This window comes from Luteimicrobium album, assembly GCF_030161555.1.
GTDB classification, from domain to species: domain Bacteria; phylum Actinomycetota; class Actinomycetes; order Actinomycetales; family Cellulomonadaceae; genus Luteimicrobium; species Luteimicrobium album.
Genome location: NZ_BSUK01000001.1, coordinates 1983753 through 2040897, shown reverse-complemented (window position 1 = coordinate 2040897; position 57145 = coordinate 1983753). Strand labels below are relative to the sequence as shown.

At 72.7% G+C, this 57145-nt stretch carries 54 protein-coding genes, 6 pseudogenes and 1 riboswitch (1 of these 61 running past the window's edge); of the genes and pseudogenes, 26 read left to right on the top strand and 34 right to left on the bottom strand.

Annotated features, from left to right (window positions below; all coding sequences use genetic code 11):
- From QQK45_RS10555 to QQK45_RS10540, 4 genes and pseudogenes are all read right to left on the bottom strand, one after another.
- Window positions 1-164, bottom strand: partial view of a substrate-binding domain-containing protein gene (locus tag QQK45_RS10555; RefSeq protein ID WP_284295013.1) — the start only. 568 nt of this gene lie to the left of the window's left edge; 164 of the gene's 732 nt are visible here — the first part of the coding sequence; its start codon is at window positions 162-164; its stop codon lies beyond the left edge, outside the window.
- 481 nt (window positions 165-645) lie between these two features.
- The gene (locus tag QQK45_RS10550) at window positions 646-1692 is read right to left on the bottom strand and encodes a hypothetical protein (RefSeq protein WP_284293223.1); all 1047 of its coding nucleotides are present in this window, start codon (window positions 1690-1692) and stop codon (window positions 646-648) included.
- A gap of 28 nt (window positions 1693-1720) precedes the next feature.
- Window positions 1721-4101 (bottom strand): annotated as a pseudogene (gene purL, locus QQK45_RS10545) (phosphoribosylformylglycinamidine synthase subunit PurL).
- 476 nt (window positions 4102-4577) lie between these two features.
- Window positions 4578-5315 (bottom strand): cutinase family protein, encoded by a 738-nt coding sequence (locus QQK45_RS10540; RefSeq protein WP_284293222.1) that lies wholly within the window; start codon window positions 5313-5315, stop codon window positions 4578-4580.
- Between the two features lie 248 nt (window positions 5316-5563).
- On the opposite strand from QQK45_RS10540, the gene QQK45_RS10535 reads away from it, so the two are divergent.
- The 5 genes and pseudogenes from QQK45_RS10535 (at window position 5564) to QQK45_RS10515 (ending at window position 10586) form a co-directional block, all read left to right on the top strand.
- Entirely contained in the window at window positions 5564-6886 is a 1323-nt protein-coding gene (locus QQK45_RS10535; RefSeq protein ID WP_284293221.1) for a histidine kinase, read from the top strand.
- On the top strand, window positions 6828-7550 hold the full coding sequence (locus QQK45_RS10530) for a helix-turn-helix domain-containing protein (RefSeq protein WP_284293220.1): 723 nt from the start codon (window positions 6828-6830) through the stop codon (window positions 7548-7550). The genes QQK45_RS10535 and QQK45_RS10530 overlap by 59 nt, the downstream gene beginning before the upstream one ends.
- Window positions 7551-7577: 27 nt before the next feature.
- Window positions 7578-8345, top strand: a complete 768-nt coding sequence (locus QQK45_RS10525) for a (Fe-S)-binding protein (protein ID WP_284293219.1) — start codon at window positions 7578-7580, stop codon at window positions 8343-8345.
- A 14-nt stretch (window positions 8346-8359) separates the two neighbouring features.
- Window positions 8360-9810: pseudogene (locus QQK45_RS10520) on the top strand (LutB/LldF family L-lactate oxidation iron-sulfur protein).
- Entirely contained in the window at window positions 9807-10586 is a 780-nt protein-coding gene (locus QQK45_RS10515; protein ID WP_284293218.1) for a LutC/YkgG family protein, read from the top strand. Before QQK45_RS10520 ends, QQK45_RS10515 begins: the two are co-directional and overlap by 4 nt.
- 13 nt (window positions 10587-10599) lie before the next feature.
- Here the strand turns inward: QQK45_RS10515 and QQK45_RS10510 are convergent, their stop codons facing one another.
- On the bottom strand, window positions 10600-11817 hold the full coding sequence (locus tag QQK45_RS10510) for a cation:proton antiporter (RefSeq protein ID WP_284293217.1): 1218 nt from the start codon (window positions 11815-11817) through the stop codon (window positions 10600-10602).
- Window positions 11818-11944: 127 nt separating this feature from the next.
- Between QQK45_RS10510 and QQK45_RS10505 the strand changes: the two genes are divergently transcribed.
- Window positions 11945-12322 carry a DUF2568 domain-containing protein gene (locus QQK45_RS10505; RefSeq protein ID WP_348525352.1) on the top strand — a complete coding sequence of 126 codons (378 nt, stop codon included), beginning with the start codon at window positions 11945-11947 and terminating at the stop codon, window positions 12320-12322.
- A gap of 2 nt (window positions 12323-12324) precedes the next feature.
- Here QQK45_RS10505 and QQK45_RS10500 read toward each other — a convergent pair whose 3' ends face one another.
- The gene (locus QQK45_RS10500; RefSeq protein WP_284293216.1) at window positions 12325-13329 is read right to left on the bottom strand and encodes a sigma-70 family RNA polymerase sigma factor; all 1005 of its coding nucleotides are present in this window, start codon (window positions 13327-13329) and stop codon (window positions 12325-12327) included.
- A gap of 88 nt (window positions 13330-13417) precedes the next feature.
- Between QQK45_RS10500 and QQK45_RS10495 the strand changes: the two genes are divergently transcribed.
- Entirely contained in the window at window positions 13418-13870 is a 453-nt protein-coding gene (locus QQK45_RS10495) for a carboxymuconolactone decarboxylase family protein (RefSeq protein WP_284293215.1), read from the top strand.
- A 53-nt stretch (window positions 13871-13923) separates the two neighbouring features.
- Here the strand turns inward: QQK45_RS10495 and QQK45_RS10490 are convergent, their stop codons facing one another.
- Entirely contained in the window at window positions 13924-14754 is an 831-nt protein-coding gene (locus QQK45_RS10490; RefSeq protein ID WP_284293214.1) for an ABC transporter permease, read from the bottom strand.
- Window positions 14755-14987: 233 nt separating this feature from the next.
- Here QQK45_RS10490 and QQK45_RS10485 point away from each other — a divergent pair, with 233 nt between their 5' ends.
- On the top strand, window positions 14988-16193 hold the full coding sequence (locus QQK45_RS10485) for an IS110 family RNA-guided transposase (protein ID WP_284293213.1): 1206 nt from the start codon (window positions 14988-14990) through the stop codon (window positions 16191-16193).
- Window positions 16194-16210: 17 nt separating this feature from the next.
- On the opposite strand, the gene QQK45_RS22185 is transcribed toward QQK45_RS10485, so the two are convergent.
- Window positions 16211-18217 (bottom strand): ATP-binding cassette domain-containing protein, encoded by a 2007-nt coding sequence (locus tag QQK45_RS22185; RefSeq protein ID WP_348525203.1) that lies wholly within the window; start codon window positions 18215-18217, stop codon window positions 16211-16213.
- A gap of 79 nt (window positions 18218-18296) precedes the next feature.
- Between QQK45_RS22185 and QQK45_RS10470 the strand changes: the two genes are divergently transcribed.
- On the top strand, window positions 18297-19094 hold the full coding sequence (locus tag QQK45_RS10470) for a DUF2599 domain-containing protein (RefSeq protein WP_284293212.1): 798 nt from the start codon (window positions 18297-18299) through the stop codon (window positions 19092-19094).
- Here QQK45_RS10470 and QQK45_RS10465 read toward each other — a convergent pair.
- Window positions 18992-20020, bottom strand: coding sequence for a LysR family transcriptional regulator (locus QQK45_RS10465; protein ID WP_284293211.1), 1029 nt, complete (start codon window positions 20018-20020; stop codon window positions 18992-18994). The genes QQK45_RS10470 and QQK45_RS10465 overlap by 103 nt on opposite strands.
- An 89-nt stretch (window positions 20021-20109) precedes the next feature.
- On the opposite strand from QQK45_RS10465, the gene QQK45_RS10460 reads away from it, so the two are divergent.
- On the top strand, window positions 20110-21117 hold the full coding sequence (locus tag QQK45_RS10460; RefSeq protein WP_284293210.1) for an EamA family transporter: 1008 nt from the start codon (window positions 20110-20112) through the stop codon (window positions 21115-21117).
- Window positions 21118-21163: 46 nt separating this feature from the next.
- Here the strand turns inward: QQK45_RS10460 and QQK45_RS10455 are convergent, their stop codons facing one another.
- Together QQK45_RS10455 and QQK45_RS10450 are read right to left on the bottom strand one after the other, a co-directional pair.
- Window positions 21164-23290: an acyl-CoA dehydrogenase family protein gene (locus QQK45_RS10455; RefSeq protein ID WP_284293209.1), complete on the bottom strand. Its 2127-nt coding sequence runs from the start codon at window positions 23288-23290 to the stop codon at window positions 21164-21166.
- Entirely contained in the window at window positions 23290-23853 is a 564-nt protein-coding gene (locus QQK45_RS10450) for a TetR family transcriptional regulator (RefSeq protein WP_431310258.1), read from the bottom strand. The genes QQK45_RS10455 and QQK45_RS10450 overlap by 1 nt, the downstream gene beginning before the upstream one ends.
- 243 nt (window positions 23854-24096) lie before the next feature.
- Here QQK45_RS10450 and QQK45_RS10440 point away from each other — a divergent pair, with 243 nt between their 5' ends.
- The 5 genes and pseudogenes from QQK45_RS10440 (at window position 24097) to QQK45_RS10425 (ending at window position 28502) form a co-directional block, all read left to right on the top strand.
- On the top strand, window positions 24097-25443 hold the full coding sequence (locus QQK45_RS10440) for an acetyl-CoA C-acetyltransferase (RefSeq protein WP_284293208.1): 1347 nt from the start codon (window positions 24097-24099) through the stop codon (window positions 25441-25443).
- A 44-nt stretch (window positions 25444-25487) separates the two neighbouring features.
- Window positions 25488-26882 (top strand): annotated as a pseudogene (locus tag QQK45_RS10435) (3-oxoacyl-ACP reductase).
- The gene (locus tag QQK45_RS22180) at window positions 26879-27313 is read left to right on the top strand and encodes a hypothetical protein (RefSeq protein ID WP_348525202.1); all 435 of its coding nucleotides are present in this window, start codon (window positions 26879-26881) and stop codon (window positions 27311-27313) included. The pseudogene QQK45_RS10435 and the gene QQK45_RS22180 overlap by 4 nt, the downstream one beginning before the upstream one ends.
- A complete protein-coding gene (locus QQK45_RS22175; RefSeq protein ID WP_348525201.1) occupies window positions 27310-27810 on the top strand; it encodes a MaoC family dehydratase in 501 nt (166 codons plus the stop codon). The genes QQK45_RS22180 and QQK45_RS22175 overlap by 4 nt, the downstream gene beginning before the upstream one ends.
- A gap of 89 nt (window positions 27811-27899) precedes the next feature.
- Window positions 27900-28502, top strand: a complete 603-nt coding sequence (locus tag QQK45_RS10425; RefSeq protein WP_284293207.1) for a pentapeptide repeat-containing protein — start codon at window positions 27900-27902, stop codon at window positions 28500-28502.
- 4 nt (window positions 28503-28506) lie between these two features.
- On the opposite strand, the gene QQK45_RS10420 is transcribed toward QQK45_RS10425, so the two are convergent.
- The gene (locus QQK45_RS10420; protein WP_284293206.1) at window positions 28507-29079 is read right to left on the bottom strand and encodes a GNAT family N-acetyltransferase; all 573 of its coding nucleotides are present in this window, start codon (window positions 29077-29079) and stop codon (window positions 28507-28509) included.
- Between the two features lie 26 nt (window positions 29080-29105).
- Window positions 29106-29705 carry a hypothetical protein gene (locus QQK45_RS10415; protein WP_284293205.1) on the bottom strand — a complete coding sequence of 200 codons (600 nt, stop codon included), beginning with the start codon at window positions 29703-29705 and terminating at the stop codon, window positions 29106-29108.
- A 331-nt stretch (window positions 29706-30036) separates the two neighbouring features.
- On the opposite strand from QQK45_RS10415, the gene QQK45_RS10410 reads away from it, so the two are divergent.
- Complete coding sequence (locus QQK45_RS10410; RefSeq protein WP_284293204.1) at window positions 30037-30204, top strand: response regulator; 168 nt, start codon at window positions 30037-30039, stop codon at window positions 30202-30204.
- 223 nt (window positions 30205-30427) lie between these two features.
- Here the strand turns inward: QQK45_RS10410 and QQK45_RS10405 are convergent, their stop codons facing one another.
- Together QQK45_RS10405 and QQK45_RS23170 are read right to left on the bottom strand one after the other, a co-directional pair.
- Entirely contained in the window at window positions 30428-30730 is a 303-nt protein-coding gene (locus QQK45_RS10405) for a DUF1990 family protein (protein WP_348525351.1), read from the bottom strand.
- 40 nt (window positions 30731-30770) lie between these two features.
- A pseudogene (locus QQK45_RS23170) lies at window positions 30771-30929 on the bottom strand (DUF1990 family protein); the annotation flags it as partial.
- A gap of 235 nt (window positions 30930-31164) precedes the next feature.
- On the opposite strand from QQK45_RS23170, the gene QQK45_RS10400 reads away from it, so the two are divergent.
- Window positions 31165-32163 carry an IS481 family transposase gene (locus tag QQK45_RS10400; protein ID WP_284292406.1) on the top strand — a complete coding sequence of 333 codons (999 nt, stop codon included), beginning with the start codon at window positions 31165-31167 and terminating at the stop codon, window positions 32161-32163.
- On the opposite strand, the gene QQK45_RS10395 is transcribed toward QQK45_RS10400, so the two are convergent.
- Window positions 32160-33605, bottom strand: a complete 1446-nt coding sequence (locus QQK45_RS10395) for an aminotransferase class V-fold PLP-dependent enzyme (RefSeq protein WP_284293203.1) — start codon at window positions 33603-33605, stop codon at window positions 32160-32162. The genes QQK45_RS10400 and QQK45_RS10395 overlap by 4 nt on opposite strands.
- 36 nt (window positions 33606-33641) lie before the next feature.
- A riboswitch (SAM riboswitch) is annotated at window positions 33642-33783 on the bottom strand.
- Window positions 33784-34026: 243 nt separating this feature from the next.
- Here QQK45_RS10395 and QQK45_RS10390 point away from each other — a divergent pair.
- On the top strand, window positions 34027-34458 hold the full coding sequence (locus tag QQK45_RS10390) for a rhodanese-like domain-containing protein (RefSeq protein ID WP_284293202.1): 432 nt from the start codon (window positions 34027-34029) through the stop codon (window positions 34456-34458).
- Between the two features lie 53 nt (window positions 34459-34511).
- Window positions 34512-35744, top strand: a complete 1233-nt coding sequence (locus QQK45_RS10385; protein ID WP_431310333.1) for an O-succinylhomoserine sulfhydrylase — start codon at window positions 34512-34514, stop codon at window positions 35742-35744.
- Window positions 35745-35848: 104 nt separating this feature from the next.
- Here QQK45_RS10385 and QQK45_RS10380 read toward each other — a convergent pair whose 3' ends face one another.
- Window positions 35849-38263, bottom strand: coding sequence for a DUF5979 domain-containing protein (locus QQK45_RS10380; RefSeq protein WP_284293201.1), 2415 nt, complete (start codon window positions 38261-38263; stop codon window positions 35849-35851).
- A gap of 232 nt (window positions 38264-38495) precedes the next feature.
- Here QQK45_RS10380 and QQK45_RS22170 point away from each other — a divergent pair, with 232 nt between their 5' ends.
- The 4 genes from QQK45_RS22170 (at window position 38496) to QQK45_RS10365 (ending at window position 40506) form a co-directional block, all read left to right on the top strand.
- A complete protein-coding gene (locus QQK45_RS22170; RefSeq protein WP_348525200.1) occupies window positions 38496-38663 on the top strand; it encodes a hypothetical protein in 168 nt (55 codons plus the stop codon).
- The gene (locus tag QQK45_RS10375; protein ID WP_348525199.1) at window positions 38630-39319 is read left to right on the top strand and encodes an MBL fold metallo-hydrolase; all 690 of its coding nucleotides are present in this window, start codon (window positions 38630-38632) and stop codon (window positions 39317-39319) included. Before QQK45_RS22170 ends, QQK45_RS10375 begins: the two co-directional genes overlap by 34 nt.
- A gap of 46 nt (window positions 39320-39365) precedes the next feature.
- Window positions 39366-40013 carry a DUF1345 domain-containing protein gene (locus QQK45_RS10370; RefSeq protein WP_284293200.1) on the top strand — a complete coding sequence of 216 codons (648 nt, stop codon included), beginning with the start codon at window positions 39366-39368 and terminating at the stop codon, window positions 40011-40013.
- 289 nt (window positions 40014-40302) lie between these two features.
- A complete protein-coding gene (locus QQK45_RS10365; protein WP_284293199.1) occupies window positions 40303-40506 on the top strand; it encodes a hypothetical protein in 204 nt (67 codons plus the stop codon).
- 168 nt (window positions 40507-40674) lie between these two features.
- Here QQK45_RS10365 and QQK45_RS22165 read toward each other — a convergent pair.
- From QQK45_RS22165 to purS, 4 genes and pseudogenes are all read right to left on the bottom strand, one after another.
- Window positions 40675-41296: pseudogene (locus QQK45_RS22165) on the bottom strand (phosphotransferase).
- Window positions 41297-41331: 35 nt separating this feature from the next.
- Window positions 41332-41478, bottom strand: a complete 147-nt coding sequence (locus tag QQK45_RS10355) for a hypothetical protein (RefSeq protein ID WP_284293198.1) — start codon at window positions 41476-41478, stop codon at window positions 41332-41334.
- Window positions 41479-41497: 19 nt separating this feature from the next.
- Complete coding sequence (gene purQ, locus QQK45_RS10350) at window positions 41498-42208, bottom strand: phosphoribosylformylglycinamidine synthase subunit PurQ (RefSeq protein ID WP_284293197.1); 711 nt, start codon at window positions 42206-42208, stop codon at window positions 41498-41500.
- Window positions 42208-42495 carry a phosphoribosylformylglycinamidine synthase subunit PurS gene (gene purS, locus QQK45_RS10345; protein WP_284293196.1) on the bottom strand — a complete coding sequence of 96 codons (288 nt, stop codon included), beginning with the start codon at window positions 42493-42495 and terminating at the stop codon, window positions 42208-42210. The genes purQ and purS overlap by 1 nt, the downstream gene beginning before the upstream one ends.
- Before the next feature lie 263 nt (window positions 42496-42758).
- On the opposite strand from purS, the gene QQK45_RS10340 reads away from it, so the two are divergent.
- Window positions 42759-45350 carry an Ig-like domain-containing protein gene (locus tag QQK45_RS10340; protein ID WP_284293195.1) on the top strand — a complete coding sequence of 864 codons (2592 nt, stop codon included), beginning with the start codon at window positions 42759-42761 and terminating at the stop codon, window positions 45348-45350.
- Between the two features lie 59 nt (window positions 45351-45409).
- Here QQK45_RS10340 and QQK45_RS10335 read toward each other — a convergent pair whose 3' ends face one another.
- From QQK45_RS10335 to QQK45_RS10285, 13 genes and pseudogenes are all read right to left on the bottom strand, one after another.
- Entirely contained in the window at window positions 45410-46333 is a 924-nt protein-coding gene (locus QQK45_RS10335; RefSeq protein ID WP_284295009.1) for a phosphoribosylaminoimidazolesuccinocarboxamide synthase, read from the bottom strand.
- Window positions 46334-46374: 41 nt separating this feature from the next.
- On the bottom strand, window positions 46375-47130 hold the full coding sequence (gene thyX, locus QQK45_RS10330; RefSeq protein WP_284293194.1) for an FAD-dependent thymidylate synthase: 756 nt from the start codon (window positions 47128-47130) through the stop codon (window positions 46375-46377).
- A 4-nt stretch (window positions 47131-47134) separates the two neighbouring features.
- The gene (gene purD, locus QQK45_RS10325; protein WP_284293193.1) at window positions 47135-48460 is read right to left on the bottom strand and encodes a phosphoribosylamine--glycine ligase; all 1326 of its coding nucleotides are present in this window, start codon (window positions 48458-48460) and stop codon (window positions 47135-47137) included.
- Window positions 48457-49032 (bottom strand): signal peptidase I, encoded by a 576-nt coding sequence (locus QQK45_RS10320; protein WP_284293192.1) that lies wholly within the window; start codon window positions 49030-49032, stop codon window positions 48457-48459. The genes purD and QQK45_RS10320 overlap by 4 nt, the downstream gene beginning before the upstream one ends.
- A gap of 353 nt (window positions 49033-49385) precedes the next feature.
- Window positions 49386-49913, bottom strand: coding sequence for an RCC1 domain-containing protein (locus QQK45_RS10315; RefSeq protein WP_284293191.1), 528 nt, complete (start codon window positions 49911-49913; stop codon window positions 49386-49388).
- Window positions 49910-50137, bottom strand: a complete 228-nt coding sequence (locus tag QQK45_RS23165) for a hypothetical protein (RefSeq protein ID WP_431310257.1) — start codon at window positions 50135-50137, stop codon at window positions 49910-49912. Before QQK45_RS23165 ends, QQK45_RS10315 begins: the two co-directional genes overlap by 4 nt.
- A pseudogene (locus QQK45_RS23160) lies at window positions 50122-50409 on the bottom strand (RCC1-like domain-containing protein); the annotation flags it as partial. The pseudogene QQK45_RS23160 and the gene QQK45_RS23165, both read right to left, overlap by 16 nt.
- Window positions 50402-50950, bottom strand: a complete 549-nt coding sequence (locus QQK45_RS10310; RefSeq protein ID WP_284293190.1) for a hypothetical protein — start codon at window positions 50948-50950, stop codon at window positions 50402-50404. The gene QQK45_RS10310 and the pseudogene QQK45_RS23160, both read right to left, overlap by 8 nt.
- A gap of 330 nt (window positions 50951-51280) precedes the next feature.
- The gene (locus QQK45_RS10305; protein WP_284292406.1) at window positions 51281-52279 is read right to left on the bottom strand and encodes an IS481 family transposase; all 999 of its coding nucleotides are present in this window, start codon (window positions 52277-52279) and stop codon (window positions 51281-51283) included.
- Between the two features lie 67 nt (window positions 52280-52346).
- A complete protein-coding gene (locus QQK45_RS10300) occupies window positions 52347-52781 on the bottom strand; it encodes a hypothetical protein (protein WP_284293189.1) in 435 nt (144 codons plus the stop codon).
- A gap of 207 nt (window positions 52782-52988) precedes the next feature.
- Entirely contained in the window at window positions 52989-54323 is a 1335-nt protein-coding gene (locus QQK45_RS10295; RefSeq protein WP_284293188.1) for a GNAT family N-acetyltransferase, read from the bottom strand.
- 14 nt (window positions 54324-54337) lie between these two features.
- Window positions 54338-55624 (bottom strand): adenylosuccinate synthase, encoded by a 1287-nt coding sequence (locus QQK45_RS10290; protein ID WP_284293187.1) that lies wholly within the window; start codon window positions 55622-55624, stop codon window positions 54338-54340.
- Between the two features lie 125 nt (window positions 55625-55749).
- Window positions 55750-56196: a DUF3151 domain-containing protein gene (locus QQK45_RS10285; protein WP_284293186.1), complete on the bottom strand. Its 447-nt coding sequence runs from the start codon at window positions 56194-56196 to the stop codon at window positions 55750-55752.
- Between the two features lie 28 nt (window positions 56197-56224).
- Between QQK45_RS10285 and QQK45_RS10280 the strand changes: the two genes are divergently transcribed.
- Window positions 56225-56572 (top strand): STAS domain-containing protein, encoded by a 348-nt coding sequence (locus QQK45_RS10280; RefSeq protein WP_284293185.1) that lies wholly within the window; start codon window positions 56225-56227, stop codon window positions 56570-56572.
- Window positions 56573-56591: 19 nt separating this feature from the next.
- Complete coding sequence (locus QQK45_RS10275; protein ID WP_284293184.1) at window positions 56592-57128, top strand: NUDIX hydrolase; 537 nt, start codon at window positions 56592-56594, stop codon at window positions 57126-57128.
- Window positions 57129-57145: the final 17 nt, after the last annotated feature.

The following is a 57145-nucleotide window of genomic DNA, read 5'->3' as shown; positions in this document are numbered from 1 at the left end:
TCGAGGGTGCCCTTCGCGTCGTTGAGGACGATCGCCGGCACGCCCTTCGCGATCGCCTGCTTGAAGACCGAGTTGAGCGAGGTCGCCGTGATGGGCGAGGCGAGGATCGCGGCGCAGTTCTGGTTGGCGAGGGCGCTCTTCGCCTTGTCGAGCTGCTCGCTGATCGCCGACTCGCTCGAGATGTCGATGACCTGGGGGTCAGACCGAGCTTCGTGGCACGGTTCTTGAAGCCGTCGCTCTCGTAGGCCCAGTACTCGTAGAGGGTCCGCGTCACGTAGCAGATCTTCTTCGAGTCGCCTGACGGCGCCGTCGGCTCACCGAGCGACGAGAGCAGGCCGTCGATGTCCGTCTTCCCGCTCGCGTCGACCTTGGAGACCAGCGAGTCGCTGGAGCCTCCGGGGGTGGAGGAACAGCTGGTCGCCATCATGACGACGGCCGCCGACCCCGCGACCGTCGCGGCGATGCGCCCGATGTGTCGGTTCATCTCGTCTTTCTCCCTTGAAAGAGGTGCGTCCAGGTATGACTGCGCGAACGTCGTCGCGCCTCTCGGCGTCAGTGCCGCCCATAAGTCATACGATCTGATTATTCAGATGCCGAGACGACTGTCAAGAGGTACGCCCCGACTACGTCTGCGACGCGCGTCCGTCAGAAGCCTGCGAGTCGCTTCAGCGTCGGGAGGTTCTGCGAGGTCGCGACGAGCGGGAGGTCGAGCAGCCGGCGCGCGCACGCCCGCGCCAGGACGCCGGTGCGCGCGTCCCCCTCGGTCGTCGCGGCGTCCGTGGGGTCGAGCACGAGGGGCACGCTCAGCATCTCGGCCCACTGCCCGGGCTCGAGGTCCGGCCCGTCCACCTTCGGGTCTGCCGGGTGCTCGAGCTCGAGCGACACGAGCGCCACCCCGGCGGTCGCGGCGTCCGGGCCGAGCGCGTCCGGGCCGAGCGCGGTGAACAGGCGCTCCGCCGCGGCGAGCCCCGCGCCGTACCAGCTCCCCGGCGCGTCCCGGGCGTGCTGCGCGGCTCGGGTCGCCTCGACGTCGCCCAGGTCCGAAGCCCCCGGGACGACGTCGAGGTCCGACGCGTCCACCTCCAGCCACGGCTCCTCGGGGTCGCGGATCCCCGTCCACACCTGGCCGGGTTGCCGCCCGCGCAGGCTGGGCCACGCGCGCAGGGCGTCGCGGTCCAGGTCGGCGGCGGACGTCACGAAGCGACGCGACCGCGGCGCACGGAGCTCCGCGCCGCGCTCGAAGCGGGACCGGTCGCGGATCCGCAGGAGCTCGACGCCGAGCGTCACGTCGCCGTCGCCGCGGTACGCGAGGACGGGGTCGAGCAGCGGAACGGCCGCCGCGTACGAGCGGACGGCGGTCGCGTCGGCCGCGACCCGCGCGACGGCGTCGGGTCCGGCCACCACGACGGCGTCGACGACCCGGCCGAAACGCTCGGCGGCGAACGGCCGGCCCGTCCCCTCGAACGCTCCGGGGCCGATCTCGCGGGCGTGCGCCTCGGTCCCGAGGAGCCGGTAGGCGTGCCCGAGCTGCTCGGATGCCGCCTCGATGAACGCGGGCGGCGACGTCGCGACGATGTCCTCCCAGCGCCGGACCGCCTCGGGGGTCAGCCGGCCGCCGAGCGGGCCGAGCGCCTCCCACAGCTCGCGCCACGAGGACGGGTCCGTGGCCCGCCGCCTGCCGAACAACCCCATGCCGCTCCCCTCGCCGCGGCCGCCGTCGTCAGCCGAAGATGCGGGGAAGCGTACCCTCGAACGCCTCGCGCGCCTCGCTAAGCGGCACGGTGAACAGCCCGTCGACGACGAGCGACTCCTCCGCGTCACCGGCGCCCGACTCGGGCTCGGCCGAGCCGACCACGCCGAGCTTGAGGACCGCGACACCGCGCGCGGTGCACGCGTCGACGAGCCGCTGCTCCTCGCCGCGAGGCACGGCCACGAGCGCCCGGCCGGTCGACTCGGAGAACAGCGCCTCGAACGGCGTGACGCCGTCGCGCTCGCACAGCGCGTCGAGCGACACGCGCGCCCCGACGCCGAAGCGCAGGCTCGCCTCGAACAAGCCCTGGACGAGGCCGCCCTCGGACAGGTCGTGCGCGGCCTCGACGAACTCGTCGCGCGCACCCTGGACGAGCACGCCTGCGAGCGCCTTCTCGGCCGCGAGGTCGACCTGCGGCGGGACGCCGCCGAGGTGGGCGTACGCGACGTCGGCCCACGCGGACCCGTCGAGCTCGCCGCGCGTCGTGCCGAGCAGGTAGATCGTCTCGCCGTGGGTGCGCCAGCCCGACGGCGTCACGCGGGCGACGTCGTCGAGCACGCCGAGCACGCCGACCACGGGGTGGGGTGGATCGACGAGTCGATCTGGCCGGGCTCGCCCGTGCCGTTGTAGAGCGACACGTTGCCGCCCGTGACCGGGACACCGAGCTCGCGGCACGCGTCCGCGAGCCCCTCGACGGCCTCGACGAGCTGCCACATCGAGTCGGGGTCCTCGGGCGAGCCGAAGTTGAGGCAGTCGGTCACCGCGAGCGGTCGGGCGCCCGACGCCGCGACGTTCCGGTAGGCCTCGGCGAGCGCGAGCTTCGCTCCGGCGCGCGGGTCGAGCTTGGCGTAGCGGCCGTTCGCGTCGGTCGCGATGGCGACCCCGAGCCCGGTCTCCTCGTCCACGCGGACGACGCCGGCGTCGTCGGGCTGGGCGAGCGCCGTGTTGCCCTGGACGAACCGGTCGTACTGGTTGGTGACCCACGCCTTGGACGCGAGGTTGGGGCTCGCGAGGAGCTTGAGCGCGGTGCGGCGCAGCTCGTCGCCGGAGGTGGGGCGCGGGTAGTGCTTCTTCGCGTCGGCGGACGAGAGCGTGTCGGCCGCGAGCCCGTCCTGCCAGGCCGGACGCGCGTACGGGCGCTCGTAGACCGGGCCCTCGTGCGCGACGGTGCGCGGATCGACGTCGACGATGCGCTCGCCGTGGTGGTCGATCGTGAGGCGGCCGGAGTCGTTGACCTCGCCCACGACGGACGACTCGACGTCCCACTTGCCCGTGATCGCGAGGAAGGCGTCGAGCTTGTCCGGCGTGACGACCGCCATCATGCGCTCCTGCGACTCCGACATGAGGATCTCTCCGGCGGTCAGCGTGGGGTCGCGCAGGAGGACGTCGTCGAGCCAGACGTGCATGCCGCCGTCGCCGTTGGACGCGAGCTCCGAGGTGGCGCACGAGATGCCGGCCGCGCCGAGGTCCTGGATGCCCTCGACGACGCCCGCGTGGAAGAGCTCCAGACAGCACTCGATGAGGACCTTCTCCATGAAGGGGTCGCCCACCTGGACGCTGGGGCGCTTCGCGGGGACGCCGTCCTCGAACGTCTCGGACGCGAGGATCGACGCGCCGCCGATGCCGTCGCCGCCCGTGCGCGCCCCGAAGAGCACGACCTTGTTGCCGACGCCGGTCGCGTTGGCGAGGTGGATGTCCTCGTGGCGCAGCACGCCCACGCACAGGGCGTTGACGAGCGGGTTGCCCTGGTACGACGCGTCGAAGACGAGCTCGCCGCCGATGTTCGGCAGGCCGAGCGAGTTCCCGTACCCGCCGACGCCCGACACGACGCCGTGGACGACGCGCGCGGTGTCCGGGTGGTCGACGTCGCCGAACCGGAGCTGGTCCATGACGGCCACGGGGCGCGCACCCATCGAGATGATGTCGCGGACGATGCCGCCGACGCCGGTCGCGGCGCCCTGGTACGGCTCGACGAAGCTCGGGTGGTTGTGCGACTCGACCTTGAAGGTCACCGCCCAGCCGTCACCGATGTCGACGACGCCCGCGTTCTCCCCGATCCCGACGAGGAGGTGCTCCTTCATCTCGTCGGTCGTGGCCTTGCCGAACTTCGACAGGTGCACCTTCGACGACTTGTACGAGCAGTGCTCCGACCACATGACCGAGTACATCGCGAGCTCGGCGGCCGTGGGGCGGCGGCCCAGGATGTCGCGGATGCGCTGGTACTCGTCCGGCTTGAGGCCGAGCTCGGCGTACGGCTGCACCTCGTCGGGCGTCGCGGCGGCGCGCTCGACGGTGTCCGTCACAACAGGTCGAGTGGGCGCGGCAGAAGATGGCGTGGGGGCGGCGGTCATCGGGTCCCTCAGGTGGAGTGGTGGGGTGCGCGACGGCGCAGCCCCGAGTCTACCGGGGCCCGATGAGGTGATCCCCACGCCCGACGGCGTACGCCTCGCCGACCCAGCCGGCGAACGTGTCGTCGAGCTCCACAGCGACCGGCACCGACTCTCCCCTCCCTGGGCGCGCCGACGCGCTCGCCGGCCCCAGGCAGTACGCGGCGTAGCCCGCCAAGCAGAAGCTCCTCGCCTGCACGCCCGACAGCGAGCTCGCCGCCCGCTACGGCTCACCTGCGAACGCCGGCACGCTCGACGCGACGGTGGCGTCCCGAGGACACCGGGTCACGACTCCTCGCCTACCTCGTCGGGGTCGCGATCGTCGTGGTCGGGCTGGTCCTCGCGCAACGGCTGACGACGCCGGCGACCTGCGTGGCCGGGTACGGTCGGGCATTTCCGAGGGAAGGCTCGACCGGACCCGGTCAAACAGGTTCGCGGCGCTACTTGATCTTGCCGAGGATGAACGACGCGCCGTAGGCGCCGATCGTCGCGTTGCCGTAGCTGCCGTGGATGGTCGAGCCGCTCTTGCCGGAGACCGGGTGGTCCGGGTCGCAGAACATGTCGCCCTTGTAGCAGTACGAGTTCAACCGGCTCGCCACCCCGCTCAGGTCGCCCTTCGCACGGTTCGGCAGCAAGCCACCACCGACACCGGCCCCCTTGTTGAACGACTCGCCGTATCGACGCACCGGGTCACCGGTCAGGAACACCGCGGCGACACGGCTCTTCGCGGCTGCCTTCAGCCCTGCGGGATTCGTGTTGGACAAGGTGTCACCGATCACGTGGGCGCCCTGCGAGTACCCGATGAGGACGGTCTTCGAGCTCGGGCACGACGACGCGAGGCGGTTCAGCTCCTTCGCGAGCGTGTTGCGCCCGGTCACCTCGCTCTGCGGGTAGCCGCCCAGGACGCTGAGCGACGGCGCGATGGTCGCCGGGTAGACCAGGCCGACGGTCCGCACCGACTTCTTCGTGCCGGAGGCGACCCGCGACGAGACGACCGACATCCGCCCCAGGCCCCCCGACGTATAGACGTTTCCACTGATCTTCGAGCCAGCCGCCTCGTTCGAGCCACGCACGACGATCTGCACGATGTTCGCGCATGCCGCGCTCGACGACGTCGCCGAGGCGCTCGTCGCGATCACCGCCTGTGCCGCGAGCGCAGTGCCGAGAACCGCGCCCACGGCGGCGGTACGAACGGCGAGAGTGCGGAGCCTGCTGCTGAGCCTCATGGTGGTCCCTCCAGTCGATCACCGGGTCGCCGTCCACGTCGTCGTGAGCGGCACAGCACGATAGTGGTAGGCGGTCCCGTCCGCCGGCATCCAACGAAATCGCGGACTTGCCTTCCTCGTGCCCCGCAAGCCCTCGTCCTCGGCCGCACGGGTGGGGCAAGATACCCGCACGGCACCAGACGAGGCCATGGGAGGCGGCGATGGCACGAACCGAGGGCGAAGCACCCGACGGCACGTTCCTCGAGCCCGCCCGCAGCCTGCCCCAGGCCGAGCGTGCGGCCGGCCTTGCCGTCGCCGGTCTTCGCGTCGCGACCTTCGCACAGATGGCGCCCTCCGTGGTCACCGCGGTCGACGTCTCGCAGCGGCCCACCCTGTGCCTGGCCACCTGGCTCGTCGCCACGGTCGCGGTCGTCTCGACCGCCGTCCTCGCCGTCGCACGCCGTCGTCCGCCAGGACCCCGGTGGGCCTGCGTGGAGGTCACCGTGGCCACCGGACTCCTGCTCGCAGGAACTGCCACCGTGCCGGACGCCTACCGCACCGGGAGCTGGGTCGGGTTCCAGGGCGCGTACACGCTCTCCGTCGCGTGCGGGCTCCTCGGGGTCCGACGCCGTGCCACGTGGGTCACCCTGCTCGGCGTGCTGGTCGCGGCGCGCGCCGTCTTCGTGCTCCCCGTGCTCGGCTCCGGCACGGGCGCCGCGACGATGGTCGGCGAGCTGCTGACCCTGCTGTGCCTCCCGCCGCTCGCCTGGGCCGGCACGGGCGCGGTCTACCGGATCGCCTCCGACGCCGACCGCGCCCGCGAGTACGCTGCTCGGCTGGCACGTGACGAGGAGGCGAGACGCGCGCGGACCGCCATCCACAACGGGACCGCGCTGCTGAAGCTCCTCGTCGAGCGTGCCGCGCTGGATCCTGCGGACGGCCGGACCCCGTCGCAGGTGTGGGTGCAGGCCGCGAGCGAGGTGAACCGCATGCGCGCCTACCTGGCCGGCCAGGAGCAGCTCGGTCCGAGCCCTGCCGACGCCGCCCCGCACGATCTCGCGATCCTCGTCGAGTCCGTCGGTGCGGAGTTCGCCGACCTCCCGCTCGACGTCGTCCCCGACCTCGCCCGAGGTCTCCGACTCGGCGCGGAAGCGCCCGACGTCGTCGTGGCGCTGCGCAGCCTTCTGATCAACGTGCGGCAGCACGCGGAGGCGAGCCGCGTGGTGCTGCACGCCGAACAGCGCGAAGACGGCACCGGCTGGACGGTCACCCTGCACGACGACGGGGTCGGGTTCGACCTCGCGACGACGACGTTCGGTGTCGGCGTCCGGGGTCTCGTCGTCGACGCGCTCGCCGCGCACGACATCACCACGACCTTCGAGTCGGTGCCGGGGCTCGGCACGACCGTGGTGCTGCGTGGCGACCGGATACCCCTCGTCCTGGCCGAGGCGGCGGCGACGACGGTCCCCCTGTGGGTGGTGCCTGGTGAACCCCGTCACGGACGCCCGCTTCAGCCTGGTCGACGACGCAACCGCCGTGCGTGAGTCGCTCGCGGTCCTCATGCCCGGGCTGACCTTCGTCTCGACCCATCAGAGCGTCGAGGACTTCCTCAGGTCCAGGCCCGTCGCCGACGTCGTCGTCCTTGACCTGCACCTCGTCAACCTCCGCCAACCGAACGCGAGCCAGGGCGTGGCAGCGATCCGAGATGCGGTCGACGCCGGGTATCGCGTCTGCGTCTACACCCAGGAGGAGCGCCGGTTCGTCCTCGCTGCATGCCTCGCGGCGGGCGCGACGGGCGTGGTGTCGAAGTCGTCGACGCTCTCGGAGACCGCCGCAGCGTTCCTCGCGGTCTCACGCGGCGAGCTGGTCGCCCCGCCGACCGTCACCGGGCTGATCGAGGTCCTCGTCCGTCGTGGGCGGCTCACGGTGCTGAACCGCCGGCAGCAGGAGGTGCTGGCGGGACGCGCTCGCGGACTGACGTACGCGGAGCTCTCCCGCTCGCTGTACCTCTCGGAGTCGACCTTGCGCGGCTACTGGCGCGACCTGTCGGTGGTGGTCTCGCAGCACCTGCAGGAATCGTCGCCCGGTGACATCGAGCACGCGCTCGGGCTCGGCCCGGGCGACCTGCTCGACCACTGGCCGGCGCCGTCCGCCGGGCGCACCGATGCCGACGCGCGCCCGCCCACGCTGCCGGAGAGACTGGGCTGAGCAGCCCGCCTCGCCCGAGGAGCCCGCATGCGCATCGCTCTCGCCGCCACCTGCATCGGTGACGCCCTCTTCCCGCAGGCGCCGCAGGCCACCGCCCGCCTGCTGGAGCGCCTCGGCCACGAGGTCGTGTTCCCGCCGGGCCAGGCGTGCTGCGGGCAGATGCACGTCAACACGGGCTACCTCGACGAGGCATACCCGGTCGTCCAGAACCACGTGCGCGCGTTCGAGCCCGTGCTCGACGGCGAGTTCGACGCCGTCGTGCTGCCGTCCGGGTCGTGCACCGGGGCGGTCCGGCACCAGCAGGCGATGGTGTGCCGGCGCGCCGGGGACGAGGCCCTCGCCCGTCGGGCCGACGCGGTCTCGCGGCACACGTACGAGCTGTCCGAGCTGCTGGTCGACGTGCTGGGCGTGACCGACGTCGGCGCCCACTTCCCGCACCGCGTCACCTACCACCCGACGTGCCACTCGCTGCGCATGATCCACGTCGGCGACAAACCCCTGCGGCTGCTGCGGGAGGTCGGCGGGATCGACCTCGTCGAGCTCCCCGACGCGGAGAGCTGTTGCGGCTTCGGCGGGACGTTCGCGCTGAAGAACGCCCCGACGTCGACGACGATGCTCGCCGACAAGGTGAGCGCCGTGAAGTCCACGCACGCGGAGATCGTCACGGCCGGCGACTACTCGTGCCTCATGCACATCGGCGGCGGGCTCTCCCGGCTGCGCGCCGGCGTGCGGATCATGCACCTCGCCGAGATCCTGGCGTCGACCGTCGACGAGCCCGTGGAGGTGGCGGCGTGACCACCACCAACCCCGTGTTCCTCGGCGTCCCCCACCCGCGCGAGCCCTTGCGCTGGGGCGACCCGTTCCCGACGGCGGCCCGCGAGGCCCTCGACGACGCCCAGCTCCGCCGCAACCTGGGCCACGCGACGTCGACGATCCGCGCGAAGCGGGCGCGCGTCGTCGGCGAGGTGCCCGACTGGGAGGACCTGCGCGACGCGGGCGCCGCCCTCAAGGCGACCACCCTCGCGCACCTGCCCGAGCTGCTGGAGCGGCTCGAGGAGAACGTGACCGCGCGGGGCGGCGTCGTGCACTGGGCGCGGGACGCCGCGGAGGCGAACGCCATCGTCACGGACCTCGTGAAGGCGACCGGCGCCGACGAGGTGGTCAAGGTCAAGTCCATGGCCACGCAGGAGATCGGGCTCGACGAGCACCTCGCGTCCGAGGGGATCGCGGCGTTCGAGACCGACCTCGCCGAGCTCATCGTGCAGCTCGCCGACGACCAGCCGTCCCACATCCTCGTGCCCGCGATCCACCGCAACCGCGCCGAGATCCGCGAGATCTTCCTCGAGCGGATGGGAGACGCGCCGGCACACCTCACCGACGACCCGGCGGCGCTCGCCGAGGCCGCGCGCCTCCACCTGCGCCGCAAGTTCCTCTCGGCGAAGGTCGCGGTGAGCGGTGCCAACTTCGCCGTCGCCGACACGGGGACGCTCGCCGTCGTCGAGTCCGAGGGCAACGGGCGCATGTGCCTCACGCTCCCGCAGACCCTGATCACGGTCATGGGGATCGAGAAGCTCGTCCCATCGTTCGAGGACCTCGAGGTGTTCCTGCAGCTCCTCCCCGGTCCTCGACGGGCGAGCGCATGAACCCCTACACGTCCCTGTGGACGGGCGTCACGCCCGGCGACGGGCCGCAGGAGTTCCACCTCGTCCTCCTCGACAACGGCCGCACCCGGGCGCTCGCCGACGACGTCGGCCGCGACGCCCTGCGCTGCATCCGCTGCTCGGCGTGCCTCAACGTGTGCCCCGTGTACGAGCGGGTCGGCGGGCACGCCTACCAGTCGGTCTACCCCGGCCCCATCGGCGCGATCCTCACCCCGCAGCTCACGGGCGTGCAGTCGCACGACGACCCGAACGCGACCCTCCCCTACGCGTCCACGCTGTGCGGCGCGTGCTACGAGGTCTGTCCTGTCAAGATCGACATCCCGACGCTGCTCGTGCACCTGCGCGCCCGCGACGTCGACGAGGACCACGACCGCCACCGCCCCACCGGCTGGGGAGCCGCCATGAAGGCCGCGGCGTGGGTCATGTCCGACGGACGCCGCATGGGCGTGGCCGAGCGGGCGTCCGGCGCCGGGCGGCTCGTCGCACGCGACGGGCAGATCCACAGCCTGCCGTTCCCCGGGTCGCTGTGGACCGGCTCGCGCGACCTGCCCGCACCCCCGAAGCAGTCGTTCCGGCGCTGGTGGAAGGAGAACCGGTGAGCGCGCGCGACGAGGTCCTGGCCCGCGTCCGGGCCGCGCTCGCCGCACCGCCGACCGGGGAGCTGCCGCCGCCCGGCGAGCGCTCGGGCACGCCCGACGGTCTCCCCGAGCGCGACGGGCGCCCCCACCCGGGCCCGGCCCCCGCACCCGACGACGGCGCCCCCGTCGGCGAGGCGGAGGTCCCCCGGGCATACCGTGCGTCGGGCGAGCTGGTGGCGGGCGGCGCGGAGGTCGTCGCGCTGCTCGAGGACCGGCTGGTCGACTACAAGGCGACCGTCCACCACGTCGGCGGTGACGGCGATGCCGGGATCGCGCGCGTCGTCGGGGAGATCGTCGCCGCGGCGCGTTCCGACGCGTCCGACGGCGCGGCGCTCGTCGTGCCCGACGGGCTCGACCCCGCGTGGCTCGCAACGCTCCCCGAGGGGCTGACCGTGCGGACGGACTCGCGCGGCGAGCCCCTGTCGCCCGCCGAGCTCGACGGGTCGCTGGGCGTCGTCACCGCCTGCCGGGTCGCGATCGCCGAGACCGGGACGATCGTCCTCGACGGCGAGCCCGACCAGGGGCGCCGCGCCGTGTCGCTCGTCCCGGACCTGCACGTGTGCGTCGTGCGGGCCGAGCAGGTCGTGCAGCTCGTGCCCGAGGCCGTGCGGCTGCTCGCCGCGCACCCCGAGCGCCCGCAGACCTGGATCAGCGGCCCGAGCGCGACGAGCGACATCGAGCTCGAGCGCGTCGAGGGCGTCCACGGCCCGCGGAGGCTGCACGTGATCCTGGCCTGACACCCTGGCCGCGTCAGGCCTCCTCCGGGACCTCGGTCGTCTCGTCGGCGCGCGCTTCGACGTCGCGTCGCGAGCCCCGCAGGGCGAGCCCGACGAGCGGGAAGACCAGCACCGACAGGAGCCCCGCCCCGACCAGCGAGGTCGCGGTCGCGCTCGACAGGTCGCCCGACTCCCGGCCGATGTTCGTGACCGCGACGATGATCGGCAGCGCGGTCGCCGAGAAGAACGCGAGCGACGTCCGGTCGCGGCGGGTCGCGCCGTCGGGCGCGGCGAACGAGCCGGGCACCCCGCGCACCACGAGGAACAGGACGAGGAACAGCGGCAGCTCGAGGAGCGCCGTCGTCGAGCCCAGGAGCGCGTCCAGGTCGAACGTGACGCCCGTGGACACGAAGAAGACGGGCACGAGGAACCCGTAGCCGACGGCCTCGATCTTGGCGTCCACCTGCTCGACGAGCGGGTCGGCCGCGTCGCGCATGAGCGCCTTGAGGACGAGGCCCGCGACGAACGCCCCGAGCAGCATGTCGAGCCCGAGCCAGACGCTGAGCGCCACGAGGGCCGCCACCACGAGCATCACGAGCCGGACGGCGAACTGCCCGCTCGTGTGCAGGGTCGCCTCGATCGCCCGGTGCACGCGCGCGTGCGGCGCCCGGACGGCGAGCCAGACGGCGCCAGCCGCCAGGACGACGAAGATCAGCAGGACGACGGTCGCCTTCCCGGGCTGCCGCCCGCTGAGGAAGATCGAGATCGCGATCAACGGCCCGAACTCGCCGACGGCCCCCACGGCGCTGACCGCCCGGCCGAACGGGGTGCCGAGCTCCCCCGCGTCGCTGATGACGGGGAGGATCGTCCCGAGCGCGGTCGACGTGAGCGCGATCCCCACGAACACCCCGGCCGCGGCCGTCGAACCGAGCAGGACCCCGAGACCGACGCCCACGACGAGGGACACGATCCAGCCGCCGACGGCGCGGCGCAACGGCCGCCCACGGATCCCGGCGACGTCGATCTCGTGCCCGGCGAGGAAGAAGAGCATCGCGAGGCCGAAGTCCGACAGGCGGTCGGTGAGGTCGCCGGGCGTCGCCCACCCGAGCAATGCCGGTCCGACCAGCAGGCCGAGCAGGATCTCGAACACCACGACGGGGACCGGCGCGAACCGCCGGACGCCGCGCGCGAGCAGCGGGGCGAGCGCAGCGCAGAGCGCGAAGAGGACGAGCGTCCACGCCTCGTGGTCCACCGACGCCCTCCGCTCCGACCTTCCGGCGGGTCGGGGAGGCCATCGCGAACGTATCGCGCGCGGCGCGGCGCCGCAGCGGACGACGGCCGCTCGCTAGGCTCCGGAGGGTGCCCGACCCCACGACGTCATCGCCCCGCGGACCCGGCCACGACGGCGCGCGCGGCCCCCGGCCCGACGCCGACGTGCGGGTCTCCCCGCGGGCATTCTGGCGTTCGTCGTCGAGCTCGCGATGCTCGCGCTGCTGGCCGTCGCGGGCGCGCGGCTGGGAACGAACCCGGCGACGTCGGTGCTGCTCGCCGTCGTGCTCGTGGCGGTGGTCGCCGTCGTCTGGGGACGGTGGCTGGCGCCGCGCGCGGCCCACCGTCTGGCCCGCGCGCCCCGGCTCGGCGTCAAGGCGACGTTGTTCGCGGTGACGGCCGTGCTGGTGATCGCCTCCGGGCTCGGCGTGCTCGGCGTGGTCTTCGCGGTCGTCGCCGCCGGGTCGCTGGCCTGGGCGCGCGACTGAGCTCAGGCCGCCTCGAGCAGCACCACGTCCTTCGCGGCGAGCGCCTCGGGATCGCCGCACACGTCGAGCGCGACGACGCGCCCGTCGCGCACCCGGACCGAGTAGGCGGACCGCACCTGGCCCTGGAAGACGAACGCCGCCCCGACCTCGCCGTCGATCAGCGCGACCCGGGCCGCGAGCGCCCGCCCGACGAACGCGGTCGCGACGGCGAACGCGCCGTGCGCCTCGGCGGCGAGCACGGGTGCGGGGAGCCCCTGCGCGACGACGCGGGCGGTCGCCTCGACGGCCACCGGGTCGGCGCGCAGGACGACGTCGGGGTCGAGCACCTGCAGCAGGTCCTCGAACCGGCCCTCGCGCGACGCGGCGAGGAACGCCTCAACGACCTCGCGCTGGCGAGCCCGGTCGGCGGGCAGGGCCGGCGCTTCGACGTGCTCGGCGCCGTCGGGCCCGACGGCGGGCTCCCCGGACGCGAACGCCGTGCCGCGGACGCGGCGGCGTGCGCGTGACGCGAGCTGGCGGGTCGTCTCGGGCGTCCGCTCGACGATGGGCGCGATCTGGTCGAACGGGACCCCGAACAGGTCGTGGAGGACGAACGCCAGCCGCTCGGCGGGCGTCAGCGTGTCGAGCACGACCTGCAGCGCCGCACCGACGGCGTCGGCCTCGAGCGCGGCCCCCTCGGGTTCGGCGGCGACCGTGTCCCGGTGTTCCGCCGCGACCTCCTCGACGGGTGCCCACGCGTCCTCGCGGCGTGCCGTCCGTGAACGGAGGTGGTCGAGGCACACGCGCGAGACGACGGTCGTGAGCCAGCCGGAGAGGTTGTCGATCGTGTCGCTGCCGGTGCGCTGGAGCCGGAACCACGCCTCCTGGACGGCGTCCTCGGCTTCGGCGCCGTCGCCGAGCATGCGGGTGGCGACGGCTCGCAGGCGGCTGCGCTGGGCCTCGAACTGCTCGGCGAGCCAGTCGTCGTCGGTCGCGTGGTCCGGTCCTGCCGGTGCCTCGTAGGTCACGGTCACATCCTTTCGCCGGGGTGCGTCGAAGGGATGACGAACACGCCCGGCCCGACGTGACGGGCCGGCCCGAACCGAGGAGCACCCCATGACCGCTCGCATGAAGAACCCGGCCTCGTACTTCCCCGACGCTCAGAGCGTCCTGCCGACCCTGGGTCAGATCCCCCGGGACAAGGGCGTGGACGACGAGACCCTCGAGCTCCTCCACTTCCGCGTCAGCCAGATCAACGGCTGCGCCTGGTGCCTCGACTTCGCCCGCCGCTCCATCGAGAAGGCGGGGCTGGGCTTCGAGAAGTTCACCGTCCTGCCCGGCTGGCGCGAGGCCACGGTGTTCACTGACGCCCAGCGGGCGGCGCTCGACCTCGCCGAGGCGATGACCCGGCTGGCCGACCGCCCGGACGCCGTCGACGACGCGATCTGGGCCGAGGCCGAGAAGCACTGGTCCGAGGAGCAGCTCGCCGCGATCATCCTGTGGGTCGCGACGACGAACCTGTACAACCGCCTCAACGTCACCGTGAGGCAGGTTCCCGGCACCTGGTGAGGAACGGGCCGCCGAGCACGGGACACCTGGCCCGGGCTCGGCGGCCGGCCATGTCAGGCCGAGCGCTGAAGCGCGCGGAAGGCGCGGGTGGCGAGCCACCACATGACGACGGCGGCGAGCGCCAGCCAGCCCAGCCGGCTCCAGACGAGCCCCCAGTCCGGCGTCGACGACAGCGCCTCCCGCCCGGCGACGACCGCCCAGTCGAACGGGTTGTACCGCGCGACGGTCTGCACCCAGCCCGGCGACAGGTGGGGATCCATCACGGCCGACGACAGGAACATCAGCGGCAGCGTGATGAGCTGCGAGATCCCGATGAGCGCCTCCTGCTGCCCGGTGAGCAGCGCGAACGCGTTCGACAGCGCCGAGAACAGGGCGGTGAGCAGGACGACCGCGAGCGCGACGACGAGCATCCCGCCTGCGCCGCCCGGGAACCGTGCCCCGCACGCGACGGCCACCAGCACCACGACGACGCCCTGCACGACGGCGACGATCGACTGGTAGACCATGGTCGCCGCCACGAGGGCGCCCCGGCGGGTGGGCGAGGTGAGGAAGCGGTCCATGACGCCGCGGTCCATGTCCTGCACGAAGCTCGTTCCGGCCCAGGCGGCACCGAACATCGCGGTCATCATGACGACGCCGGGGGTGATGAACTCGAGGTAGGTCCCGCCGAACCCGTCGCCGAAGCCCGGGATGTCGACGACCGACCTGAACAGCGCCCCGAAGAGCAGCAGCCAGATCATCGGCTGGACGAGCTGCATGACGACGAACACGGGGATCCGCATCATGCCGCGCAGCGCCCGCGCGGTGAGCAGCCGGGTGTGGGTGACGAAGGACGGCCGGACGACGGCGGGGGCGGGGGCCGGGGCGTGGACGTGGGCGCTCACTGGAGGACCATCCTTTCTGCGGCCTTCATGGGTAGGGTCGTGACCACTCGGTCCCGGTGGGTGCACGGCCATCTGCGCGAGCCGCTCGACGGCGAGCATGAGTTCTGCCGGCCCCGCCGGGCCGAGGTCAGCCGATCGGCGTCAGGAACATGCCCCGTAGAGGGCCGAGCAGTGAGCTCCCGGCGGCCGGCCTTGACCGGGTGGTGCTCCTCCACGAGCCAAGGAGTACGCACGTGCACGTCGGTTGGGACTGGGGCAACACCGTCCACGCGATCAGCGTGATCGCCGATGACGGTCACGAGATCGCGGGCTGGACGTGCCCTCACACCGAGGAAGGCCTGACCCAGACCCTGACCCGGCTGGCGAGCTTCGACCGGTCCGGGGATCTCCCGGTCGCGATCGAGACGACCCGGGGACTGGTCGTGGACCGGCTCCTGGCCGCCGGGCACCCGGTCGTGCCGATCCACCCGAACGCGTTCAACGCCGCCCGCCCACGCTGGGGCGCGGCCAGGGCCAAGAACGACCCCGGCGACGCCTACAAGCTCGCCGACTACCTGCGCACCGACGGCCACCGGCTGCGTGTGTTGCACCCGACCGAGCAGGCCACCCTCGACCTGCAGGCCCTGGTCCGTGCCCGCGCCGATCAGGTCGCCACCCGGGTCGCGGCGACCAACCAGCTCGCCGCGCTGCTGGCCGAGCACCACCCCGGCGCCACCGTGCTGTTCTCGCGCCTGGACTCCGAGATCGCGCTCACGTTCGTGGACCGATACCCGACCCCGACCCAGGCCGCCGGCCTGGCCCCGGCCAAGATGCGTGACTGGCTGGCCCGTCAGCACTACAGCGGCAGGACCGCCCCCGCCACGCTCGTGGGACGCCTGCGCGCCGCGGCCCGGCCCGCGTCCCGGCTGACCGACGACATCGTGACCGTGATCGTGCGCACCCAGGTCGCCCTCGTGCGCGCGATCAAGACCGCGATCGCCGTCCTCGACGCCCAGATCGCCGCGGCCGTGGCCACCCACCCCTGGGCGCCGCTGCTGGCGGCCCTGCCCCGCGTGGGCACGATCAGCCTGGGCCAGATCATCGGCGAGATCGGCCCCGTCCTCGAACGCGCGACCAGTGCCGACCACGCCGCGGCCGAGACCGGCGTCGTGCCCGTGACCCGAGCCTCGGGCAAGTCCCACGTCGTCGCGTTCCGCTACGCCACCAACACCCGAGCCCGACAAGCCCTGACCTTCTGGGCCGACAACTCCCGTCATGCCAGTGACTGGGCCCAGACCATCTACGCCCAGGCCCGCCAGGCCGGGAAACGACACGCCCACGCCGTGCGCATCCTCGCCCGCGCCTGGCTGCGCGTGATCTACGCCTGCTGGCGCGACGGCGTGTGCTACGACCCCACCACCCACGCCAAAACCCGACAAACCCACGACCTGGCCGCCTAGAGGTTGACTCAGGGAACTCATGCCGCCACCTCCTCCTGGGCCGTCGCGGCGGTGGTCTGCGACCGGTCCGCCGACCCGTACGTGCGCCCCGTGTAGCGGAGGTAGACGTCGTCGAGGCTGGGTCGGGCGACCGTCGCGGACGCGACCTCGATCCCCGCGCCGTCGAGCGCGGCCAGCACCCCAGGGAGCGCCGCGGAGCCGGACTCGGCCCGGCCGCGCACCTGCGCCCCGTCGACGACGACGTCCACCAGGCCCGCTCCGCCCACCACCCGGGTGAGGCGTTCACGGGCGCCGGTGGGGCCGTCGTCGGGCGGGCTCACCGAGAGCGAGCCGAGCTCGACCACGACCGTGTCCCCGTGCAGCCCGTCCTTGAGCCCGGTGGGCGTGCCCTCGACGACGACGCTCCCCCGGTCGACGATCGCGACGCGGGCGGCGAGCCGGTCGGCCTCCTCGAGGTAGTGGGTCGTGAGGAGGACGGTCATGCGCTCGTCGCCGGTCATGCGCTCGATCTCGGCCCACATCTCGGCGCGGGCCTCCGGGTCGAGGCCGGTCGTGGGCTCGTCGAGGAACAGGACCTGCGGCCGGTGCACGATCCCGAGCGCGACGTCGAGCTTGCGCGCCATGCCGCCCGAGTACGTCTTGACGAGACGGTTCGCGGCGCCGGCGAGGCCGAATCGCTCGAGCAGCTCGTCGGCGCGGGTGCGCGCGTCGCGACGGGCCAGCCCCTGCAGGCGCCCGGCGAGGACGAGGTTCTCGCGGCCGGTGTCCATGGGGTCGGTCACGGGCTTCTGGGCGACGTAGCCGACGGCGCGGCGGACGGCGTCGGCGTCGCGGGCGACGTCGAGCCCGGCGACGGTCGCCGTGCCGGAGTCGGCGCGCGAGAGGGTCGTGAGGATCTTGACGGTCGTCGACTTGCCGGCGCCGTTGGGGCCGAGCAGCCCGAACACCGAGCCCTCGGGGACGTCGAAGGACAGCCCGTCGAGGGCCGTGACCGCGGGGCGCCGCGGCGCCCGGCATAGGTCTTGCGGAGCTGTTCGGCGCTCACTGCGGCGCCGACCGTGCTGCCGGGCGACGCGCCCGGCGAGGTGGTGGGTGACATCGTGACTCCTTCGGTGAGGAGTCGTCGACGAGGGCGGGAGCGCCTGCGCCGATAGCATGGCAGACAGCTCGAAGGTCTTGACGTGATGGTCGGACGGTCCCTCGTGGACGACTCGGGCGATGGTGGTCCGGGTGTTGGCGCACCCGGGCCACCGCTTGTCCCCGGCGGCTGGATCCTGGGGATCAGGCCGGCGCCGGGGGTTCGGGGGTGGCGCGGCACGCGCCGCGCGCTCGGTGGTGGCGATCTCGTCGAGCTCGGCGAGGTGCTCGGGGCCGATCGCGCGCAGCATCTCGTCCTGGACGTCCTCGGCCGGTCTCCCGGCCGCGAGCAGCTCGTGCATGCGCGTCCACATCTCCTGGCCGCCCACGGTCCCGGCGTCGAGCCGCTCGACGAGCCGCTCGACCCAGTCCCGCTCGGCCTGGAGGAGCGCGAGGTGGTAGTCGGCCTCGATCGCGAACACCTCGGGCAGCCCGGCGTGCCGGGTCTGCTCGAGGACGGTCCGACGCGAGGCGATCGTGGTGTCGAGGGTCGCGACCCGCGCGCGCAGGAGGTCGGCCGCCTCGGGCGGCTCGAGCAGCCCGACGAGCGACAGCCCGGCCTCGAGCGTCGGGTACTCGCGCTCGGGGACGGCGAGGATCTCGCGCAGCCAGTCGTGGGCCTCGGTGCGGCCGTCGTCGGTGATCTCGTAGACGGTGCGCTCGGGGCGGTTGCCCTCGCGCTCGGCGCGCTGCTCGGTGATGAGGCCGTGCTTCTCGAGCGACTTGATCACCGAGTAGAGCGACCCGAAGTTGAGGCGGATCGAGTCGTCCTTGCCGCGCTGGCGCAGCGTGGTGGTGATCTCGTACGGGTACATGGGCTTCTCCCACAGGCACGCGAGCACCGCGAGCGCCAGGGGTTGGACACCGGCCGTCGGACCATTACTCACCTCCATATACTCGACTCAGAGTATGTGAGTGGACGGAGCCGCGCAAGACCTCTCGCCGGCCGGCTGACACGATGGGTCGATGCGACGGGTCCCGCTGCTGATCACCCTGGCCGGGCTGCTCGCGCTCGCCGGGTGCACCGGCCCGACGACGTCCCCCACCTCCGCGACGACGTCACCGACACCAGGCTCGCCCGGGAGCAGCGCCGACGCCCACGGCAACGACACCCCGACCGCCGCCCCCGGAGCGTCCCCGACGCCACGGCCGGGCACCGCGACCGTGGACCTCGACGGCGCCGCCGGGCGCGGTTCGCTCCTGGTCGAGACCCCCGCCGGCGCGACCGTGACGACGCGCAACGCGGCCTCCGGCTCGACCCGGGTGACGGTGCGGCACCTCGCCCGGGGAAGGAACGTCGTCGTGCGGGCCACCGACCCCGCCTCGGCGACCCTGCAGGACGAGCTCGACGAGACGTTCGGGCTCGTCACCTCGGCCGGTACGACGCTCGGCGGCCTCGCCCGGCCCGGCGGCGGCATCGCGCGCGGCGACGAGGGGACGGTGGTCGTGACGGCGTCGGGCGACACCGTGACCCTGTGGCTGGGGACCGGCACGCCCCGCAGCGCGACGTGGGGCGTCAACGAGGGCGGCCGGTCGATCGCGGTCGACGCCAACGCGTGGGCCCGGGCGTCGGCGCACGCGGGAGCGGAGGCCACCTGGTCGGCGCTCGTCGTCGAGCAGCCCGACGCGGACGTCCCAGGGATGCACGACCAGCTCCTGTGTCACGCGCTCGGCGCCCCCGACAAGCCGACGTGGAACCTCGAGCCGTGGCGCCCCGACGTCGGGCTGGTCGCGACGCTCGCGGCGGGCTGCAACCCGACCTGACCCCGGGCCTGCGCGAGGCTGCGGTCAGGCGACCGCGGAACGGAGCCGGTCGCGCAGGAACGAGACCGCCGGCGCCTCGGCCATCGACGCCCGCCACACCAGCCCGACCGTCCGGACGGGGACCGGGTCGACGACCGGGACCGCCACCACGCCGTCGGGCAGGGCGCCCCGCCCGAGCCGGGGCAGGAGGAGACCGCGGCACCGGCCTCGACGAGCGCGACGTGCGACGCGAACTCCGACGCCCAGTACCGGATCCGCGGCTGGCGCGGCTGGTCCCCGAACATCCGGACGAACCAGGCGTAGCAGATCGAGTCCTCGAACGTGGACGCCCACGGCTCGTCGAGCAGGTCGCCGGGCGTCACGTGGTCGCGCGACGCGAGCCGGTGTCCGGCCGGCACGAGGAGGTCGGCCACGTCCTCGCCGATCTCCTCGTACCGGACGTGGTGCGGCACCTGTAGCCCGATCCCCCGCCAGGCGTGCACGACGCCCAGGTCCGCGCCGCCCGCGGCGACCTGCGCGACGGCGTCCCACGGGTCGTGCTCGGTGACGACGACGTCGAGGCCGGGCGCGTCGTCGGCGAGCGCGGGCACGAGCGGTGCGACCAGACCGCGGACCGCCGTCGAGAACGCGATCACGCGGACCTGCCCGGTCGGCGCCGACGCCCCCGCGCCCGCACGGACGCGGGCCGTCACGCGCTCGACGTCCCGCAGCAGCGCGCCGCCGTCCTCGACCAGCCGGCGCCCCTGGGCCGTGAGCGTCACACCGCGGCCGACGCGTTCGAGGAGCGGGACGCCCAGGGTCCGCTCGAGCCGCTTGACCTGCTGCGACACCGCCGACGGCGTGTACCCGAGGTCAGTGGCAGCGGCACCCACGGTGCCCGTGCGCTCGACGGCGACGAGCGCCTCGATCCCGGCGAGGTCGATCATCGGACCCTCCCATCGTTCAGCAGTGCTGCACGAATTCAAGCATGAACGTGCGATGGACGTTCACGGTCCGGGTCGGCCAGACTCGAGGCGTGCCCCTCAGCCCCACCTCCCGAGCCACCGGGCTCCCGCCCCGCGCCGCCGCCCTCGCCGTCCTCGTCGCCGTGATCTGGGGCGTGAACTTCGTCGTGATCGACGAGGGCCTCGGCGACGTGCCGCCCACGCTGTTCGCGGCCGTGCGGTTCGTCCTCGTCGTCGTGCCCGCCGTGTTCTTCGTCCCGCGGCCCGCCGCGCGGTGGCGCGACGTCGCGCTGGTCGGCGCCTGCATGAGCCTCGGGCAGTTCGGCTTCCTCTACACCGCGCTCGCGGTCGGGATGCCCGCCGGACTCGCCTCGCTCGTCCTCCAGGCGCAGGTCGTCCTGACCGTGCTGTTCGCCTCGATGGCGCTGCGCGAGACGCCGACCCGGAACCAGCTCGTCGGCGTGCTCGTCGGGGCGGCCGGACTCGTCGTCGTCGGGCTCGCGCTCGGCGCGAGGACCCCGCTCACCGCGTTCGCGCTCACCCTGGCGGCCGCGGCGTCCTGGGCCGTCGGCAACGTCGTCTCCCGGCGGATTGGCGCGGCGAGCGCGTCCGCGGGCGTGAGCCGCCCGACGTCGGGTCTGTCGCTCACCGTGTGGTCGGCCGTCGTCGTGCCGGTGCCGCTCTTCGCACTCTCCCTCGTGCTCGACGGTCCGGGCGCCGTCGGGCACGCGCTCGCCCACCCCACGCTCGCGGCGGTCCTGTCGACCGCGTACACGGTCTACCTGGCGAGCCTCGTGGGCTACGGGATCTGGAACTCGCTCCTCGCGCGCTACCCCGCGTCCGCCGTCGTGCCGTTCACCATGCTCGTCCCCGTCGTCGGCGCCGCGACGGCCTGGATCGTGCTCGGCGAGGTCCCCAACGGCGGCCAGGTCGTGGGTGGCGTGCTGCTCCTCGCGGGCGTCGCGATCACGACCGGCGTCCTGCGCCGCCCCCGACGCAGCCGCGCGGTGGCCGACCGGAGCACGACGCAGTCCGGCCGCCCGCATACCTCACGAAGTAGTACGGCCGCCGGTCTGTGAGACTTCACAGACCGGCGGCCGTACTACGTCGGCGCGTGGGTTCCCGTCAGGCGCGCTTCGAGGACTTCTGCAGCGCCTTCTCGCTGATCGGCGCACGACCGGTCGCGCGCTCCTCGCGGTAGTAGGCGCGCGCCTCGTCCTGCCGCTCCTTCTCGATGCCGGTCGCGATCTCGGCACGCAGGTGCGCGGGACCGTAGCCGAACGCGTCGACGAGGTCCTGCGCGTGCGGGCGGAGCCGGCGCACGAGGCGGTCGAGGTAGCCCGTGACGGTCCGCGCGCGCTGGGCGGACAAGCGCCCGTTGACGACGTACCAGCCGATCTCGCGCTCGACGAGCGACAGCCCGTACACGTCGCGGACCCATGTGAGGACCTGGCGGGTGCCGGCGTCCTCGATCGTCGCGAGGGCCCGGGTGAACGCCTCCCACTTGAGGAGGTGGCCGTAAGCGCGCGAGACCTCGACGAGCTCGTGCTGGTGGTCGTTGAACAGGTCGAACGCGGCCTGCGGGTCGAGCTTCGACGCGGGCCGGAGCGCGGCACCGAGCTCGGCGACGGCGACCTGGACGCGGTCGGTGAGCAGCGCGCGCTGGGTCTCCTCGGACCGCAGGTGCCCGGCCGACCGCCGCGCCGACCCGGCGTCGGAGATGGCCTGGGCCGCCCGGCTGAGCCCGCTGCCGTGGAGCGCCGAGTCGGCGGCGCGAGCGGCCACGAGCTTCGCGATGTCGCCGGCGCTCGCGCCCTTGAACTGCTTCGCGTAGTCGCCCAGGAGCCGCTTGCCGACGAGCTGCAGCAGGACGGTGTTGTCGCCCTCGAACGTCGTGTAGATGTCGAAGTCGGCGCGGAGCTGGGTGAGCCGGTTCTTCGCGATGAAGCCTGCGCCACCGCACGCCTCGCGCGCCTCCAGGAGCGTGTCCATGGTGAACCAGGTCGACGTCGCCTTGAGGGCGGCCGCCATGGTCTCGAGGTCCTCACGCGTCTCGGGGGTGTCCTTGCGACCCGAGAAGACGTCGTCGAACAGGGCGAGGAGCTCCTCGTGCGCGAAGCTCATCGCGTACGTCTCAGCGATCCGCGGGATCAGGCGACGCTGGTGGCGGCCGTAGTCGAGCAGGACGACCTCGTCGAGGCCGGCTCCGGCGAACTGGCGGCGCTCGTTCGCGTACCGGACGGCGATCGCGAGCGCCATCTTCGAGACGACGCCGGACGCACCGTCGAGCGAGACGCGGCCTTGGACGAGCGAGCCGAGCATGGTGAAGAAGCGGCGGCCGGGGCTCTGGATCGACGACGTGTAGGTGCCGTCCTCGGCGACCTGGCCGTAGCGCGCGAGGAGGTTCTCGCGCGGGACGCGGACGTGCGTGAAGTGCAGGCGCCCGTTGTCGATGCCGTTCAGCCCGCCCTTGAGGCCGTCGTCCTCGCCGCCGACGCCGGGCAGGAACCCGGCCGCGCGCCCGTCGGGCCCGACCTCGCGGATGGGGACGTAGAACGCGTGCACCCCGTGGTTCACGCCCTTGCTGACGAGCTGCGCGAACACGACGGCGGCGACGCCGTCCCGGCCCGCGTTGCCGAGGAACTCCTTCCACGCCCCGCGGAACGGGGTGTGGAGGTCGAACTCGCCGGTCTCGGGGTCGTACGTCGCGGTCGTCCCGACGGACGCCACGTCGGAGCCGTGGCCGATCTCGGTCATCGCGAAGGCGCCCGGGACGGACAGGTTCATCGCGCCGGGGAGCAGGCGGTCCTGCTGCTCGGGCGTGCCGAGGTGGAGGATCGCAGCGCCGAACAGGCCCCACTGGACGCCGGACTTGATCTGGAGCGACAGGTCGGCGACGGCGAGCTCCTCGAAGCCCGCGATGTTGCCGCCCGGGTTGTCCTCGCCACCGAGCCGGGACGGGAACGCCCGGAGCACGTGGCCGCCCTCGACGAGCAGCTTGAGCTGGCCGAAGACCCGCTCGCGCTGACCCTCGAACGGGAGGCTGTCGTCGCGGACGATCCGCTCGTCCGTCGCGGCGGCACGGGACTTGGTGCGGATGTCGGCCCACTGCCCGAGGAGCAGGCGCGACAGCGCGTCGACGTCGACGCGACCCGACTCAGGGGCGCCCGCGTCGAGCGCGGGGACCTGCTCGGTCTCGGACTCGGCGCCCTCGGGCGGCACGGCGGCGGGACGCACGTCGGTGGCGGTCATCAGGACTCCTTCGCGATGGACTTCGGCCCGGAGGCGGCGCGGCTCGCCGCGGTCACGCCCTCCCACAGCCAGGTGGTGATCTGCTCGGCGAGCGCGTCCCGGTCGGGGACACCGGCCTGGCCACGACGCGCCAGCCACCACTCGCCCGTGCCTCGCACGAACGACGACTGGCCCGTCGCCCAGGCCGACGCGGCGACCTCGTCGAGGCCGAGCTCACGGACGGCCGGCACGCGCATGAGCTCGTCGATCTCGTCGATGAACGTCGTGAGCGGCGGACGGCCGTCGCCCGTGATCCGGGGGCCGGCGTCGGACCCGATGATCGAGCCCGTGCGCGTCACGAAGTAGTACACGTTCGGGGAGTGCTCGATCATCGCGAGGTAGGTGTCGACCATCGCGGCGATGCCGTCGCGCAGGGACTCGGCGGAGTGGAGCGCCTGGTCGAGGGCGTCGCGGATCTCGGCGACGACCTGCGCGCCCACGGCGATCTGCAGGCCTACCTTGTCCTCGAAGTAGCGGTAGATGATGGACTTGGAGGTGCCGGCGAAGGCGGCGATCTCTTCCATCGAGACGTCGGAGCCCTTGCGGTGCACGGCCTTGCGGGTCGCGTTGACGAGCGCGGCGCGGCGGGCGGCACGGTGGTCGTCCCAGCGCGTCGAGCGGCCGTCGGTGGTGGCGGGCTCGGCCGTGGGCTCGGGGGAGCCTCCAGCGAGGAGGACTGCGTCGTTGCACTCACGAGACCGACAGTATCAGGTACTGTGAGTCTTGGACATTCGAGCATTCCGAGCAACGAGGCGAGAGGACCCCCGATGTCACCCCGCAAGACCGCCCCCACCGCAGCCGCAGCCACCGCACCCGCGGTGCGCGACGCCGTGATCGTCGGGGGCAACCGCATCCCCTTCGCCCGCGCCGGATCGGCGTACCGCACGGCCTCCAACCAGGACATGTTCACCGCCGCGCTCGAGGGCCTCGTCGCCCGGTTCGGGCTCCAGGGCGAGCGTCTCGGCGAGGTGGTCGGCGGCGCCGTCCTCAAGCACTCGCGGAACTTCAACCTGATCCGCGAGTCGGTGCTCGGCTCGTCGCTCGACGCCGCGACACCCGCCTACGACCTCCAGCAGGCGTGCGCGACGGGCCTCGAGGCGACCATCGCCGTCGCGAACAAGATCCGCCTCGGCCAGCAGGACTCCGGCGTCGCGGGCGGCACCGACACCGTGTCCGACGCGCCCATCGCCGTGAGCGAGGGCCTGCGCCGCGTCCTCCTCGAGGCGCAGCACGCCAAGACCACCCAGGCGCGCCTCAAGGCGTTCACGAAGCTGCGGCCCGCGGACCTCAAGCCGAACCCGCCCGGCACCGACGAGCCGCGCACCGGCCTCTCGATGGGCGAGCACCAGGCCATCACGACGGCGCAGTGGGGCATCTCCCGTGAGGCCCAGGACGAGCTCGCTCTCGCGAGCCACCAGAACCTGGCCGCCGCGTACGAGGCGGGGTTCTTCGACGACCTCGTCACCCCGTTCCGCGGCCTGTCGCGCGACAACAACCTCCGCACCGACAGCTCGCTCGAGAAGCTCGCGAAGCTCAAGCCCGTCTACGGCAAGAACCTCGCCGGCACGGAGCCGAGCATGACCGCCGGCAACTCGACCCCGCTGACCGACGGCGCCTCGACCGTCCTGCTCGCGAGCCGCGAGTGGGCCGCCGAGCGCTCGCTGCCGGTGCTCGCTCGGTTCGTCGACGCCGAGACCGCCGCGGTCGACTTCGTCCACGGCGCCGAGGGCCTGCTCATGGCCCCCGCCTACGCGGTGCCGCGCCTGCTCGCCCGCAACGGCCTGACGCTCGGCGACTTCGACTTCGTCGAGATCCACGAAGCGTTCGCGTCGACCGTCCTCACGATCCTCGCCGCGTGGGAGGACGACACGTTCTGCCGCGAGCGCCTCGGCCTCGACGCGCCGCTCGGCAAGGTCGACCGCTCGGTCCTCAACGTCCACGGCTCCTCGCTCGCCGCGGGCCACCCGTTCGCGGCGACCGGCGGGCGGATCGTCGCGTCCACCGCGAAGATGCTGGCGCAGCGGGCCGCGGAGACGGGCAAGCCGGCCCGCGCCCTGATCTCGATCTGCGCGGCCGGCGGTCTCGGCGCCACCGCGATCCTCGAGAGCGCCTGACCGCCGGCCTCGCCCGACCTCAGCGCCCGCCCGAAAGGACCACAGTGAGCGACACCTACCTCCACCTCGTCAACAGCGGCGTCACCAAGAAGCTCGCGAAGCGGCTCGGCCTCCCCGGCCTGCCGTGCTGCGCCGGTACGAGCCGGGCCAGCCGCTCGTCACCGGCCCGGTGCTCGTCCTGGGCCGCGGCGACAGCCTGCCCCCGCGCCCGACGCCGCACCCACCTCCCCGGACGCCGACGCCGTCGCGCGCCTGCTCACCGGCTGGGGCCTCGACGTCCGCCGCCACCCGAGCCAGCTCGAGGACGGCGGCCGCTGGGCCGGCGTCGTCGTCGTGCTGACCGAGGTCGAGGAGCCGACCGGCCTGTCGGGGCCGATGCTGGCGCTCGGCTCGACGCTCCGGCGGGTCGCGCCCAGCGGGCGCATCGTCACGGTCTCTCGCGCCGCCACGCCGGACGACGGCCCTGCGCTCTCCGCGGTGCGCGTCGGGATCGACGGGGTGCTCCGGTCCGTCGCGAAAGAGCTGCGTGCGGGCGCGACGGGGAACGGGATCGTGCTGAGCGGCGACGCGACGCTCGACGGGCCGTCGGTCGCCGGGCTGCTGCGGTTCTTCCTCTCGTCGAAGAGCGCGTTCGTGGACGGGCAGCTCGTCACGGTGTCGTCGGACGCGGGGTCCTCCCGGCGGCCGAGACCGCCTGGGAGAAGCCGCTCGACGGCAAGGTCGCGGTCGTCACGGGCGCCGCCCGCGGCATCGGTGCGGCCATCGCCAAGGTCCTCGCCCGCGACGGCGCGACCGTCGTGTGCGTCGACGTCCCCGCTGCGGGCGACGCTCTCGCCAAGGTCGCGAACCAGGTACGCGGCACCGCGCTCCAGCTCGACATCACCGCCCCCGACGCGGGCGACCGCCTGCTCGCGCACGCGCTTGAGCGCCACGGACACCTGGACGTCGTCGTGCACAACGCCGGGATCACGCGCGACAAGCTGCTGGCCAACATGACGCCCGACCGCTGGGACTCCGTGGTCGGGGTGAACATCGCGGCGCAGCTCCGGATGAACGAGCAGCTCCTCGCGTCCGGCAAGCTCGCCGAGGGCGCGCGGATCGTGTCGCTCGCGTCGACGTCGGGCATCGCGGGGAACCGCGGCCAGACGAACTACGCGGCCTCCAAGGCCGGGGTGATCGGCATGGTCCGGGCGACCGGGCCGCTGCTCGCGCCCACCGGGGGCACCGTGAACGCGGTCGCGCCCGGGTTCATCGAGACCGAGATGACCGCGAAGATCCCCGCGCTCACCCGGCAGGTCGCGCGGCGGCTCGACTCGCTCCAGCAGGGCGGATTGCCCGTCGACGTCGCCGAGACCATCGCGTTCCTGGCTTCGCCCGTCGCGGGCGGCGTGAACGGGCAGGTCGTGCGCGTGTGCGGGCAGAACCTGGTGGGCCAGTGAGCGAACGTCAGACCGTCACGCTCGACGGCGTCCCCGGGCTCGGCGGGCTCTACGCGCGCGGGCTCGCGGGGTCGGCGGTGGCGCGCGTGCGGCCGTCGCGCGGCGACCTCGTCCTGCCCGACGTCGCGCTGCGGGTCGCGGGAGTCGGCACCGGAGACCCGGCGCTGCGTGAGCGCCTCGCCGCCTACGACCGGGTCGTCGGGGAGCCGGCGTCGGACGCGCTGCCTGCGGGCTTCGTGCACGTGCTGGCCTTCCCCGTCGCGACGGCGCTCATGACCCGCGACGACTTCCCGCTCCCCTGCTCGGCATGGTGCACCTGGCCAACGCGGTGCAGGTGGTGCGACCCGTCGTCGTCGGCGACGTGCTGGAGGTACGAGCCTGGGCGCAGGACCTGCGGCCGCACCGCCGGGGTGCGCAGGTGGACCTGGTGACCGAGGTGCGCACCGACCCGGCCGACGACGCCCCCGCCTGGCGCGGCGTGTCGACGTACCTCGCGAAGGGCGTGTCCCTCCCCGGCGCCGGCGAGTTGTCAGAACCGGAGTCCCGTATACGGGAGCGTGGTTCTGACAACTCGGATGGGCATCCGCTCCCGACCGGGCGGTGGACCCTCGACGCCGGGACCGGACGCCGGTACGCGGCCGTGTCGGGCGACCGGAACCCGATCCACCTGTCTGCGTTGTCTGCGAAGGCGCTCGGGTTCCCCCGCGCCATCGCGCACGGGATGTACACGGCATCGCGCGCGCTGGCCGGGCTCGCGCGCGAGCGCGGCGACGCCTACGACTGGACGGTCGAGTTCGCGAAGCCGGTGCTCCTGCCGGGCACGGTCGACGTGTCCGTCCGGCCCGACGGCGCAGCCTGGGTCTACGAGGGCTGGGACGCCCGCAAGGGGTCGACGCACTTCACGGGGTCGGTCACGCCTCGGGGCTGACGCCGAGCGCCCCGTCGCGGACATGCCAGCAACGCGCAGGCCACGGAACATACGTGAGCACGTCGGTGCCGCGTGCCACGATGACGCCCATGCCCTTCGTGCTCGAGCCCGAGTCCTACGTCGACGACGTCACCCTCGACGGCGACGACCTGACCGGCCAGGACGGCACCGACTCCCGGGTCGACGGCTGCACGTGGCGCGGCGTCCGGCTCGACGAGGTCGTGCTGAGGCACGCCCGCCTCGGCGACACCACGCTCGACACGGTGAGCGCCACGACGCTCGACGTCACGTCGGGAGACTGGCTGGACGTCGTCGTGCGGGACTCGCGCCTGGGCGGGGTGCCGGCGTTCGACGCGGACTGGCGGCGGGTCAGGATCACCGGCGGCAAGATCGACTACCTCAACCTCCGCGACGCACGGCTCACGGACGTCACGCTCGAGGGCGTGGCCATCGGCGAGCTCGACCTCACGGGCGCGAAGGCCGCGAAGCTCGTCCTGCGCGACGTCACCGTCCGCGAGCTCGTCGTGGACCGCGCCACGCTCACGGGCGCCGACCTCACGGGCCTCGCGACGGGCGCACTCCGCGTGCTCCGCGGCGTCAGTGGCCTGCGCGGCGCGCGCATCACCGGGACCCAGGCGCTCGACCTCCTGCCCGCCCTCACGGACCACGTGGGTCTCGTCGTCGACGAGTGACGGGTCAGGCCCGAGCGAGCCGCGCCTCGAGACCCGCACGCACGGCGGGCCACTCGGCGGCCACGACGGAGAAGTAGACGGTGTCGCCACGCGTCCCGTCGCCTGCGACCCGGTGCGACCGGAGCGCCCCCTCGCGCACGGCGCCGAGCCGCTCGATCGCCGCGAGCGACCGGGTGTTCCGCGCGTCCGCCCGCAGCGCGACGCGCTCGAGGCCCCACCCGTCGAAGGCCTGCGTGAACAGCAGGAGCTTCGCGGCCGGGTTCGTGGGCCCGCCCCACCACGCCCGTCCGTACAGGGTGCTCCCGACCTCGACGCGACCCTGGTCGCGTGACAGGTCGTAGAACGAGGTCGTCCCGCGCAGCTCTCCCCCGCCGCCGACGACGGCGAACGCCAGCTTCGCGGGCGTCGTCACCGACGCGTGGATCCAGTCGCTCATGGCGTCCTCGTCCCGGGGGACGGGACTCGTGAAGCCCTGCCAGGACGCGGCGTCGACGAGCGCGAGGAGCTCCGCGGCGTCGTCGGGCGCGAGGGGGCGCAGGGTGAGGCCGTGACCGGTGAGCGTCAGGTCGTGTTCCACCTCACGAGTGGACCACGGGCCGCCGCTCACGGGCAGTAGGTCTTGAGCTTCGCCGCCATGGTGCCGGCCTTCGGCTTCTGCTTGCAGCCGACGACGCTCTGGGCCCTGCCCGTGTAGCCGGTGACCTTGCTCGTCTTCTGCAGCCGCCAGCCGTAGATGCCGTCGATGTTGATCCGGACGCACCGGTAGATCGACTCCGTCGCCGTGTAGCGTCCGGTCCCCTGCCCGAAGAGGTAGACGTCACCCGACTTCAGCGTGTAGGCGCGCGTTGTCTTCGTCAGCGAGGTCTTCGTGCTCGACGTCCCGAGGTCCACACCCACCTTGGCCTCGAAGACCGCCCACTGGCCACCGACGTCGACCTTGACCCCGACCGAGTTCGTGCGAGAAGTCGAGCTCGTCACCTCGAACGTGATCTTCTCCGCCGCGCCCGAGTAGTTCTCCTCGTGGTCGCGCTGCGGGATGTCCCACACGTACGACGGCTTGCTGATCGTCTCCTTGTACTTGCCGGAGTCGGCACTCGTCGCGCAGCGGGCCACCGCCTGCGCCGAGGTCGGGACGAGGATGGTCATCGCACCGACGACCAGGGCGCTCGCGGACATCATGCTGATCAGGCCGGTCGTCGACATGCGAGGAAGGTAGCGGCAGTTGCTCGGGTGGCGGCGCCGACACGCCACGGTTTCGGCTCACGAGCTCGACACGTCGGCGACGGGGAAGCGCGCCGCCAGCACGAAACCGCCGTCCTGTGGGCGGCCGGCCGCGAGCTCGCCGCCGAGCACGGCGAACCTCCGGGGTATCCCACCGCCTGGTCGACCGCCAGCGCGGAACCCACAACCGCCAGGCAGGCGGCCACGACGACCGCGAGAGTGCCGTCCCTCGCCGTGACAAGCCAGATCGGGCACCGTTCCCGGCACGCGCTCACCCTGCTCGGGTGAGCCGCACCCAGACCCAGGAGGGTCCGTGACCGGCCCCGAGCGTCGCGTGAGCGTGCTCGTCCGCGACGAACGGGCCCTCGTCCGCGCCGGCCACGCGACCATCGTCGCGTGGCATGGGCTCGACGTCGTCGGTGAGGTCGCCGACGGCGCTGCGACGGTCCGGCTCCCCGCAAACTGTGGCCGGACGTCGTGACGACGGACGCCACATGCCGGGGGTCAACGGGATCGAGGCGAGCCGTCTCCGCGCCGGGCCGGACGCCGCGACCCCCGGCGAAGGCGCTGGTCGTGACGGCTTTCAACACCGGCGAGAACCTGTACGGGGCCCTTCGGGCTTCTCGCTGTCGCCAGCGCTGCGCGCGGCCGAGGTGGTCACGCTCGGCGTGGGGTGCTGCGGGCCACACACCCGGCGGCGCGGCTCAGCGCGGCCGGCTGAGACGGGCGAGGGCGCCCAGGTAGCGGCGCGCGATCACGCGCTGCCCGAGCCGCCCGACCGGCCCGGCCACGCGCAGCGGCCAGGCACGCGGCTGCGACCACGCGGCGACGTCCCCACGGACGTCGCCGTCGTCGTCGAGCAGGACGGCGAAGAGCTCGGTCCCCTGCTCGACGTGGTCCGGCTCGGTGGCGTAGAGCACCCAGGCGGCGGAGTCGTCGCGGCCGGCGTCCACCACTCGGCACGTGCCGCCCAGCGGGAGCAGGCCGAGCCGGACCCGCACGCGCACCCTCCGCCGCTCGCGCCGGCGCACCACCGGACGGGTCGTGCACGCGCACCCCGGCGCCGTCGTGCATGCGCCAGGTGGCGATCGCGTCCGCAGCCCGCGCGAAGGCCTCCGGCCCGCGCCCGACGACGGCGCTCACGTGCAGCGCACGGGCGCGCGCGAGCGGCGGTCCGGGCCAGGCGAGGCGGGGGTCGGGCAGCACTGTCACGCCAGGAACGATAGGCCCCGCCCGCCGAACAAGCGGGTTCGACACCGAGCAAGCAGCGAACACCCGCTTGCTGGACGTCGGACTCGCTTGCTCGGCGAGGTTCGGCGCCCTAGTTGTGATGTCCAGGGACGTTGTTTCGGCGACACGGCCGTGAAGAGCTGAGGGTGAGGGCCTCCGGTTGTGAAGTGGAGTTGTTGAGTTCAACCGCTTCACGAACCGGGAGGCCCTCGTGTCCCACGCTAACGCTGCTCTGACCCCGCGTGCCCGGCTGCGGCTGGCGCGCTTGATCGTCGAGGATCACTGGTCGCCGCAGGTCGCAGCGAAGATGTTCATGGTCTCGCCCGTCACTGCCCGCAAGTGGGCGGCCCGGCTGCGTTCGGAGGGACCCGCCGGGATGGCCGATCGTTCGAGCCGACCATGGTCGATGCCGACGAAGACACCACTGCCCGTGGTTAAGCAGATCGTGAAGAGGCGGTGGCGACGCCGACTGGGACCGATACAGATCGCCGGCGAGCTCGGCCTGCCCGCATCGACCGTTCACGCGGTCCTGGTGCGCTGCCGGATCAACAGGCTCAGCCATATCGACCGAGTTAGCGGTGAGTCGATCCGCCGTTACGAGCACGACCACCCCGGCTCGCTGATCCATGTCGACGTCACGAAGTTCGGCAACATCCCCGATGGTGGCGGCTGGCGATTCGTCGGACGCGTCCAAGGCGAGCGCAACCGGGAAGCCACCGCCAACCGCACGAAGAACAGGAACCACCGTCACGAGCCCAAGCTCGGCACTGCGTTCGTGCATACCGTGATCGACGACCACTCCCGCGTCGCCTACGCAGAGATCCATGCCGACGAGAAGGCAGACACCGCGATCGGTGTCCTGCGCCGCGCGGTGTCCTGGTTCGCTGCCCGCGGCGTCACCGTCGAGCGGGTTCTCTCGGACAACGGGTCTGCCTACAAGTCCCACGCCTGGCGCGACGCCTGCACGCAGCTCGGGATCACCGCGAAGAAGACCCGCCCCTACCGGCCGCAGACCAACGGGAAGATCGAGCGCTTCCACCGCACCCTCGCCGACGGCTGGGCCTACGCCCGCTTCTACGGATCCGAATCCGAGCGCCGATCCGCGCTACCCGGCTGGCTCCACTTCTACAATCACCACAGGCACCACTCCGCCATCGGAGCCCCACCCATCAGCAGGATCGACAACAACCTGCCTGGACATCACACCTAGTCGAGCGCCGGGCCGCAGCCCGCGGACTCGGCGATGAACCCGGCGGCCGCGGTCGCCACCAGCCCCGAGAGTCCCGACGCCTCGGGCAGCGGGCGGGGGTCGTCCTCGACGACCCACAGCCCGTCCACGACGGCGTAGCTCGCAGACGGCCCGTCGGTCACGAACGTCTCGAGCGCGCCGAGCAGGCGCTCGACCTCCTCGCCGGAGGTCCCGACGCCGACGCTCGCGCGGATCGCACCCGCAGCGTGCCCGAGGCGCCGCAGCAGGGGGTGCGCGCAGAAGCGCCCGTCACGCACCCCGATGCCGTGCTCGGCCGACAGGTAGGCGGCGACGAGCCCGGGGTCGTGGTCGTCGACGGCGAACGTCACGACGCCGACCGGGTCGACCGCGTCCTCCCAGACCCGCACGACGCGCACGCCGGGGATGGCCTCGAGCCCGGTGACGAGGCGTTCGCGCAGCGCCCGCTCGTGGGCGACGAGCGCCTCCGGGTCCACGGCACCCAGAGCACCGCACGCCGCCGCGAGCGCGACCGCGCCGAGGACGTTGGGCGAGCCCGCCTCGTGCCGCGCGGGCGCGCTCTGCCAGACGACGTCGTCGACCGTGACGTTGCGGACCGCGCCGCCGCCCGCCAGGTAGGGCGTGCCGGCGTCGAGCCAGTCGCGCCGCCCGACGAGCGCGCCGGCCCCGTAGGGCGCGTACGTCTTGTGGCCGGAGAACGCGACGTAGTCGACGCCGGTCGCGGCCAGCGAGAAGCGGCGGTGCGGGACGAGCTGGGCGCCGTCGAGGAACAGGCGGGCCCCGGCGTCGTGCGCGAGCGCGACGACCGCGGCGACGGGCAGCGACTCGCCCGTGACGTTGGACGCGCCCGTGACCGCGACGAGCGCGTAGGGGTCGCCGGCCGCGAGCGCCGTGTCGAGCTCGGCCCGCAGCGCGTCGAGGGTCGCGTCGACGGTGGGGGCCGCCTCGACCGTGGTGGCACGCACCGCAGCGCCGCTCGCGCCGCGCCACGGCAGGAGGTTCGCGTGGTGCTCGGCGTCGAGGACGAGCACCCGCCCGGGCGCTCCCGACGCGGCGGCCGGCACGCACCCGGCGAGAAGGTTGGTCGCGTCGGTGGTGTTCCGGACGACGACCGTGACGTCGTCGGGCCGGGCACCCACGAACGCCCCGATCCCCTGGCGCGACGCCTCGTAGAGCGCGGTCGAGACCTGCGAGAGGTAGCCCGCTCCGCGGTGCACGCTCGCGTAGAGCGGCAGGACCTCGGCGACCCGGTCCGCGACCGAACGCAGCGCGGGCGCGGACGCCGCGACGTCGAGGTTCGCGTACGGGAGGCTGCGGCCGTCGACGAGCGGGACGAGCGTGTCGGAGCCGACGACGGGCAGAAGGGGCCCGGCGGTGGCCGGGGCCACGGCCGTCGGACAGGTCAGGGTGTCGGTGGTCGTCATGGTGCCTCCAGCGGTCAGGGGGCACGGCGTCCGCCGTCCCCGCGCTTGCCCGACGCCGCCGCGGCGTGGGCCTGGTCGTCACCCGGGGCACCCCGCCGCAGGAGGAGGGTTGCCGGCCAGCAAGCCGGGGCTGTGCCCGCCCGACGGGACGTCGGGTGGGCGGCTGGCGCTCATGACCTGCCGCCCATGCTCCGCGAGCGGGCCGACGGGTGTCAACGGCCGGGCGGAACGTCTCGCGATGTGGGACGGCGCAGGCGGCCGACGTACGATCGCAGGGTCCATCCGGAGCGGCCGAGTGACGTGGCACGACGACGCCGCAGCAACCCGCGGACCTCTCGCCTCGACGGCGGGCGGCCCGGCCGAGGGTGCTAACGCCACGACCGATGGGGCGCGTCGTGCGCGACGCGCCGGAGGAGGCCTCATGAGCGTGACCGCCCGACCCGCCGACGGGTATGCCGGCGACCTCACCCCCCAGCAGGCGTGGGACCTGCTGCGCGACGACCCTGCCGCCGTCCTCGTGGACGTGCGCACCGACGGCGAGTGGCGCGCGATCGGCGTCCCCGACACGGCCGAGCTCGGCAAGGAGACCGTGTTCGACGAGTGGGTCACCGACGACGGCCGCCCCAACCCGGCGTTCCTCGACTCGCTCCAGGCCGCCGGGGTCACCCACGGTCCCGTCGTGTTCCTGTGCCGCTCCGGCCAACGCTCCATCGGCGCCGCGCGCCTCGCGACGCAGGCCGGGATCGGCCCCTCGTACAACGTCCTCGAGGGCTTCGAGGGCGCCCCGGGGCTCGACGGCGTCCGCAACCGCGAGGGCTGGAAGGTCGCCGGACTCCCCTGGAAGCAGCAGTGAGCCCGTCGCCGCTGCCCGAGGGCGGCGTCCCCACGGGCCCGCGCGGCAACGACATCCTCTTCGGCGGCTCCGGCCGCGGACCCCTGCCCGCGACCGCGCGCCCCGCGACCCTCGCCGTCCGCGGCGGCCACCGTCGCTCCGACTTCGCCGAGACGTCCGAGGGCCTGTTCCTCACGCAGGGCTACGTCTACGACTCGGCCGCCGACGCCGAGGCCGCGTTCAAGGGCGAGCAGGAGCGGTTCGTCTACTCCCGCTACGGCAACCCCACCGTGCACACCTTCGAGGAGCGCCTGCGCCTGATCGAGGGCGCCGAGGCCTGCTACGCGACCGCGTCCGGGATGTCGGCCGTGTTCACGGCCCTCGCGGCGCTCGTCGGGCAGGGGTCGCGGATCGTGTCGGCGCGTGCCCTGTTCGGGTCGACCGTCGTGATCTACGAGGAGATCTTCGCCAAGTGGGGCGTCCAGGTCGACTACGTCGACGGTCACGTGCTCTCGCAGTGGGAGGAGGCGCTCGCCACCCCCGCCGACGTCGTCTTCTTCGAGACGCCGTCCAACCCCATGCAGGACCTCGTCGACGTGCGCGCCGTGACGGACCTCGCGCACCGCGCGGGCGCCGTCGTCGTGCTCGACAACGTGTTCGCGACGCCCGTCCTGCAGAAGCCGCTCGAGCTCGGTGCCGACGTCGTCGTGTACTCCGCGACCAAGCACATCGACGGCCAGGGCCGCGTGCTCGGCGGCGCGATCCTGGGGTCGGCCGCGTTCCTCGAGGGACCCGTCCAGACGTTCGTCCGCAACACCGGGCCGTCGCTGTCCGCGTTCAACGCGTGGGTCCTGCTCAAGGGCCTCGAGACCCTGCCCGTCCGGGTGCGAGCGCAGAACGACGCCGCGCTCCAGGTCGCGACCGCGCTCGAGACGCTGCCGGGCGTCGGCCGCGTCCGGTACCCGTTCCTCGACTCGCACCCGCAGGTCGAGCTCGCCCGCGCGCAGCAGGCCGGCGGCGGCACCGTGGTGACGTTCGACCTCGACGTGCCCGAGGGCACCGACCCCGCGGCCGCCAAGAAGCGCACGTTCGGATTCCTCGACGCGCTCCAGGTCGTCGACATCTCCAACAACCTCGGCGACGCCAAGTCACTCATCACCCACCCCGCCACCACGACCCACCGCAAGCTCGGCGCGGAGGGACGGGCCGCCGTCGGGATCGCGGAGACCACCGTGCGCCTGTCCGTGGGCCTCGAGGACCCGCTCGACCTGATCGAGGACGTCGAGCAGGCGCTCGCAGCGAACTGACGAACGGGGCGGGGGACTCATCCCTCCCCGCGACGGAATACGACCGAGGCCGCGCCCCGATACCTTGCGGATCGGGGCGCGGCCTCACCTCAGCCGACGTCCGGTCAGGCGTGACGTCGCCGCACCAGCACCAGCGCGACGGCACCGAGCAGGACGAGCACGGCACCCAGCGCGGCGAGGGGAAGCACGGACGCGCCCGTCTTGGCCAGGACACCCGTGCTCGGGGTCGTCGCCGCCTGTGTCGTCGCCGTGCCCGACGTGCCGAGCACGACCGTCGTCGGCGCAGGTGTCGAAGTGACCGGCGTCGTCGGCGTGACCGGCGTCGTCGGGGTCACCGGCGTCGTCGGGGTCACCGGCGTCGTCGGGGTCACCGGCGTCGTCGGCGTGACGGGCGGGGTCGGAGGCAGGACGTCCGCCGTGTTGACGAGGCTGACCGCGGTCAGCTCGCCCTTCACCACGGTGAGCTGGTCCTGGCTGAACGTGACACCGTTCCAGACGACACCCACGAGCAGTGGCGGAGCCGACTCCTCGAGCGTGACGACCGCACCGGCGGGCAGCCCGTCGACGACCTTCGGCGCGCCACCGGCAAACACCGTCACGTCGCCCTCTCCTGCCGGGAACGTGTCACCGGCCGGGTAGCTGTAGTGCACGGTGTAGCTCGTGGTGCCGGGGACGAGGTCCGCGCCTGCTCCGGTCACGCTCTTGGTCAGCGTGAAGCCTCCCACGTCGGCCGACAGCGTGTTCGTGACGGTCACGTCGGCGGACGGCTTGTCGCCGACCTTGACGTCGAACTCCGAGGGAGTGATGACGGGCTGTTCCCACGTCGCTCCGGCGACCGCAGAGGCATCGGCCTCCGACAGGGAGACGTGCGCCCCCACGGGGATCGCGTCACTCGTGACGACGGTCCCGTCGCCGGGCAGCTCGAGCGCGCCGGAGCCCGCGGCGATGCCCCGCTCCGCGTCAGCCGGGTAGCTGTACTTCAGCGTGTAGGTCGCGTCGGGGTCGGCGTGCGAGCCGCCCTGTTCGACGACCTTCTTGTGCGCGGCGAACGTCCCCGTCTGCAGGGTCGCCGTGTTGGTGAGCGTCACCGCGCTGACGCGGCCGAGGTTCTTGTTGTCGGACGACAGCACGACCTCGTAGGTGTCGGTGTCAGACGAGCCGCCGGACGTCGCGTCCGAGTACGACGACGACCACGTCACGTTGTCCGGGGCGTCAGGCTTGTGCTCCGTGACGACGAGACGAGTGCCCGCGGGGTACGTCTTGGTCGTGAACGTCTCTCCGTCGGCGATGGACCCGGTCTCGGTGCCGATCTTCGCGCCGTCCTTATCGAACGCGGTGACGGTCACGTCGAAGCGGGGCGAGGTGCCGAAGTCCGCGTCGCCGGTGAGCTTCTTCGTGATCGCGAGCTGGCCCTCGTTGGTGCCGACGGCGCTCGCGGAACCACCCGAGTTCTCGACCTTGCCGTGCAGCACGCCGGTGGAGTTCCCGTCGACCGTGTAGCTCGCGTCGTTGTAGTACGTCGCCGACGTCCCGTGGTCGTCGAGCGTGACGAACCACTGGACCTCGTAGACCCAGCCGCCGAGGCGGCGGTTGCCGTCGTCGACCGACCCGGTCTCTACGGGCGGCACGGTCCACGAGACGGACGTCTTGTCAGCGTTCCATGTGTACGCGGGATCGTCAGACGCCGACCTGACCAGCACGATGCCCTCACGGCCGTCGTTCCCGCGGTGCGCGGTGTCGGAGGCCCAGATCTCAACGTGGTCGATCGTCATCCCATCCGTGATGCCCGGGTCCGTGACGACGACCTTCTTGCCCGGGGCAATGGGCGCGCCCATCTTGCCGGTCTCGCCCTCCTGGGTGCCGTCCGGCACGTCCCCGACACGCACGACCCAGCGGATGCGGTCCTGCTCGCCGGGCTTGGTCGCCTGCAGGTACTGGCCGAACTTCTCCGGGTTGGTGCGCGTGAAGTCGCAGCCCGTCTGGCAGACCTGTCCGGTGCCGCCGTTGTCGCCCGGCTTGGGCTCGACGGTGAACTGGAAGTGCTTGCCGCCGACGGTCTCGTCCTTGGTCTCGGTGGTCGAGTTGCCGAGCGCCGACGTCACGTTGAAGGAGAACTGTCCGTGGAAGCTCTTCTCGTGCGACGCGACGTACGCCTCGTCGGTGATGGTGCACGTGATGTTCTCGGTCGTGACCTGGCACTGGCCGATCTCGGAGCCATCGTCGCCGGTCACGGTGATCAGCCGGGCCTGGCCGTGGAGCCAGTCCGGCAGGTCCATCGTGACGGTGATCGGCGCTTTGGCGTCGCCGTCCACGTGCCACGAGGCGCTGACCTTCTGGCTGTCGCCGTCGGTGAAGTGGGTGTTCTGGAACTGCACGTCGTCGAAGACGATCGTGTTGCCGGACGAGTCGGCCGCGTGGGCGGTGCCGCCCACGACGAGCGTCCCGAGCACGAGCGTCAAGGCAGCGAGCAGCGCGGCGAGCACGCCCCGTCGTCGTCGGTACTGAGGCAGAACAGGCACAGACTTACCCCTCGTTGATGTCTCGGTCAGGTGCGGCCCGGCGTCGGGCCCGGCGTCCGAAGCTGCCCCCGAAGCGTCGACGCTGACTCGACGGTAACGAAGTCGCCCTTGGTCGCTTGACCAAATGCGGGTGAAAGCTCGGGCGAAACAAAGCCTGCATAACGGACCTAAATCGATTCACTTCGCAGCGGTCCACCCCGGGAGCCCCCGCTGGCTCGGCGATCATGGATCCGTGAACACCTTCCCTCCGCTGCGCGGACAGCCGCCCGTGGCCACCCTGGTGCGTGCCGACAACGCCGGCCCCATGACGCTCGACGGGACCAACACCTGGGTGCTCCGCACCCCGGCGCCCCGGGATGCGTGGTCGTGGACCCCGGGCCCGACGACGACCCCCATCTGACTCGCGTCGCCGAGGCCGCACTCGGGGACGGGCGAGGCTGGGTCGCGGCCGTCGTCGTCACGCACCGTCACGCGGACCACGCCGAAGGTGCGGCACGGTTCGCGGAGGACGTCCGCGCGCCCGTCCGGTCCGCCTTGAGGGAGCTCGGCTCGCCGCACACGACGCCGCTCCACGACGGCGAGACGATCGACGCCGACGGGCTTCTGGTCGAGGTGATCGCGACCCCCGGGCACACGTCCGACTCCGTGAGCCTGCACCTGCGGCGCGAACGGGTCGTCCTCACCGGCGACACGGTGCTCGGAACCGGCAGCACCGTTCTCATGGAACGCGACGGCGGCGACCTCGGCGACTATCTCATGTCGCTCGACCGGCTGGCCGCCGTGAGCCACGACACGGAGACTTCCGTCGTCGGCCTGCCCGGGCACGGGCCCGTCATCGAGGACCTCGGGGCGCGGGTCGCCGTGTACCGGGCGCATCGGGTCGAGCGACTCGAGGCGGTCCGCGCCGCGCTCCTCGACCTCGGGCTGCCCGCAGCGACGGACGACACCGTGGTGCGCGCCGTCGTCGAACGGGTCTATCCGGACGTCGACGTGAGCCTCCTTCCCGCCGCCACCCAGAGCGTGCGCGTGCAGCTCGCCCACCTCGCCCGCAGCTGAGCTCGCGCGACGGCGCTCACCCCCACGCGGTGCTTGACTGGGCGACGTGAGCACTCCCGTCGCCCGGCCGCACCACCCTGGCCGCATCTCCCCCGCGGGTCGGCTGATGGTCGGCGGGCTGCTGGGGCTCGTCGTCGGGGTGCTGTGCGGGCTCGTGCTCCCCGTAGGCCTGGCCGTGCTGCTCGGGTGGTGCACGGTGGCCGTCTCGTTCGTCGTGTGGACGTGGATCACGGTGTGGCCCATGGACGCGGCGAGCACCGCCGCCCACGCGACGCGCGAGGAGCCGACCCGGACGGCGACCCACGCGATCGTCGTCCTCGCCGCCGTCGCGAGCCTGGTCGGCGTCGCGTTCGTGCTGCTCGGCTCGAACGTCAGCAGCAGGGTGTGGGCCGCGGCGGTCGCCGTGCTGAGCGTCGTGTCGTCGTGGGCGGCCGTCCACACGCTCCTCGCGCTCGGCTACGCGCGGATCTACTTCGGCGAGCCGGAGGGCGGCATCGACTTCCACCAGACCGAGCCGCCGCGGTACTCCGACTTCGCGTACGTCGCGTTCACGGTCGGGATGAGCTACGCGATCTCCGACACCGACGTCGGCTCGTCGGCGATCCGACGGCTCGCGCTCGGGCACGCGCTGCTGTCGTACCTGTTCGGCACGGTCATCCTCGCGGCGCTGATCAACCTCGTCGCGGGGCTGTGAGGTCCGCGCGCACGGCCGCCACGACGTCCTCGAGCGGGATGATCGCGCCCCGCAGCTCGCCGGGCGTCGCGTGGAACGTGACCCCGCTCCCCCGTCGGGCGGCACGGAGGCGTAGCCGAGCGCCGTGCGGACGGCGTCGGAGCCGTGGGGCTCCGCGGGCCCTTCGCCGAGGAACAGGACGACGTCCGCACCCCGGCCCGGGACCTCCGAGTCGAGCGGGAACCCCTGGTAGCCCGGGGTGGGCGTCGAACCGTCCGCCGCGCAGCCCTTCGGGTCGATCACGGACAGGGTGATCTCGAGCTCCTGGCCGTCGCTCAGGCCCGGCTGGCCCGGACGGACGGCGACCACGTCGTCGACCGTCACGTGGAACATCTCGGTGACGGTCGCGTGCGTCACGTCCGGCGGGGACTGGCTGGCCTGGGCGGCGTCGTCGACGACGTGGGCCCGCACGACGGCGTCCGTGAAGGTGTCGAGGCTCTGCAACGACGTGTAGCCGGCGGCGTCGATCACACAGCGCGTCCGGCTGCCCCCGCCCACCCCGGTGGCGCAGCCCGCGAGCGCCGCGGCCGTGACCACGGCGCCCAGCACGCCCCCGGCGACGATCGCCGAGACCCTGACCCGGCCCCCACGCGTCATGGGACCGACACTAGCCGAAGACCCGTCAGGTCGCGTCCCACAGCTCCCGGTAGTAGGCCGTGCGGTCGGCGTCGAGGGTGGTGCCGTAGGCCGCGAGGAGCTCGTCCTCCCAGCCGGGCCCGTAGTTCCACTGCGTGCTCCACGCCGCGATCGCGAGGTCGGCCCACGGGTCCGCGACGCCGAGCGTGCCGAGGTCGACGTGCGCGAGCCACCGGCCGTCGTCGGCGAGGAGGGTGTTGGGTGCGCACGCGTCGCCGTGGCACACGACGAGCCGGGCGGGCTCGGGCACCTCGGCGGCGAGCCGGTCGAGGAGGGCGGGGTCGGCGTCCGGGGCGCAGGCGACCGCGGGCGACCCGCGACGCGACGCCCCAGTCGTACGGGCAGTCCGCGACGGGCAGCGTGTCGTGCAGGGCGCGCAGCCCCTCGCCGATCGCCCGGACCGCGGTGCGCGGGTCGGCCCGCCACCGCTCGCTCACCGCGCTCTCGCCCGGGAGCGCCGCCGTCACCAGCCAGGTGGCGCCGTCGTCGTCGGTACCGGCGTCCAGGACGCGGGGGACGGGCGTGAACCGCGCCGCCCAGGCGAGGCGCTCCGCCTCCGCCGCGAGGTCGAGCTCGGCCGCGCGCTCGGTGGCGGGAGCCCACTTCACGAACCGCGCACGCGGGCCGTCGCCCAGCCGGAACGTCAGCCCGCAGACGGCGTTCGCCCACACCGGGACGACGGCGTCACCCCGGCCAGCCGCTCCACGACCGCGGGCACGACGACGTCGGGCGGGGGCGCACCCGCGAGGTCGGACGGCCCGTGCGACGACAGCGGCTCGGGCACGGTCACGTCAGCGAGGAGCCGTCGGTCAGGCGGCGACGAGGTACGCGAGCACGGAGGTGAAGAACGTCAGCCCGTCCGTGCCGGACCTGGGGCCGTCCGCGGAGGCCGGCCCGAAGCCGGCCTCGACCGCGTGCTCGGGGTGCGGCATGAGCCCGACGACGTTGCCGCGCGCGTTCGTGACGCCCGCGATCCCGCGACGCGAGCCGTTCGGGTTCCAGCCGTCGTAGCGGAACACGACGCGGCCCTCGCCCTCGAGCTCGTCGAGGGTGTGCTCGTCGGCGACGTACTGGCCGTCCTGGTTCTTGAGCGGGACGACGATCCGCTGGCCCTGCTCGTACTCGTTCGTCCACGCCGTGGACGCATTCTCGACGACCAGCGGCTGCTCGCGGCAGATGAACGACAGGTGGTCGTTCTTGATCATCGAGCCGGGCAGCAGGTGGACCTCGGTGAGGACCTGGAAGCCGTTGCAGATGCCGAGCACGGGCAGGCCGCCGTTCGCCGCGTCGACGACCTTCTCCATCACGGGCGCGAACCGGCTGATCGCCCCGGCCCGCAGGTAGTCGCCGTACGAGAACCCGCCCGGCAGGACGACGGCGTCGACGTCGTGCAGGTCCGCGTCGCCGTGCCACAGCGAGACGGCCTCGGCGCCCGCGAGCCGGACGGCGCGTGCCGCGTCCCGGTCGTCGAGCGTGCCCGGGAAGGTGATGACGCCGATCCGGGCGCCGGCCGCGCTCATCAGGCCAGGCCCTCGGACTCGACCGTCGCGGCGGCGTCGGCCTCGATGTCGGCGACCCGGACGACGTCCTCGATGACCGGGTTCGACAGGACCGTCTCGGCGGCACGCTGAGCGGCGTCGAGCACCTCGGGCGTCACGTCGCCCTCGACCTCGAGCTCGAACCGCTTGCCCTGACGGACGCTCACGAACTGGTCGAAGCCCAGACGCGGCAGGGCGCCGGCGACGGCCTTCCCCTGCGGGTCGAGGATCTCGGGCTTGGGCATGACGTCGACGACTACGCGTCCCACAGGGGCTCCTTCGAGGGGGCGCCGCCGGCAGGGAGCGCCGGACGGGCACGGGGCGGCGGGGATCCGCGGCCCAGTCTACCGGCGGGACCTTTCACCCGCGGACGCCGCTTGGCGCCGGTGACCTGCGTCACGTAGCGTGACGCTCGCAGCGCGTGGCTCCGCCTGGAGACGCACCCGTGCTGTGCACGTCCATCGAGCCTCCCCGTTCGCTTGCGGAGCCACGGGCAGGGGTCGGTGCTCGCGTTCGAAGGAGAACACGAGAAGTGACATCAGCACACCGCCGGCCCCGTCGGGGCCGGAGCGGCGCCGCGCGCGCCGCCACCGCCGGGCTCGCCGCCGGCGCCCTCGTCGCCACCGGCCTCGTCGGTGCGACCCTCGCCGCCACGTCCGCGTCCGCGGCCGCGGCGGACAACCCGTTCGGACCGAACGTCACGATCTTCGACCCGTCGATGTCGACGGCGGACATCAACAGCGCCCTCGCCGCCGCCCAGGGCTACGGCGAGTTCAGCACCGACCGTCACGCCTTCTTCTTCAAGCCCGGCACGTACGGCAGCGCGGCCGGTCAGGACGACCCCGCCACCGCGACCGACGTGATCAACGGCCAGGTGGGCTACTACGAGACCGTCGCCGGGCTCGGCTCGAACCCCGACGACGTCACCATCAACGGCGCCGTCCACGCCGAGGGCGTCCCGCCGACGAACGTCTGCCCCTGGGACAACAGCGGCGGCGGAGACAGCGCGCTCACGAACTTCTGGCGCTCGCTGTCGAACATGAAGATCAACCCGATCCAGCAGCCCGTCGCCGGCGACACCGGCGTCAAGGGCGTGTGCTACCCGTCCGACGACAACCCGGACGGCCTCCTCAACCCCGAGGGGATCGCCGACGCGCACCAGCTCCGCTGGGCCGTGTCGCAGGCCGCGCCGCTGCGCCGCCTCGACGTGACCGGCAGCCTGTCGGTGTTCCCGCGGTTCGGCGGGTTCTCGTCGGGCGGCTACCTGTCCGACTCGCGGGTCTCCGGGACCATCAGCTCGGGCTCCCAGCAGCAGTGGTACACCCAGGACAGCCAGCTCCAGACCTGGGACGGCGCCGTCTGGAACCAGGTGCTCGCGGGCGTCAACGCGGACGCGACCTACACCACGCCGTCGGGCACGGTCACGGCGGACCAGCTCGCCTACCCGAACCCGGCCTACACGGTCGTCCCGAAGACGCCGGTCAGCCGGGACGCCCCCTTCCTGACCTGGGACAAGAACCACGGCTACGCCGTGTTCGTGCCCGACGCGCGGACCGACAGCTCGGGCGTCTCGTGGGCCGACGGCGACGACTCCGGTACGTCGCTGCCGATCTCGTCGTTCTACGTCGCAAAGCCCGGCGACTCCGCCGAGACCATCAACAAGGCGCTCAAGAAGGGCCAGAACCTCGTCCTCACGCCGGGCGTGTACTCGCTCGACGAGGCGCTCGTCGTGCCCAAGGCCAACCAGGTCGTCCTGGGCCTCGGCATGGCGACCCTGTCCCCCACGAACGGCAACGCCGCGCTCGTGACCGGTGACGTCAAGGGCATCAAGATCGCCGGGATCACGGTCGACGCGGGCGCGGTGAAGTCCGACGTCCTCGTCCAGGTCGGCCCGGAGGGCGCCAAGAAGTCCGACGCGTCGAACCCGACGACGCTCTCCGACGTGTTCGTGCGCGTCGGCGGCCCGCACGCCGGCAGCGTCACGACGGCCATCGAGGTCAACTCGCCGCGGACCCTGCTCGACGACATCTGGTCGTGGCGCGCGGACCACGGCGCGGGGGTCGCGTGGGAGCAGAACACCGCCGACCACGGCCTCGTCGTCAACGGCGCGCACGTGACCGCGACCGGCCTGTTCGTCGAGCACTACCAGAAGGAGCAGGTCGTCTGGAACGGTGAGGACGGCACGACCGTCTTCTACCAGTCGGAGCTCCCGTACGACCCGCCGACCCAGTCGGCGTGGAAGGACGGCGACCGTGACGGGTACGCGTCGTACGCCGTGTCGCCGGACGTGAAGACCCACACCGCGTACGGGCTGGGGATCTACTCGTTCTTCGACCCGACCCGCAACGACGGCTCGGACATCCGGCTCGAATCCGCGATCACGGCGCCCGTCACCAAGGGCGTCACGTTCACGCACGCGGTCTCGCGCTTCCTCAACGGGGTCGGCGGGATCAACCACGTGATCAACGACGCGGGCAAGGCGTCGGTCGCCGGCAGCAACGACGACTCGACGACCTACGTCGACACGTACCCGGGCGCCCTGCCGCCCACGGTGAAGTCGATCTCCGTGCACGACGGCGACGTCGTGAGCGGGAAGGCCACGTTCAAGGTCAAGCTGGACGGCCCGGCGTCGGACATCTCCTACACGTACATCGAGCTCAACCGCGGCGCGGGGCACGTGTGGGTCACCGACAACACCAAGGCCCCCGGCTCGACGAACTCCGGGACGAACCCGAAGCTCGTCGTCGACACCACGACCCTCCCGGACGGCGTCTACGGCCTCAAGGTCGACGCCATCGGGAAGAACGGCAAGGGCGTCGAGAAGACCGTGTCCTTCACGATCCACAACGCGCCGGTGCTCACGTTCAAGAGCCCCGCTGCGGGAGACACCGTGTCGGGGAAGACGAACGTCAAGGTCAAGCTCGCCGGCGGGAACCTGCAGGCGTACAACCTGCGGGTCGACTCCGCCGGGCTCGACTACGTGTACCAGCCCACCGCGGGCACGTTCACGTACAAGCTCGACACCCGGGCCCTGAGCAACGGCACGCACACGCTGCTGGCCACCGCGACGGACAAGGACGGCGACAAGACGACGGTGACCGAGAAGATCACCGTGCACAACTGACCCGACCCTCGGACGACGGCGGCGCGGTCACCCTCGCGCGTGGCCGCGCCGTCGGCGTGTCAGGACTCCTGCTCGAGCGGGCTTCCCGTGAGCCGCTCGTACGCCTCCAGGTACCGGTCGCGCGTGGCCTGCACGACGTCGTCGGGCAGGGCCGGCGGCTCGGCGCCCGACGCGCGGTCCCAGCCCGAGGCGGGCGACGTCAGCCAGTCGCGCACGTACTGCTTGTCGAAGCTGGGCTGCGCGTGCCCGGGCTCCCACGTCGCCGCATCCCAGAACCTCGACGAGTCGGGGGTGAGGACCTCGTCGCCGACGACGACCGTCCCGTCGGCGGCGCGCCCGAACTCGAGCTTCGTGTCCGCGAGGACGACGCCGCGCTCGCGGGCCAGCTCCTCGGCGCGGCCGTAGACGGCGAGCGTGAGGTCGCGGAGGTGGGCTGCGTCGTCGGCGCCGATCGTGGCCGAGACCTGGTCGAGCGTCACGGTCTCGTCGTGCTCGCCGACCTCGGCCTTGGTGGACGGCGTGAAGATCGGCTCCGGGAGGCGCGACCCGTCCACGAGGCCGTCGGGCAGGGCGATCCCCGAGACCTCGCCCGTGCGGCGGTAGTCCGCGAGACCCGAGCCCGTGAGGTAGCCGCGGGCGATGCACTCGACCGGGAACATGTCGAGGCGGCGGCAGATCATCGCGCGCCCCGCCACGACGTCGGGCACCAGGCCGTCGCCCGGCTCCGCGCTGACCTCGGTGCTCACGACGTGGTTCGGGACGACGTCGGCGAGCCGGTCGAACCACCACAGGCTGAGCTGGGTGAGGACGACACCCTTGTCGGGGATCTCGGACGCGAGGACGTGGTCGTACGCGCTGATCCGGTCGCTCGCGACGACCAGGACGACGTCACCGAGCGGGTGGACCCCGCCGATCGCCGGGAGGTCCGGCTCGTACAGGTCGCGGACCTTGCCGGAGTAGACGTGGCGCCAACCGGGAAGCATGGGGGTGTCGGTCACACCACCAGTCTCCCAGACCGGTCGCCTCAGGGTGCGACCCGTCCGTGCCCGACGAACGCGGCATGGGCCAGCGGCATGAGCCGTTCCCACGCGGCCTCCATCTTCTCCGCGCACAGCTCGATCTCCCGTTGAGGGAAGGACGGGAAGGTGCTGCCCTCGGCCCGACGGCGCAGCGACAGGAAGTTCATGAGCGAGCGAGCGTTCATGGTCACGTACATGGACGAGTAGAGGTCGAGCGGGAGGACCATCCGTGCGACCTCCCGTGCGACGCCCGCGTCGAGCATCGCCCGGTAGGACCGGTAGGCGTGAGCGGCGACCTCCCGCACCGACGCGTCCACGAGAGCGTGCTGCTCCGCACTACCGGGCAGGAACTCGTACGCGCCGGGCTTGCCGACCTGCACGAGGGCACGACCGTCGTCGGGCACGTAGAACACGGGACGGAGCTCGCGATACCGGCCGGACTCCTCGTTGTACGACGCGATCCGGTGCCGCATGAACTCCCGGAACACGAAGATCGGCGCCTGGACGTAGAACGTCATCGAGTTGTGCTCGAAGGGCGAACCGTGACGGTCGCGCATCAGGTAGTTGATCAGGCCGCGGTCACGCGGCGCGGCACCCTCCGAAGACCCTCCGTCCAGGGCGACGTCGAGGCTCTGCTCCCCGAGCGTCGAGACGCGGGCCGCGAACAAGACGTCGGCGTCGGACGCGCTCGAACGCACCAGCTCGACCGTGACGTCGCTGCGGAACTGGATCTCGTCGCCTCCCGGCGCGCCTTTGGTCACGATGTCAGTGCGCTTCCGGGGAAGGCTGGCCCACGGCAGGCGCCGCGTGCCGCGGCCGGTGGGGAGTCGCCGCCGCGAGAGCGATGTCGGTGCGGTACTGCGACCCCGGAAGGTCGATCCGGGTGACCGCCTCGTAGGCGCGGTCGCGGGCCTCGGTGAGGTCGGCGCCGACCGCCACGACGGACAGGACCCGGCCTCCCGCGGAGACCAGCGTGCCGTCGTCGCGGGAGGTTGTGCCCGCGTGGAGCACGTGCACGCCGCTCACCTGCTCGGCGGCGTCGAGGCCGGTGATCGGGTCACCGGTGCGGGCGTCCTGCGGGTAACCGTGCGCGGAGACGACCACCGTCACCGAAGCCTGTGCGGACCACCGCAGCGGCTCCAGGTCGGCGAGCGTCCCACGCGCAGCCGCGTACATCACGGCCGACAGCGGCGTCACCAGGCGAGCGAGCACGGACTGGGTCTCCGGGTCGCCGAACCGGGCGTTGAACTCCACCACGCGCACCCCACGGCTCGTGAGCGCCAGCCCGCAGTACAGGACCCCGACGAACGGCGTCCCCTGCTCTCGCATCGCGTCCACGGTGGGGCGGGCGACCCGTGCGACGACCTCGTCGACGAGTCCCTCGGGCGCCCACGGCAGCGGCGTGTACGCGCCCATGCCACCCGTGTTCGGGCCGAGGTCCCCGTCGAGGGCACGCTTGAAGTCCTGGGCGGGCACCAGCGGGACGACGCTCGTACCGTCGCAGACGCAGAACAACGAGACCTCAGGCCCGTCGAGGAACTCCTCGACGACGACCTGTCCGCCTTCCTTGGCGAGGCACGCGGCGGCGTGCTCGAGCGCCGCGTCCCGGTCGTCGGTGACGACAACTCCCTTGCCTGCCGCCAGGCCGTCCTCCTTGACGACGTACGGAGCCCCGAAGGCGTCGAGCGCCGCGACCACCTCGGGCAGGGTGGCGCACACGTGCGCCATCGCGGTCGGGACATTCGCCACCGCCATGACCTCCTTGGCGAAGGCCTTGGAACCCTCGAGCCGGGCCGCGGCCGCGTCAGGGCCGAAGACCGGGATGCCTGCGGCGCGCACCGCATCCCCCACACCCGCAACGAGCGGCGCCTCCGGGCCCACGACGACCAGATCGGCCCCCAGGCTCACCGCGAGGGACGTCACGGCTGCCGGGTCCGTCGCGGCGACGTCGTGCAGGGTCGCGTGACGCGCGATCCCCGGATTCCCTGGCGCTGCGTGCAGCTCGTGACCGGTGCCGTCCGCGGCTTCGCGGGCGAGGCTGTGGACGATGGCGTGCTCGCGAGCACCGGACCCGACGACGAGGATCTTCACGAGGCCTGATCGTAACGGTGGGTCGGGGCGGGCTTCTCGTCGGTGCCACCTCCTGGGACGTCGTCCTGGCGCCGCGGACCTCCTGACGGGACGAGCGCGAAGCCGACGAGCGCGCACGCCGCCACGACGAGCGGGATCCCCACCGTGGGCCGTCGGACCACGTCGACGAAGGCCTTGGCGTGCGGAACCGTCACGACGGGGACGTAGGTCCGCTCGACGACATACGGCGCGGGGTCGTCGCCGCTGTTCGCGTCGCCGCGCAAGGTGAGCGTGCGGGCATCGCCGGGGCCGTCCTCGACGCCGACCACGCGGTGCGTCACGAGCACGCCGTCGGCGTTGCGCGCGCTCACCACGTCCCCCACCCGCACCGCCGATGCCGGAACCCGTCGCGACACCAGACCGTCACCCACGTGGTACGTCGGCTGCATCGAACCGGAGATCACGACGAGCGTCTGGACATACCCGCTCCGGACCCCGACGAACAACGCCAGGCCCAGGACACCGGCGAGGGCTCCCGCCCACAACAGCGCCGAGCCCGCCCAGCGCAGCCCGACGCGCACGCCGCTCACCATCCCGCCCATGGCGCACGCATCGCTCCCGGCCTGTTCAGCACGCCGTTCGACCCCATCCCGAGCTCCCCTGGTCGTTGGCCCCCAAGCGAACGCCAGGCCGCTCGACCCGACGCCCGCGCCATGGCCCGACCCGGCTGCGAACGAGGAGAAGGTCGCACCCGCCATGTCGCCGCGATCCACCTCGACCGGCGAAAGGCAGTCGGTCTGCCCGATCGCACCACCACCCGTCTGCGCATTGTCGTTCGCACCCCAGCAGAACCAACGGCCCGAGGACGACCCCGCACACATCGTCGCGGGCGCGGCGGACACCTCACCTATCGCGATGCCCGCGACAGGGCTGCCCGACCCGACGGTCACGGGTACGGTCGACGTCGTCGTCGACCCCTCCCGAGCTGTCCGCGCGCACCCTGGCCCCAGCAGTAGACCCCCGCAGACGCGGTCGGGCCGGCGACCGCGCACGCGTAGTCGTCTCCGACGGCGACGTGGGTCACGGTCTTCCCGGACAGCACTCCCGCCACGTTCACCGCGACCGGGGACGTCGTGGACGTGGTCGAGCTGTTGCCGAGCTGCCCCAGGGTGTTGCCTCCCCAGCAGTAGGCGCTGCCACCGAGCACCGCGCAGGCCGAGGTGGCGCCCACGGCGACGTCTCCGACACCGAGTCCGATGATGTTGAGGATGTTGAGCGAGGTGAACACCGAGATGGAGTAGGACGACCGCCCGGACGGTCCGAACGTCTGGCCCGAGCAGAACACGTTGCTCGTCAGCGGGATGAGCAGAAGACTCGTCGGAGCGATGGCGCACGACGAGGACGGCCCGGCGGCGATGGCCGTGACACCGGTGAGGGTCTGGTGACCGATGAGCGCGTCCGTCAGGACGGTCACGGGGAAGCGCGGTTCGTCGTGGTGCCGTCCCCCAGCTCACCGGACGTGTTCTGACCCCAGCAGTACATCTGCCCCCCGCTGAGCGCACACGTATGGTTCCCGGAGGCGGCGATCTGCGTGACGGTTCGCGAGGCCAGCAGCCCCCGACCGGTCCGACCGGCACGTTGGACGACCCGCCAGCGGTGCCAGTCCCGAGCTGGCCGACGTCGTTCGCGCCGGCGCACCACACCTTGCCGGTGGCGAGCACGCACGTGTGGTGAGCTCCGACCGCGACGGACGTGGCCTCGGCCGTGATCGCGGCGACCTGCGCGGCGCCCCGCGCGACGACCACGTCGTGCCAACGCGCCTGGGTCGTCCCCGTCACCGCGGCCAGCCCCACGCCGACGGCCACGAGCGCGAGGAAGACCACGGCGCGATGCAGGGCTGGCCGTCGAGCGCCGGACGCAACCACGACCACTCCCGTTCGAGCCCGGCTCACCCCGCCGATATCACCCATCAACGTCACCCACCCCGCCCCGGCGCCGCATCGAGCGAGTCCGCGCGACGAGCCCGAGCCCGCCCCCGGCGACGGCACCGGCCAGCACCGCCCACGTCAGCGGTACAGCACCGGTCGCCGCGAGGGCCCCGGGGTACTGCGAGCCGATAGCCTGCGAACCCGGCTCCGCCGGATCGGCCCCTTGCACGAGGTGCTCGAACCGGAGCATCCCGCTGGCGCCGGGCGGCGCGTCGTCGTCGACCGTGACCAGCACCCTCAGGTGCGCGGCGTCACCCGCGGGGACCCTGAGGCCCTTCCCGTCCCCTGAGGCCGGCGCGCGCCAGGAGCGGGCGAGCGTGACCTCCCGTCCGCCCGGGCAGACGTCGCCACGCCAGGTGACCGGGCACGCCGTCACCGTGCTCGTGAGCGAATCGGCAAGCGTCCCCGTGCCGGCGACCCTCATCCGCACGACCCGTCCGTCCGTGCCGTGCGGAGAGAGTAGGTCGACGTTGACAGCGCGCGTCTCGCCTGCCGCCATGCCCTGGAGCGCGAAGGACGACACGCTCGGCACCACAGCGGAGCCGGCGACCCGGCCGCTCACGGACTGGGAGGCACCCACTGCCCGGGTCGCCGAGGCGACACCGAGCACGAGTAGGACACCGAGCCCGCAGGCGCCGAGAACGGCCAGGGCGACGTGAAGGTGCGAGACCCGGGCGGGAAATGTCGCCCGGGCCTGTGACACGCTCATCGTCAGCTGACGCTCGAGCCCTGGACGTGGACGGTGATGGTCGCCGTGGCACCCTGTGCGGTGGTCGGCAGGTCCTCCGCCACCGTGTAGGTGAGGTTCACGGGGACCCAGTCACCGGCGGCAAGGTTGCCCGTCGTGCCTGCGCTAGGTGTGATGTCCAGGCAGGTTGTTGTCGATCCTGCTGATGGGTGGGGCTCCGATGGCGGAGTGGTGCCTGTGGTGATTGTAGAAGTGGAGCCAGCCGGGTAGCGCGGATCGGCGCTCGGATTCGGATCCGTAGAAGCGGGCGTAGGCCCAGCCGTCGGCGAGGGTGCGGTGGAAGCGCTCGATCTTCCCGTTGGTCTGCGGCCGGTAGGGGCGGGTCTTCTTCGCGGTGATCCCGAGCTGCGTGCAGGCGTCGCGCCAGGCGTGGGACTTGTAGGCAGACCCGTTGTCCGAGAGAACCCGCTCGACGGTGACGCCGCGGGCAGCGAACCAGGACACCGCGCGGCGCAGGACACCGATCGCGGTGTCTGCCTTCTCGTCGGCATGGATCTCTGCGTAGGCGACGCGGGAGTGGTCGTCGATCACGGTATGCACGAACGCAGTGCCGAGCTTGGGCTCGTGACGGTGGTTCCTGTTCTTCGTGCGGTTGGCGGTGGCTTCCCGGTTGCGCTCGCCTTGGACGCGTCCGACGAATCGCCAGCCGCCACCATCGGGGATGTTGCCGAACTTCGTGACGTCGACATGGATCAGCGAGCCGGGGTGGTCGTGCTCGTAACGGCGGATCGACTCACCGCTAACTCGGTCGATATGGCTGAGCCTGTTGATCCGGCAGCGCACCAGGACCGCGTGAACGGTCGATGCGGGCAGGCCGAGCTCGCCGGCGATCTGTATCGGTCCCAGTCGGCGTCGCCACCGCCTCTTCACGATCTGCTTAACCACGGGCAGTGGTGTCTTCGTCGGCATCGACCATGGTCGGCTCGAACGATCGGCCATCCCGGCGGGTCCCTCCGAACGCAGCCGGGCCGCCCACTTGCGGGCAGTGACGGGCGAGACCATGAACATCTTCGCTGCGACCTGCGGCGACCAGTGATCCTCGACGATCAAGCGCGCCAGCCGCAGCCGGGCACGCGGGGTCAGAGCAGCGTTAGCGTGGGACACGAGGGCCTCCCGGTTCGTGAAGCGGTTGAACTCAACAACTCCACTTCACAACCGGAGGCCCTCACCCTCAGCTCTTCACGGCCGTGTCGCCGAAACAACGTCCCTGGACATCACAGCTAGGTGTGCCGTATGCGACTGTCACGGAGAGGTCGGCCTGGAGGTCCGCATCGTCCGACGCGACCGTCGTGGTCGGTGCCGCGAGGTTGGCGGCGACGTCCGAGTCGGTGTCGTTGCGGACCCACACCGTGCGGTCCACGGTCGTTCCGGGCGAGAGGTTCTCCGCGGCCGGGATCGTCAGGGTGATGGCGTCCTCGGTCGCCGACTCCTCCCAGGTTGGTGTTCCGGCCGGGTCGGTGACCGACCCCTGGAGATTGAAGGCCGACGTGGTCGCCGTCCCTTGGAACCACACGTTGTCGGACCACAGTGCGCTGGTGGCGGCGAAGCCGACTCCCAGCACCGCGAGACCAGCGAGCCCGACCTTGATCTTGTTGCTCCGACGCACGTCGGCACCTCCTGGACCACGCCCGTGGCAGCGCTGCCACGGTGCGAACCCGGGTCGTTGTGAGCCCGTACCCCCTGCGGCATGGGCAGCGATCCGTGGGCCGAGCGTAGGCCTGTCATCTCGCCTGCGCGCGGCGAACGGATGCGGGTCGAGGAACGCGACGCCGCGAAGCCCTCGCCAGGCAGGGCGACTCAGCGCTCGACGCGCTCAGTACCAGAAGCTGAGCCGCGGGGCCTCGTGCCACCCCAGCACCCGGGCCGCGTGTGCCATGTCCGACGTCGTCGCACGCCCCGCGGCAACGAGCGTCGCGAGCGAGACGCCACCCAGGTAGACGATCGCGAGCTCGGTGACCCCGAGGGAGACGGCGGTGGCCCCGGCGGGCGCGGCCGCGCCGTCGGGCCACGCCTCGACGACGCCACGGCCACCGTCGTCGACGCGCAGCACCCAGCGTCCACCGGTGATGCCGAGCGGGTCGGTGACCTCGAGCGCGAGGACACCGGGCGCCCCGTAGCACCGGCCCTCGAGCGCGGCGGGCACGTCGAGGATCCGCACGTAGTGGTGGTCGACGACCTCGACGTGCGCGGCGCGCTGGTCGGCGATCATCCAGCGCAGGGGCTCGTCGACGGACAGCTCGGAAGCCCGCACCTCCCCGATGAGGTCGAGCCCGAGCACGAAGCGCCACAGCGCCGCGTGCGCGTCAGGGGTGTCGGCGAGGAGCAGCGACACGGTCGCCGTCGAGCGGGCGTAGTCGGCGAGGTTCTCGTCGACGCTGTAGGCCAGCAGCCCACGGACCTCGCCGGCGGCGTCGGTGTACTGGACGGCACGGATCTTGCCCGCCTGCTTGGCGTCGGGTCGCGTGCCCGCGAAGGTGTCCCACTGCCCGTCCGGCAGGACGAGCTCGCCCACGACCCGCGGCCGCACACGTTCGTGCAGTGCCGGGGCGAGCTCACGCAGTCGCTCGCGCGACACGAAGTCGACGCGGCCCGCGGGGTCCGGGCCGATCCACCCGGCACGGCGGTTGTCGATCCGCCACGACGTCACGGGGACCGCCGCCCCGAACCCGTAGCGCCCGTAGAGCTGCGACTCGCTCACCGTGAGACTCGCGAGCGGCACCCCGAGCGCGGCGGCCGTCCGCAGCTCGCCCTCGACCAGCGCCCGGGCGATCCCGCGCCGGTGATGCGTCGCCGCGACGGTGACCGAGCTGACCGCGAGCGTCGGGAGGGTGGCACCGCCCGGAACGGTGAGACCCGTGACCCACCCCGCGACCGAGCCGACGGGCGCCGCAGGTTCGGGGGCGGACGGGTCGTAGACACCCACCGCACGGCGGTACGTGCTGCGCTCGCGGACCGCCGCGAGCTGCTCGGCGCTGCGTTCGGTGTCCAAGAAGCCGCGGGCCACACTCTGCGTCCAGGCGTCACGTTCGTCGTCGGTAGTGACGAGCCGCAGCTCGAGTCCACCGGCCGCGAGCCGGCTCGCGGACTCCTCGTCGACGGGGGCGGTCCGCTGGCGCGCGGCGAGCGAGGCGAGGGTGTCAGAGACCATCCCCTCACCCCACCTCATCCGAGCAGGTCGTGCACCTGAATAGTCGCGTCACGGGCCGGGCCGACGCCGATCGCGGAGATCCGGGCACCCGACATCTCCTCGAGCGCGCGGACGTAGCGCTGGGCGTTGACGGGAAGGTCCGCGAAGGCGCGGGCGTTCGAGATGTCCTCCCACCAGCCGTCGAGCTCCTCGTAGATCGGCTTCGCGTGGTGGAACGCCGTCTGGTCGGTCGGCATCTCGTCGTAGCGGACGCCGTCGACGTCGTACGCGACGCACACCGGGATCTTCTCGATGCCCGTGAGCACGTCGAGCTTGGTCAGGACGAGGTCGGTCAGACCGTTGACGCGGCTCGCGTAGCGGGTGATGACCGAGTCGTACCAGCCGCAGCGGCGCGCGCGCCCGGTGGTGACGCCGAACTCGCCGCCCGTCTTCTGCAGGTACTCGCCCCACTGGTCGAACAGCTCGGTCGGGAACGGGCCCTCGCCCACACGCGTCGTGTACGCCTTGACGACGCCGATCACCCCGGTGACCCGGGTCGGGCCGATTCCCGAACCCGTGACCGCGCCTCCCGCCGTGGCACTCGACGAGGTCACGAAGGGGTACGTGCCGTGGTCGACGTCGAGCATGGTCGCCTGGCCTGCCTCGAACAGGAGGGTCTTGCCCTCGTCGAGAGCCCGGTTGAGCACGAGAGAGGTGTCCGTGACCATCGGCTTGAGCCGCTCGGCGTGCTGGAGCAGCTCCTCGACGGTCTCCTCGACCGTGATGGCGCGGCGGTTGTAGACCTTCACGAGCAGGTGGTTCTTCTGGTCGAGAGCGCCCTCGACCTTCTCCGCCAGGATCTTCTCGTCGAACAGGTCCCACATGCGGATGCCGACGCGGTTGATCTTGTCCGCGTACGCCGGGCCGATGCCGCGGCCGGTCGTGCCGATGCGGCGCTTGCCGAGGAAGCGCTCGGTGACCTTGTCGATGGTCCGGTGGTAGCCCGCGATCACGTGCGCCGAGCCGGAGACCAACAGACGCGAGACGTCGACGCCCCGCGCGATCAGGGCGTCGAGCTCCTCGAAGAGCACGTCGATGTCGACGACGACGCCGTTCGCGATCACCGGGACGACACCCGGCGAGAGGATGCCCGAGGGCAGCAGGTGGAGCGCGTACTTCTCGTCGCCGATGACGACCGTGTGGCCGGCGTTGTTTCCGCCGTTGAACTTCACCACGTAGTCGACGCGCGACCCGAGCAGGTCGGTCGCCTTGCCCTTGCCTTCGTCACCCCACTGGGCCCCGACGAGCACCACGGCCGGCATGACTCCACCACTTTCACGATCGCTGGACAAACCTTCGCGAGTCTACCGGTTGGCGCGCTCTTGACCTTCGCGGGACTCCGTCGGCGGAGCCGGGCGCCCCGTGCCCACGGGGCGCCCGGCTCCGGTCAGGACCGCAGTGCCGCGACCTCGTCCGGTGTGACGCCCGAGTCGACGAGGAACTGGCGGCAGCGGACACCCTCGTCGGTCTCGCCGATCAGGTCCGCCGCCTCCGCGAGCGCGAGCAGAGCCCTCAGCGCGCCCTGGTTGGCGACGTGGTCGACCGGGATCGGCCCCTGGCCGCGCCACCCCGCCTTGCGGAGCGAGTCGAGTCCGCGGTGGTAGCCGGTGCGGGCCAGCGCGTAGGCCAGGAGGTCGGATTCGGGCAGGCCCGCGGTGCTGCCGCGGCCGGCGAGCGCGTCCTCCGCCAGCACCGCCCATACGTACGACGACGCGGGGTGCGCGCGGGCGGCGTCGGACACGCTCGCACCGTCGGCGATCATCGCGCGGGCGACGAGGTCGGCGTGGTCGTCGGGCAGGCGGACGGGTTCGGGACCCAAGAGGTTGTGTGCCATCCGCCCATTGTTGGCTACGGTGGCACACATGATCGAGATCGCCACGTCTCCGGCGACGACGACGCTCGTCGTCACAGGCGACCTCGACCTCGCCGAACGTGACCAGTTCCCCGAGATCGCGGCCCGCGTCGTCGGGCTGCGCCGCCAGCTCCTCGTGATCGACATGTGCGCCGTGACGTTCATGGACTCCACGGGCGCCGCGTTCCTCATCTCGCTCGCCGACTCCGGGCGCAAGCGGGGCGGCGCGACGGTGCTGCGCGGCACCTCGGACCGGGACCTGTTCGTCCTCGAGGTGTGCGGCGCGCTCGACCTGTTCCGGATCGACCGGGCGCACCGGTGCACCGACGAGTTCCTGCTCCAGGGGCCGGCGTCGTGAGCAGGTCAGGGACGGTTCGGTGGCGGTGACCGAGGCCGCCGGCCTGGTGCTGTGGCGCCGGGGCGCCGCGGGCGTCGAGGTGCTCGTCGGGCACATGGGCGGTCCGTTCTGGTCCCGCAAGGACGCGCGAGCGTGGACGATCCCCAAGGGCGAGGTCGAGGTCCTCCCGGCCGACGACGACGCCCCCGCCCGCAAGGAGACCCTCTACGACGCGGCGCTCCGCGAGACCGCGGAGGAGCTGGGCGTCCAGCCGCCGTCGGCGACCGGCCCCGACGGCGCCCCCGAGCCGGACGTGCCGCTCGGCACCGTCCGCAACAAGAGCGGCAAGCGCGTCACCGCGTGGGCGCGCCGCGTGCCGGACGGCTGGGACCTGCCCGACCCGGGCCGACCCGCCTCCAACACGTTCACGCTCGAGTGGCCGCCCCGCTCGGGCCGCACCCAGGAGTTCCCGGAGCTGGACCGCACCCGCTGGTGCCCCCTCGACGACGCGCGCGCCCTCGTCATCGCGGCGCAGGAGGAACTCCTCACCCGCCTCGACACGCACCTCGAGGGCTGAGCCCCGCCGCGCCGTCG

What these genes read in the sequence shown, in the direction of transcription:
- QQK45_RS10440 (WP_284293208.1), top strand. Translation starts at nt 24,097, where the DNA reads ATGTCACCCCGCAAGACCGCCCCCACCGCAGCCGCAGCCACCGCACCC.
- QQK45_RS10550 (WP_284293223.1), bottom strand. Translation starts at nt 1,692, where the DNA reads ATGGGGTTGTTCGGCAGGCGGCGGGCCACGGACCCGTCCTCGTGGCGC.
- purQ (WP_284293197.1), bottom strand. Translation starts at nt 42,208, where the DNA reads ATGAGCGCGGCCGGCGCCCGGATCGGCGTCATCACCTTCCCGGGCACG.
- QQK45_RS10455 (WP_284293209.1), bottom strand. Translation starts at nt 23,290, where the DNA reads ATGACCGCCACCGACGTGCGTCCCGCCGCCGTGCCGCCCGAGGGCGCC.
- QQK45_RS10390 (WP_284293202.1), top strand. Translation starts at nt 34,027, where the DNA reads ATGAGCGTGACCGCCCGACCCGCCGACGGGTATGCCGGCGACCTCACC.
- QQK45_RS10425 (WP_284293207.1), top strand. Translation starts at nt 27,900, where the DNA reads ATGCCCTTCGTGCTCGAGCCCGAGTCCTACGTCGACGACGTCACCCTC.
- QQK45_RS10495 (WP_284293215.1), top strand. Translation starts at nt 13,418, where the DNA reads ATGACCGCTCGCATGAAGAACCCGGCCTCGTACTTCCCCGACGCTCAG.
- QQK45_RS10415 (WP_284293205.1), bottom strand. Translation starts at nt 29,705, where the DNA reads ATGTCGACGACCGGCCTGATCAGCATGATGTCCGCGAGCGCCCTGGTC.
- QQK45_RS10320 (WP_284293192.1), bottom strand. Translation starts at nt 49,032, where the DNA reads ATGGTGAGCGGCGTGCGCGTCGGGCTGCGCTGGGCGGGCTCGGCGCTG.
- QQK45_RS10450 (WP_431310258.1), bottom strand. Translation starts at nt 23,853, where the DNA reads ATGGAAGAGATCGCCGCCTTCGCCGGCACCTCCAAGTCCATCATCTAC.
- QQK45_RS10295 (WP_284293188.1), bottom strand. Translation starts at nt 54,323, where the DNA reads ATGGTCTCTGACACCCTCGCCTCGCTCGCCGCGCGCCAGCGGACCGCC.
- QQK45_RS10280 (WP_284293185.1), top strand. Translation starts at nt 56,225, where the DNA reads ATGATCGAGATCGCCACGTCTCCGGCGACGACGACGCTCGTCGTCACA.
- QQK45_RS10470 (WP_284293212.1), top strand. Translation starts at nt 18,297, where the DNA reads ATGCGACGGGTCCCGCTGCTGATCACCCTGGCCGGGCTGCTCGCGCTC.
- QQK45_RS10335 (WP_284295009.1), bottom strand. Translation starts at nt 46,333, where the DNA reads ATGCTTCCCGGTTGGCGCCACGTCTACTCCGGCAAGGTCCGCGACCTG.
- QQK45_RS10285 (WP_284293186.1), bottom strand. Translation starts at nt 56,196, where the DNA reads ATGGCACACAACCTCTTGGGTCCCGAACCCGTCCGCCTGCCCGACGAC.
- QQK45_RS10395 (WP_284293203.1), bottom strand. Translation starts at nt 33,605, where the DNA reads ATGACGACCACCGACACCCTGACCTGTCCGACGGCCGTGGCCCCGGCC.
- QQK45_RS10525 (WP_284293219.1), top strand. Translation starts at nt 7,578, where the DNA reads ATGCGCATCGCTCTCGCCGCCACCTGCATCGGTGACGCCCTCTTCCCG.
- QQK45_RS10290 (WP_284293187.1), bottom strand. Translation starts at nt 55,624, where the DNA reads ATGCCGGCCGTGGTGCTCGTCGGGGCCCAGTGGGGTGACGAAGGCAAG.
- QQK45_RS10465 (WP_284293211.1), bottom strand. Translation starts at nt 20,020, where the DNA reads ATGATCGACCTCGCCGGGATCGAGGCGCTCGTCGCCGTCGAGCGCACG.
- QQK45_RS10535 (WP_284293221.1), top strand. Translation starts at nt 5,564, where the DNA reads ATGGCACGAACCGAGGGCGAAGCACCCGACGGCACGTTCCTCGAGCCC.